A 56,706-nucleotide genomic window follows, 5' to 3' on the forward strand; every position below is an offset into this window, starting at 1 on the left:
TTTTTTTTTGAGAAAGGAAATAAATGTCTCGCCCTACGACAAAGTTGCAATTACAAGAAGCTTCACAGACAAATTTTGAAAAGCTCTTTGCAATTATTGAATCTATCCCGCTTGATGCCCAAAATACTCATTTTGCCTACAATGAACGCGACGAGACACTTAAAGATGTGCTTATCCATTTATATGAATGGCAGAATTTACTACTTACTTTTGTGCGGACAAATCTCAATAAAACTAGTGATTTTATCCCTTTTTTGCCGCCACCCTACAACTTCAAAACTTATCCAAAAATGAATTGGGCAATTAAAGAAAAACACCACGCCACTTCACTAGAACACGCAAAAAGTTTGCTTTATCAAAGCCATACAGAAGTAATGGAGCTTATCGCCACTTTACCGCTTAAAACACTTTTTGTGAAAAAGCATTATAAGTGGTGTGGCAACACAAGTCTTGGTAGCTATTGTGTGAGCAGCACTTCAAGTCATTATGACTGGGCAATAAAGTGTATTAAAAAGTATGTTAGGGCTTTAAAGTAGATTCTATAATTCTGTAAGATGTGCTATGAATTTGTGGAATAAAGGTGTGTTAAACACTCCAGCTCTTCAGCAGAAAAGCCCGCTTGTAGCCTTGCTTTGTGATTGAGTATCTTTGGCACGGAGTGGAATTGCTTAAAATTTTGAAGTATTGCTAGAAAGTCCTCCGGGCTTGTTTTGGTATTGGCATATCTCCACCAAAAATCCCCTTTTCTTACGTGTTCTATCTCATCGTGCAGGATAATCTCAAGCGTTTGTAGAATCTGCGGAATACTCTCGTGTTCAAAACGCTCAATCTTAGCTACCACAAAAGGATTTGCATCAAGTCCATTTGCTTCTAAGCCACGATGAAGCAATGCCATTCTATCTCTAAAATCCTGTGTAGCACTCTGTGCGTCAAAAAGCTGGGAATGCACAGAAAAATCTCCATATTCATAGCCTAAACTATGAAGTGAATCTAGCAAAAGTCTAAAGTGATTTGCCTCTTGCAATGCCACAATAAGCCAATCGCGATAATATTGCAGGGGCAAATGTCTAAAGCGATACATCGCATCAAGGGCTAAATCAATCGCACTATATTCAATATGCACGATAGAATGCAATACTTTAGCAAGGGATTGCACGCTTTTGATATGCTTTGGGCGGCGGATTTTTGTAGGGTGGGTGATAGTGCAAAATCGCTGATATGATGGGTTTTGAAGTGGGCGAATAGGGGAGTGAAAGTCGGTAAAAAAATGCTGTATCTCCTGCGTTTGGAAGCTAGATTCTAAATAATAAGAATCTAGTGTGTTTGAAGGCAGATTCTCACTTTCTAATAGCTCTTGTGCCATTTGCTCTATATTGGCAATAAGCTTTAGCTTTGCTTCTGGGCTTTGAGCAATCATTGCTTCAAAAATCAGTGTAAAATCCATTAGGCTTCCTTTTTGATATGAGTCATATGATGATAAAACACAAATGATGTAAGGTTAAGAGTGATTGCAAGTGAGATGATAAGCATTTGCCAACCAAACAGCTCAAAAACAAAAGATGAGAGATAAGAGCCTAGCGTCCCGCCTGTGTAATAAAAGCTGAGATAAAGCCCACTTGAAGCGGCTTTATACTTTGGATTGAGTGAGTTGTTGAGAGCATTTAGCACGGAGTGTGCGATAAATGAGCCAAAGCACATAACAAACATTCCCACATATATCCACATAAGCGAATGCAAAAGAAAGACGCACAGCCCTAGGGCAAAAAGATTTAGGCTTAAAAAAATGGTTTTTTCTCTGCCACCACAAAGCTTGATGATAGGATTAGCAAGAAGTGAAACGACAATCCCTATGCTATAGCCCAAATACAACCTACCAAGCTCATTTTGACTGATATGCGGAAACATCTCTTTTGCATAAAAAGGCAGAGTGTTAAGCACAGCCTGAAAACTAAAAAACATCACAAACACGCTACTTAGCACCACTAGCGAAGTTTTATTGCCAAGTAGTGGGAGAATCTGTGAGAATGTAAATTGAGTAAGCTTGGAGGCTTGATTTGCAATCCAAGATAGGCTAAAGATTCCACCTAGTGTTAAGCTCACCCCCAAAAGGATAAAGCATATTTGCCACGAAAAAAGCTCTGTGAGATATGCTCCACCCATTCTGCCAATAAGCCCACCTGCAATGGTGGAGGCGATATAAAGACTGACATTAAACTGCAAAGAGCCACTTTGTGAGCGTGTGAGAATGGTAAGTAGTGTGGTAAGAATAGCTGGAAAAAATAGGGATTGAATAAAACGCAAGAGTAAAAAAGTCTCCAAGCTTTCGCACCACGCAAGGAGAATCTGAAAGATTCCTGCAACAAATAGCGAAAGGCTTAAAATCAATTTTGGTTGATGATTTTCTAAAAAATAGCCATAAAAAAGCGGTGCAAATGCCATAGGTAAAAGTGTAATGGAAGTAATGGCAGATGTGTTTTGTGCAGTAGTACCAAACTCTAGGGCTAGAAGCGGTAAAATCGGCTGAGGGATATAGATACTAGAAAGCGTTATGATTGCTATGTAAATAACGCTAACTTTTGTCTTTATATCCATTGTTATGCCATTTTATTTACTTTCGCTCTAGCACCTTAAATGCAGGGAGAATCTTACCCTCAAGCAGCTCTAGGCTTGCCCCGCCACCTGTGGAGATAAAGCTCATATTATCTCTTTCCCCTGCCCTATCAATCGCATCAGCCGTATCGCCCCCACCAATCAGGCTAAAAGCATAGGTATCACTCACAGCGTGAGCGAGATTAAATGTCCCACGAGAGAAGGCTTGAATCTCATAGATTCCCAAAGGTCCATTCCAAATAATCGTTTGAGAATCTCTCACCACCTCGCTAAAAAGCTTACTTGTCGCAGGTCCCATATCCACCGCCATAAAGCCTTCTGGCACATCTTGTGCGGGTGTGATTTTAATCTGCGTATGCGATTTCACATCATCAGTGCTTACCACATCAACAGGCAGGTAAATTTTTACCTTTTTTTCCCTAGCGTGTTCTAGAATCTTTTTAGCCTCTGCCACAAGATATTCTTCTACAAGGGATTTTTGCATATCATATCCACAAGCTTTTAAGAATGTATTGCTCATCGCCCCACCGATGATAATCTTATCCACAACATCAAGGATATTATATAAAAGTGCGAGTTTTGAACTCACCTTGCTACCACCAACGATAAGCAATACAGGCTTTAGCGGATTTGCCATAGCTTTGGCAAAAGAATCTATCTCTTTTTTAAGAAGTAGCCCCGCCACACGCTCTTTAGCAAACTCCGCAATCCCACAAGTGCTAGAGTGCGCTCTGTGGCTTGTCCCAAAGGCATCATTGACATAAATATCACAAAGTCCGGCAAGCTTTTGCGACAAACCTTTATCATTTTTTTCTTCCCCAACGCAAAATCTAATATTTTCTAATAAAATCACACTGCCACTTGGGCTTTGCTCCTGTAATAGCACTGCTTCCTCAATGCTTTCTGCAAAGCCCACATCTCGCCCCAAAAGTCGCTCCACACGCTTAATAACATGTTTGAGTGAAAATTCCGCACTTCTGCCCTTTGGGCGTCCAAGGTGGCTTACTAGCACAATATTTTTAGCGTGATTATCAATGCAGTAATTAATGGTAGGCAGTGCCTCGCGGATTCTCGTATCATCACAAATGTCAAAATCCTCATCCATCGGCACATTGAAATCCACTCGTATAAGCACCCTTTTACTATTCACATCAATATCTCTTACACTTTTTGTATTTTTCATAAGTTCAATTCCAGCTTCTCTCATCACCATACTCCTTTAAAAATAGTGTGGTATTTTAGCATAGAATCAGTTTATATTGAAAGGTTAAACTCCATCGTAATCAATTCTGCTATTTCATAAATATTATCAATCTTTCCGCCCATAATGGTGCAAAAGCCCTTCAGTCCATAGTCTTTAGCAAAGATAATTGGTCTGCCATCATCAATTTCATTTTGAATCTGCAAAGTTTTAATCTCATAGAGTGAATCTAGGTATTCTAAAGATTCTAAAATTGGCATATAGCGTCTTGCATCAGCTTTCATTAATGGAAAATTGCTCGTTGCATTTTGCATAAAGGCTTGAAGTATCGTATAAGGGCTTGTGGTTTGTGTGGGTGGGTTATTAGAATCTTGTAGATTATAAGCTTTAAGCTTAGATTCTAAGGAAAAATCCCGCCAAGCAAAATGCGGCGTGTATCGCACGTGGCTTAGCGTATAGCAGTCTTTTGAAGGATATGGCATAAGGGAGAAAAATGCCCCGTCCATTATCGTTACTGATATGTTTTGTAAGCTTTTAGGGACATTTACAAGTGCCATTTCTGTCATTTCAAATTTAAGTGGGAGTGGGGGCAAGTGTGAATTTTGCAATAAATGATTTATACCAGCATAGGTGCAGTTGAGAATCAATGGGGCATGTAGTTTTTGTGTTTCCCGCATTGTCTCTTTTTGTAATTCAGCTTGTGGCGAAAAATCACTGCGGTCAATATTTCTTAAAATTTTATTTTCTTTTTCTTTAAGGGGGAGGGGTTTAAATTTGCAAGTATGGGTTTGTAGCTTCGCTACTGCACGCGAAGTCGCTCCCTCCCCCTTAAAAATCCCCCACCCCGACAACGCTTTCAAGGTAGGCGTTTCACTTTGTGAATCGCCACCATTGATTTTTATTGTGGCAAAGTTGTGCTTTGCCACTTTAGCGATTGCAGAATCCGCCGAAATAGCATTACAAGCTGAATGCCCTATCTTTTGAATCTCAACGCATAACCCAACCTTATCCTCTTTAACACAAACCGCTTGTGTATTTGTGGCTATTTCTATCTTTTTAGATTCTAGCCTTTCTTTTAGAATCTCCCTTAAAATCGCCGCGTCAAAGGCGTATTCTCGTGTCAAAAACACATCACTTACAAGCTTTTTATTAAACATCGCTTTAATGTGATTTGGCACAGATTCTATAAAAATATCAAATTGCTTAAAAAGTCTGTAAAACTGCGTGTTAGAAGTCTTTGAGCCGATATTTGCAATCGCATAATATTTAGCAAAATCATTTTTTATAGCGGATTTAAACTCATTGCAAAAGGTTTTAAAATGCCTTGAGCTACTCACAGCCGTGCTTAGGCTACGCGGATAGTGGTAGCCATTATGCACACGGGCTTGATTATTTAAACTTGCGTGAAGCAACAAATCACTTTCTTGCTCTAGCACCAAAATAGAGTTATATTTCTCCTTAAGCTGCAAAGCGATATACGCCCCAAAGAATCCACCACCGATAATAATGCAGTCGTATTTATCTAACTTTGGCATTTTTAAGGCTTTGGAGTAGAATCTTGGGCGAGATTATGGGCTTGTGAGAGAAGGGCTAGGGTAGTGTGAGAAAATCTTAAATGTAGATTCTGCGTTGTCTCTTGGGTGCTTTTAAGTGATTCTGCGCTTAAGGCTCGGTCATTTGCCTTTGAGCCACTCCCTTTACCTTTGCTTTGAAAAGCTCTGCTTTCTTTAGTAAAACACTTAAAATCACTCCAAGATACTTCCGCAGAGGCGTTAGTGCAAGATTCTAAGCTTGTAGAATCTTGCTTCACTCTCGCACACATATTTTTAAAACTCTCCACAGCAAAGCTAAGATTATTTTTCTCATCAAAAATGGGTAAAGATTCACTAGAATCTATTGTGCTAAGCGGTGTGGGGGATAGCATATCAACGCTGATTATAGAATCTGTTGTGCTGATACGCAACAATCGCTTTTTATCATTTGAAAGTAAGCTGCAATGAAGTAATAAAACAATCTCTTTTTTACTCCCTTTCTCTTGCAAGGCACTAAATTCCAAAGTCGCACTTTGTTTTTTGGAATCTAAAAATTTGCACGACTTCACACAAAGATTATCTAAAAGTCCAAGCTCCTGCATAAAGGCAAATACGCTTATATAATGCACTCCTATGACTTCTAGCACACTTTCATTTTCATAAAAATTGCCATATTGTGTGATTTCTGCCTGTATAGATTCTATATGTTTTTCTTGCAATATTTGCAGGGCATAGAGAATAGATTGCGAAAATGTGTAAATATAATCTGTGAATAGAATCTTATTGTTTTTTCTAGCTAGATTTAGCAGTGTTTCAAACTCCTCTTTTGTGGCGGTGCTAGGCTTTTCTACAAAGACATTGCAGTTGTGTTCAAGGGCGAGTTTTGCAAGCTTAAAATGTGAAGAAAGCGGTGTAGCGATAAAGGCTGAATCTGCTTTATCTAAAGCTTCAATTAAGACTTCATCTTCGACATCACGCCCAAAGATATGAGAAATTTTATAATGTTTTTGAATGTAGTGTTGCAAAATCTTGCCCCAATAGCCCCTGCCAATAAGAATTGCCTTTTGCATATTAATCCTTTTTATTATTTTTTCAGGCGTAAAAGCTTAAAAAGTCGCCAAATTTCACTTAAATAAATGCGTGAGAGTGAAAAGATTCTCACTTTAGAATCTGTGCTTTCATCTTCCCACTTTACAGCGATTTCTTTTATAGGAATGTTGTGATATTGTGCTATAACTAGCATTTGTGTGCAGTAAAACCAGCTTTTATCATCATTGCAGAGATTTTTTAGATTTAAAGCCACTTGCGATTGATAGAATTTAAATCCACACATCGCATCGCTAAACTTTGCTTTGAGTGCGATTTTAAGGATAAGATTTAAGGTGCGAGAGAGAATCTCCCGCTTCAAACTTCGCCCAATCACCACAGAATCTTTTAAAAGCCTAGAGCCTACAATAATCTCTACGCCATTTTTTAGATTCTCATACACTTCTTGTAAGTGCCCTATATCCGTGGATAAGTCTATATCCATATAGCCGATAAAGCCACAAGGCTCACTTCTTTTAGTATTATGTGCTATCGCTTCCCTTAATGCCAAGCCAACACCCCTTTCTTCCAATCGCAAATACTCTACTTGTGAAATAAACTCTAATGTGTTGGCGTTCAGCTCTTCACATAAACTTTTGGCAATCTCTTGTGTAGAATCGCTTGAGCCATTATCTACAATGCTTATAATGTGTGGAATCTTTGCTTCCCTTAGAAACGCCATTGCCCCTCTTATGCCATTTTCAAGCCGTTTTTCTTCATTTAGCACAGGGATTATGATGTTTAAAATTTTATTAGATTCCATACTAATGCCTTTGTATATTTTTGTTTTCAAAATTAAGATTGACTGAACTTGTCTCATTGACAATTTCATAGGGCGTAGCACCTTTTAGCTTGATGAGAGCAATTCGCACATATTCGCCAATGATTGAAAGCATTAAAAACAGCCCGATATTCATAGCTACCATATACAGCGAAGTGGAAGTCCAGCCACTTGCGATATGGGGCAGTAAAAAATAAGTGCTAAGGATATAGAGTGCATAAAATGCGTTCCCACAAGCAAGTAACAAGCACATACAAGTGCCAAGCCTAAGCAGCTTGTAAGATTCCCCAAAAATCACATCAAGCCCTAGAAAGAGAGAATCTAAAAACTTTCTTTTTGGATAAGACTTTGGCGTGTAGGGATATTCACAAATGTTTAGCGTTGTGTCAAAATGCAGTAGTCTTAAAAGCTTAATATCGTGTTTATGCGATAAAAGTGTGTGGATAACCTTGCGTGAAATCACGCAAAATTCACTATAATCTTCCCTTGCTTTATTAGCAAAAAGAGCAAGTGTTTTGTAGAAAAGCTTTGAGCCTAGCTTTTGCAAGATATTTTGCTTTTTATTCTTCCTTGTGCCAATCACCATATCATATTGCTGTGCAAGTGAAAGCATAGATAAGCAATCAGCAATAGAATCTGTTTTCAAATCCATAAAAAGCAGATAATCGCCAATGCAGTTTTGCAAAAAAATCTCATATTTTAATGAGCCTAGATTTTCATAACTACAAAGCGGGGAGCTTATCTCTAAAATCCGCACATTAGGAATAGAAGCAAGATTTTGCGTCGTCTTTTTGGTGCTTTTAGCGGATTCTGCACTCAAGGCTCGGTCATTACCCTTTAGGTAACTCCCTTCGCCTTTCGCTTGAAAACCACTAAAATCACTCAAAAATACTTCCGCAGTGGCGTTTGTGTGTTTGTTAGAATCTGCTTTTTGTTTTTCACAAACCAAGTGGAATGGATTGCTAGAATCTTTGGTGCTAGATTCTGTTTGTGTGGAATGTGGATTTATATCGTGGGGGGGGGGGGTAATATGTGTATTTTGCTGTTTTATTGTGTCTTTGTGATTTTTATCAAACATATCAAATAAGGGATTAAGGATTAGAATCTCAAAGTAGGCAAAAGATTCTTGTAAATGCTTACTTAATTCACGCAATAAATCCATATTGATATGATTATCTAAAAGGGCTATGGATATAACGCGGTGTTTATCTTGTAGTGGTTTTTGCGAAGTGGAACTATGTGAATCTACGCTATTTTGCATACAAGCCTCTCTCATAAAATTTCCCAAATAATGTTGCCTTTAAAATTTGTGCCATATTCTAACACAGAATTATTAAATTAATTTGGGTTTGAATGCTATACTTTGCCTATGAAAAATGCCGATAAACTTCCCAAACCAAATACACACATAGACGCAAAAACCGCCTATGCCATAGAGCTTTTTGGCATAATACAAGGCGTGGGATTCCGTCCGTTTGTGTATCAGGTAGCCACGAGCTTAAATCTCAAAGGCTATGTGCAAAATCGCTATAATTCCCTTTATATCTATCTTGAATCTACTTTAATCCAAAGTGAGCAATTCCTGCAAGAGATTTTGCAAAATCCCCCGCCAAATGCCGTTATACACGCTCACACAATGCACCAAGTTCCTTTTGTAACACCCCCTTATAGCGATTTTAGAATCCTTGCTTCAAGCACAGAAAAGCAAGATGACAAGCTCTTTTTGCCACAAGATGTAGCGATATGTCAGGCGTGCTTACAGGATATGGGCTGTAATACAGGGCAAGATATAAAACAAGATACAAAACAAAACTCAAGGCAGAATCCACGCTTTCAGGACTATGCTTTTACCACCTGCTCTTATTGTGGGGCTAGGCATTCTATTATCCACGCTCTGCCTTATGATAGGACTAATACTTCAATGCGGGAATTTAAAAAATGCAAAGATTGTGAGCGTGAGTATCACACTCCCACAAACCGCCGATTCCACGCCCAGCCCATATCCTGCAATCAATGTGCCATTAGAATGCGTCTTATTATCCCTAGCCTTAAACAATCTTACATATTTGCCTACCCCAAAGCCACAAGTGATATTTTGCTCCTAGCCCTTGTGGCTCAAAAAATAATGGAAGGTAAGATTATTGCTATTAAGGGCATAGGCGGGTTTAATCTCATCGCAAGTGCGACTAACATTCAAGCCATTATGTCGTTAAAAAAACGCAAAAATCGCTCAAAAAAGCCCTTTGCCATTATGTTTAAAAATCTGCAAGATATTGCTTCTGTGGCGGAGATAAATGAGAGTGAGAGACAAGCTCTATTATCCCCACAAGCCCCCATTGTGCTACTTAATAAACACTTTCATAATCGCCAACACAATCGCTCCCATAATAAGCGTGAAAATGCGATTCTAAGCTCGCAAGCCCTAGAGCTTATCGCACCGCAAGTATCAAGCATTGGGGCGATTTTGCCCTATAATGGCATAATGCACCTGCTGTTTAGATTCCTAAATACTCCGCTTATTTTCACAAGTGCGAATGTCAGTGGAACGCCTATTATCACAAAGCTTGATGAGCTTATGGAAAAGCTTAGTGGCGTGTTTGATATGGTGCTTGATTATGATAGGGAGATTACCCACGCCCTTGATGATAGTATTATGCGTTTTATGGCAGGGGAATTACGCCCCTTGCGTTTATCGCGCGGCTTTACACCGCTATTTTTACCCTTTGGAAGCAAAAAATTGTGCTTAAGCCTAGGAGCGCAGCAGAAATCAAGCCTAAGCATAGTCTATAAAAATACGCTTATTAGCCCATATTTTGGGGATTTACACAATGTGGATTCTATATGTCGTTATGAAAAAGAGCTGCAATTTTTTCTTAGTCTTTATGTGAATAAGCCTAAGGTGATAGTGAGTGATTTACATCCGCAGTATGCTTCAACGCATTTAGCTAAGAATCTTACAAATAACACAGCCTTGCTAGATTCTGCTACGGATTCTGCGACAAGTTTAGATTCACCGCAATTTTTACAGATTAGCCATCATAAAGCCCATTTTTATGCGATTTTGGCTGAATCTAATGCTTTAAACAATGATGGTTTTGGCATTATATGGGACGGCACGGGGCTAGGCGAAGATGGGGGCATTTGGGGCGGGGAGGGCTTTATATATGATTCTAAGCATAAAAGTATGAGCAGAATCTTTTCTCTTAAGCCCTTTGCATTGCTAGGCGGGGAGGGGAGTATCAAAGAGATAGGCAGACTTGCATTAGGCTTGTTATGGAGCTATGGCATACAGACGCAGAATCTAGCAACAAAGAATATAGAAAAGAGAGAGAATATAAGCCTTTTGCAAAATGCGTTTGAAAGCAAAGTGTTTTTGCAAACAAGTTCTATGGGGAGGCTTATTGATTGTGTGGCGTGTTTGCTTGGGATTTTAGAAGTTCAAAGCTATGAGGGGCAAAGTGGGGCATTGCTAGAATCTTATGCTTTGCGTGAAAGGGCGGAAGTCTCTCCTTATCCATTTAAGATTGATAATGGTGAGATTGACTGCAAAGCGATGATAGAAGAGATTCTAAAAACGCAAGATAAGGCAAAGGGGGCAAAGCGGTTTTTAGAGACTTTGGCATATATGGCTTTAGAGATGAGTGAAAAGGTGCTAAAAACAAAAAGGGTGCGTGTGTATTTTAGTGGCGGGGTGTTTCAAAATAAGTTTTTGTGTGATAGAATCCACACTTTGTTTAAAGAACATAATATACCTTTTTATATGCATAAGATTTTACCTTGTAATGATTTTAGTATCAGCTTTGGACAGGCGGTTTGTGGTAGTATGGAACAAAATAAAGGAGATGTAAAATGAGTGAAAAACTTGAAGGGCTTCATCATAATGAGTTTAACCGCAATGAGCGACTAAAAAATAACGCAAATTTGAATAAAAAATCCGTTGAAATTGTCCGCAAGATTCTCTCAAAAAATGATGTCAAAGCAAATGAGCTAAGGGAGCGGTATAAGGATTTAGGCGTATATGTAGTGAATCTTATGAGTTCGCCCGGTAGTGGGAAAACGACATTGCTTGAATCTTTAAGCGAGTTTGAGGGGTTACGATTTTGCGTCTTAGAGGGGGATTTACAGACAAATCGCGATGCGGCTAGGCTAAAGGCAAAGGGGGTAAGTGCCTATCAAATCAGCACTGGGGAAGCGTGTCATTTGGAAGCATTGATGATAGAATCAGCTCTCAATGAGCTAGAAAAGCAATGTGATTTTAAGACAATGGAGTATTTGTTTATAGAAAATGTGGGGAATCTCGTGTGTCCGGCAAGCTATGACTTGGGGGCGAGTTTGAATCTTGTGCTACTCTCAACGCCAGAGGGTGATGATAAGGTGCTAAAATACCCTACAATGTTTATGTGTGCGGACGCGGTGATTGTGAGTAAGGCAGATTTAATGGAGCATTTTAATTTTGATATAAATCGCGTGAAAAATGACTTAGCACAGCTTAAGGCAGATGTGCCACTTCTACTAACAAGCTCTAAGGATAGGGCGAGTATTGAAAATGTGAAAGATTTTATAAGCCAGAGAAAAGCACAAAATTACCATTCAAATCATCAGTTTTAAGGAGTGAAAATGTGTCTAGCTATACCCTCTAAAGTTGTGGAGCTAAAGGAAAATAATGTAGCCGTGGTGGATACGCTAGGTGTAAGGCGTGAGGCGAGTTTGGACTTGCTAGATGAATCTGTGAGTGTGGGGGAATGGGTGCTTTTACATATAGGCTTTGTGATGAGTAAGATTGATGAACTAAGTGCGATGGAAAGCTTAAGGCTTTATGATGAGATTTTAAAAGCAATGCAAGAAGAGGATGAGGCGTTGCTTAATGCTAATGGTGGGGTTAGAGAATGAAACTTTTTATCATCAATCTCCCACAAGCCACAGAACGCAAAGCCTTAATGAGTAAGCAATTTGAGAATCTAGATTCAAAATTAAAAGAAAAATATGAGATTATATTTTTTAATGCTATTAACGCACAAGCAAAAGAGCATTTAAACTTCAAACAATACTCTAAAATAAAAAGTATTCTTTTTCGTGGAAAGGAATTAAGCGATGGGGAAAGAGCTTGTTTTGCAAGTCATTATACACTTTGGCAAAAATGTGTAGAATCTAATGAACCCATAATCGTGCTAGAAGATGATGTTGAGATTCTCCCACACTTTTGGCAAGAGCTAGAGCGGATAGAACAAAGTGCGTTTGCGTATGTGAGACTTATGTATCTTATCACGAAGGCAAAGTTTTATGATTTGCAAAAAGGCTTTCACTTTACTTTTAATAATGTCGCTGGCACACAAGGCTACTATCTCACACCCACAGCCGCAAAGGCATTTATAGAATCTGCCAAATCGTGGTATCGCCCTGTTGATGATTATATGGATATGTTTTATATCCATAAGATTCCCATTGTGTGTGTGAAGCCTGTGATACAAGAAGTGAGGGCAAATACCACGATTAGTGGGCGATGGCAAAAGCCATCATTGCTGCTTAAAATCGTGCGAGAATGTGTAAGATTGCTTTTTCAAACAAGGCGATTTGTTTTTCTATTCTTTTTTAAAAACACTCTTCTTTTGCCAAAAGAATCTTTACAAAAAATACACTTAGGACGAGAAAATAGTGAGATTCTAAGAAGCAAAGATATATTTAATTTATAATATTTTGGAGCGTGATATGCCAAATTTAGATTTGATAAGCTTAGATTTAATTGAAAATTTTCGCGATAAAGATGTGATCGCAGGCTTTGCTAAAAAGATTGCGATTCTAGCTCAAAGTTTAAAAGAAAAGCTCGTGATTATGGAAGTGTGTGGCGGACATACGCATACGATTATGCGATATGGGCTAACTCAGCTTATGCCAGAAAATATTGAGTTTATCCACGGACCGGGCTGTCCAGTGTGCGTAATGCCTAAAAATCGCATTAATCAAGCCTATGAAATAGCGATGCAAAAAGACACGATATTATTAAGCCTTGGTGATATGATTAAGATTCCCGGAAGCTATGGGAGCTTGGCAGATGCAAGGGCTAGGGGGGCTAGTGTGCAGTTTTTGTATTCCCCACTTCAGGCTTTAGAGATAGCTAAAAATAATCCGCAAAAAAAGGTTGTGTTTTTTGCCATAGGCTTTGAGACGACAACGCCAATGACTGCTGCCCTTGTGGAAAAAGCCCTGCAAGAAAATATTACAAATCTCTTTTTTCACATTAATCATGTGCTTGTTCCCCCGCCATTATGTGCGATTTTAGATTCTAAAAATTCACGCATTAATGCTTTGATTGCCCCTTCACATGTGAGTGTGATAAGTGGAGCTAAGATTTATAAAGATATTGTGGAGAAGTATAGTATTCCTGCGGTGGTGAGTGGTTTTGAGCCGGTGGATATGATGGAGAGTGTGTATAGGCTTGTGAAGCAAAAGGTGGAGGGCGGAAGTGAGCTTGAGATTCAGTATAAACGCGTAGTCAGTATGAGTGGGAATCTTAAAGCCCAAGCCTTGGTGGAAAAATACTTTACCAAACGCAAAAGCTTTGAATGGCGTGGGCTTGGCAACATCGCAGATTCAGCTTTAAAACTCAAAGAGCAATACGCATACATAGATGGTGAAGTGGTGTTCGATGAGATTTTGAGTAAAGATTCTGTGGCTGATAATAGGGCGTGTCGCTGTGGGGATATACTGCGTGGTGTGGCAAAGCCCTTTGACTGCAAAGTCTTTGCCAAAGCTTGCACACCAAGCAATCCTTTAGGGAGCTGTATGGTGAGCAGTGAAGGGGCTTGTGCGGCATATTATAAATACGGCACATTATAGGGGCGTAATGGCGTGTTACAAAATGGTGGCAGTATGAGTGAGATAAAAAAGCGGCTATGCGATGGGGCAAAGCAGTATTATGAGTATCTTTCATCGCATAATCTGGGTTTGAGTGAAATCCCCATTAGTGTGCCGACATTGCAAGATGATACGCTTATTCTTTCACTTAGAGGCAATGTGGCGGATATGGATTTGAAGCTTAGTAGTGCTTTGATTTTGGATATAGATTCTATGCATTATATGGTGGGCGATGAAGAGAATATTGAGCTGCAATATTATGATGAGCGTCAAAAGGTTGTGTATCTCACGCTAGATTCTACACTCAAAGAGAGCGTGAAAAAAAATCTAAAAAAGCTTAGACTTTTTAGCGATTTGAAGTTTTTGGTTAAAAATGTGGAAGAGTTTTTTGAAAATTTTGGCGATAGGCTAAAGCTACCTACATATATAGAATCTAGCGTTATTCCCCTTATCCCCACTTTGAGTGATGAGCAAAATCAAGCCTTAAAAGTCGTGCTAAGTGAGCCTTTAAGCTATGTATGGGGACCACCGGGAACGGGTAAAACGCAAAAGGTGCTGTTTGAAGCGATTTTGCATTATATGAGGCAGGGTAAAAGAGTGGCGGTTGTAACAACGACAAATAATGCTTTGGAGCAGGTGCTTATTACGCTGATTAAGCAATTTGATACGCTAGGGCTAGATAGAAGCAGTATTTTGCGGCTTGGCACACCAACTATGGGCTATATGAATGCGTATTGGCAGACTTGCGATCCTAGCCTGTTGCAACAAAAGGGAGCAACGAATCTTTTTAATTTTCAAGATACGCTTAAAACTCGCTTGAAAACCACTTGTGTGGTGGGCGTAACCCTTGATGGCTTTATCAAGCGATATGAGAGTTTGGAGCTAAGTTTTAGCCATATTTTTTTAGATGAATGTGCGTATGCACCGCTGACTAAAACCTGTGCGTTGTGTGTGGAAGGCACACCACTCGCATTTTTTGGCGATCATAAGCAGCTGTTTCCCGTATGCGAAATGCCTAAAACCGCCCTTATGCAACAAGAGAATGAAAATGCGTTTGTGTGGAATCTCTCTGCTTTGTTTTTGGAATCTTTTTTTAATGGCGAAAAGCCTAAAAATCTCGCACAAGCGTATGAGCAAAGTGGAGAAATCCCACAATATAGGCAAATGCTATGTGTAAATCTAAGTCGCACACATCGCTATGGGGATAATCTCGCACAGATTTTGGATAGATATGTATATCGTATCGGGTTAAGGGGCAAAGATCAGCCTATGGAGATTTTTGCCATTGATAGTGGAGCAAAGCAAGAGATAGAGACACAAATCAGTCAAAGTGAAGTGAGGGTGTGTGAGATTCTAAGCACAAAGCTAAAAACGAGTGAATATGCTATCATCACGCCCTTTGTGAAGCAAAGACAAAAACTTGGGCTTAAAATCCCACGCGATAGGATTTTTACCATTCATGGCTCACAAGGACAGGAGTTTGATAATGTCATCTTTTCACCGGTGAGTTTGCACTATCATTTGACAAATTCATATCAAACCCACGCCCTTTATGCCCTAAATGTAGCTATATCGCGTGTGAAAAAGCGACTTTTTGTCGTGTGCGATTATGCCTTTTGGAGTAGGCAAAAAGGACAGCTTTTATCAGCGATCTTGCAACAAGCTCAACTTATCACTTTAGAGGACTTATTATGAAACAAACACAAATTACACTCTCTCAAGGCAGTGGGGGATTAGAATCTAACTTGCTTTTAGAAGAGATTATATATGAGATTTTGGGTGAAGTGCTTGTGTATAGTGGCGAAGATGCGGGGGTGTTTGACAGCAAAAAGCCCTTAGCCATAAGCACGGATAGCTATGTGATTAGCCCGATTTTTTTTCCCGGTGGCGATATTGGCAAATTAAGTGTGTGTGGCTCAAGCAATGATGTGGCTATGCGTGGGGCAAAGCCTATGTATCTCACACTTGGCTTAATCCTTGAAGAAGGCTTTGAGATAGAATCTTTAGAAAAGATTCTAGTTTCTATCAAGCAAGAAGCCCTTACGGGTGGGCTAAAGATTCTATCTGGGGATACAAAGGTTACTCCAAAGGGCAGTGTGGATAGAATCTTTATTAACACCACGGCGGTGGGGGAGATTCAGGGTGCGGAATATAGCGTGAAAAATTTAGCTCTAGGTGATGAGATTATTGTAAGTGGGGCGATTGGCACACACGGGGCGGTAATTTTCTGCCAAAGAAATGAGATAAATTTACAAAGTGATTTACAAAGCGATTGTGCGCAGCTTTATCCTATGCTTGAAGGGCTACAAGAATGCAAGATTCATAGTATGCGTGATGCGACAAGGGGGGGCTTAGCAGCGGTGCTGAATGAGTGGGCTAGGGCTATGTGCGTGGAGATAGAAATTGATGAGGGTGGCATTCCCATTTTGCCGCAAGTCAAAGGGATGTGTGAGATTCTAGGGCTTGAGCCATTGAGCCTAGCAAATGAAGGTGTATGTGTGATGGCTGTGCCACAGGGGGAAAGTCAAAAGGTGCTAGAAATTTTACATTCCCATAGCCTTGGCAAAAATGCTTCTGTGATAGGGCGGATTAGCAAAAAGGCGGAGAGTGTCAAAAATGCACGGGTAATTATCTCTAATGCGTGGGGTGCTAGAAGATATGTGGAGTATCCGCAAGGGGAGCTACTCCCTAGAATCTGCTAATCCGCAGCGTCTCTTGGGTGCTTTTAAGCGATTCTGCGCTCAAGGCTTGGTCATTTTGCAAGTGTAGGTTTGCTTCATTGCACACAAAGTCGACTCACTCGCTCCCCCTTAAAATCCCCCATTAGATGACGCTTTCAAAGTAGGTATTTCACATAAAAAAATGAGCGTAGTTGTAAAAGTCTTGTGATGGTATAAAACGAGTGCAGAAAAGTTTTGATAGTCAATGATAAATAGCAGAATCCCTAAAAACCACTCTTTAAAAAACGGATTTTAGAATCTGCTAAGACTTGTTTATTGATCTAAGATGTGGCATTGCTTTTTTTTGTTTTATTACTCGCGGGGTCGTGCTTCATTCACTCGCAAATTGCGTCCGCGAAAATCCTTTTCATTGAGTGCTTCAATAGCCTTTAACGCGGCATTATCTTCCATTTCAACAAATCCAAAACCTTTTGGTCTGCCACTTTCCCTGTCATTAATAAGTTTTACAGAAAAAACCTCGCCAAATTGAGAAAATAGCTCTCTTAACTCATCTTGCGTAACCGCATAGACCAAATTTCCTACATAAAGTGTTTTCAAAGGAACTCCTAAATAAAGTAATATCCGCATTTATCGGGCGTTTGGTATGCTAAGATTTATTTACTTACAAGTCTCTTAAAAAAGGAGTTTTATACTACTCGTTGCGTAAAACTTGCAAGGTATCTACCATTGCTGCTTTTTTTGCAGGATAATACGATGACAGACAAACAATAAGCACCGCTCCAAGAATGGTGAGTGAAAAATCTAGTAGCGATAAATCAAGCGGAAGTTTTGAGCTGCCATACACATCAGCGGGTAAGGAAATAATAGGAAAAGTATCTAGCACATACAATGCTACGCCCGTTAGCACAATGCCTAGCACAATCCCACTTAAGCCAATAGTATTGCCAACCCAGAAAAACACCCCTTTAATCTCCTGCCTACTTGCACCAAGTGAGAGAAGCAGGGCAATCTCTTTTCTACGATTCATCACAACCATAAGCAAAGAGCTAATAATATTCAAACTAGCCATTACGATAATAAGCATAAGCACAATAAAAAGTGCACGTTTTTCAAGCTCCATAGCAGAAAAAAAATTGCCATTTTGCTGCCACCAGCCCTCAATCCCAGCCCTTTGTGGAAACTCTATCTCTAAAAAGTTGCGGATAGGCGTAATATCCTCCATAGGTTTTGGCGTGTGGATATGGATACCATCATAAATGCCCGGGGGCAGTCGGCGGATTTTCTGCAAAGCACTTAGATTTGTATAAGTATAGGCTTCATCATACGCCCTAAGTCCAGATTCAAAAAATCCAGCAATGTTAAACCGCTTTGTAATAGGCGTGTAGCCAAAGCCAGAAGGCTCAAGCTGTGTGAAAAATAAATCAAGCTTATCATTAACTTCTAAGCCAAAATTTTCTTCAAAGCCCTTGCCAATAAGGATTGAAAACTCTTTTTGACTAAAAGCAAGGACATTTTGCTCCCTTATATGTTGCGGTGTGTTTTTAAGCGTTTGGCTAGAATCTTGCGTGTTATTTGTTTTTTGAGAAACATTGAAGCTTTGAGATTCTGCAGAATCTTGCAAAATCTCTTGTGATTCTAGAGCCTTTCTTACCACTTCATTGATTTGAGATTCTGCATTCATATCTACGCCAAAGACCATTGCCGCATTCATTGTGTTGCCCACCTTGCCAACAGCTTGATAACGCAAATATGGGCTAAAGAGAAATTGCGGAAACTGCTTCTTTAAAGCTTGCAAAATCTCATCATCAACACCCGCATAAGTCGTAGAATACACGCTCAAAGGGTAGTTCATCACAAAAAGTTTGCGTTCAAATTCCTTTGTCATACCATTCATTATAGCCATCGCCACGCACAGCACCATTACACCAATGCCAACGCCAAAAAACGCTAAAAGTGCCGTGATAGAGATAAAAGGCTGTGTCTTATCAAAGCGTAAATATCGTGGCAGTAAATAGAGAATCAAAGCTTTCATTAAGCAAGTAACCCTTTTTTTGGTCCGCTCTTGCCGTGGCAGAGTTTGTATTTTTTGCCACTACCACAAGGGCAAGGGTCGTTACGAGAGATTTTTGCTTTTTGGGGCTTTGAACTTGAATCTTGTGCTTCAAAAGTTTGTAAATCTTCATTGAGTTCTTCTTGCATATCTTGGAGCATTTTATCAGCCACCTCCTCTTCTTGCTCTCGTAGCTGAATAATATGGAGCATTCTCGTGGTTTCAGTTTTGAGATTTTCTATAAATTCCAAAAAGAGATTGTAGCTTTCCTTTTTGTATTCCACGAGCGGATCTTTTTGATTATAGCCTCTTAAACCGATACCGGTTTTGAGATTATCCATTGTGTAGAGATGCTCTCGCCACGAGCTATCAAGCACTTGTAAGTAGATGATGCGTTCAATTTGGGAGCGTTGGGAAGATTCTAGTTTTGACATTTTTTCTTCATAGCTTTGGCTCATTTGGGTGATAAGCTTTTCTAAAAGCTCATCATAGCTAAGATTTTCACAAGATTCTAGTTTGAATCCTAGCTCTTCACTAAGTTGAGCTTGAAGGGAAGATAAGTCAAAATTAGAGGCATCATCACCGGGCAATATCTGTGCTTTATACAGCAAGGATTGTGCGGTGATTTCGCGGTTTGTTTTGATACGCTCTTCAAGGGAAAAATCTTCACTTAGTAGCTCATTTCTTAGCTTATACACCGCCTTTCTTTGCTCATTTGCCACATCATCATATTCAAGCAAATGCTTTCTAGATTCAAAATGGAGATTTTCCACCTTTTTTTGCGCACTCTCCACCGAGCGTGTAACAAGTCCAGATTCTATATGTTCGCCTTCTTTCAAGCCTAGCCGCTCCATAATGCCTTTAATCTTATCGCTCCCAAAGATTCTAAGCAGTGAATCTTCTAGGCTTAAATAAAATTGGCTCACTCCCGGATCGCCCTGTCTTCCAGCCCTACCGCGTAGCTGATTGTCAATGCGGCGGCTCTCGTGTCTTTCCGTGCCGATGATATATAGTCCTCCAAGCTCTCTAATTTCATCGGTGATTTTTATATCAACCCCGCGTCCTGCCATATTTGTAGCAATGGTTACGGCTCCTTTAACACCCGCATCTTTAATGATTTCGGCTTCCTTGCTGTGTTGTTTAGCATTAAGGATTGTGTGTGGGATTCTGCATTTTTTAAGTAGCTCGTGGAGAATTTCACTCTTTTCAATACTTGCTGTCCCTACAAGCACGGGCTGCCCTTTCTTATGTAGCTCTGTAATCTTGTTGATGACAGCATTAAATTTCTCCCTTTCACTTTTATAAATTAAGTCATTTAAATCCTTGCGTTGCACAGGGACATTTGTAGGGATACTCACCACTTCAAGATTATAGATTTGTAAAAATTCAGTGGCTTCGGTTTGTGCTGTCCCTGTCATACCCGAGAGTCTTTCATACAAGCGGAAGTAGTTTTGGAATGTAATATCAGCCAAAGTTTGGCTTTCTTCTTTAATATCCACTTTTTCCTTTGCTTCAATGGCTTGGTGTAGCCCTTCACTAAAGCGTCTGCCCTCACTTAGCCTACCGGTAAATTCATCAACAATCACCACTTCATTATCCTGTACTACATAGTCTTTGTCTTTAATAAAAAGATAGTTTGCTTTCAAAGCTTGGTCTAGGTGGTGAGATAAAGTAGCGTTTTCTATGCTGTAAAGATTATCTACCTTAAACAAAGATTCAGCATTTTTAATCCCCTCTTCTGTGAGTAAAATTACGCGATTTTTCTCATCTATGGTAAAGTCTATTTCATTTTTAAGCTTTTGGGCTACGCTATTAGCGATTTGATAATGCTCTAGTGTGCGATTAACCGGACCGGATATGATGAGAGGCGTTCTAGCTTCATCAATAAGGATAGAATCTACTTCATCAATAATGGCAAAATAATGCTCCCTTTGGACTTTTTGGCTTAAATCGTATTTCATATTATCCCGCAAATAATCAAAGCCAAATTCATTATTTGTGCCATAGACAATATCCGCCCTGTAAGCTTCAAGCCGTGCATTATCATCACGCAAATCATTAGTGATAATCCCCACACTAAAGCCTAAGAAGTTATACAATGGCTCTAGCTCCTTTGCATCGCGGTTAGCAAGATAGTCATTCACAGTTACTATGTGAACGCCTCGCCCACAAAGTGCGTTTAAACACACCGCAAGTGTAGCTACAAGCGTTTTACCTTCTCCTGTTTTCATTTCCGCTATGCGTCCATCATTGAGCGTCATACCGCCTATAAGCTGCACATCAAAATGTCGCATACCAAGTGTGCGTTTGCTTGCTTCACGCGTGATGGCAAAGCTTTTGTGCAACACATCTTGCAGTGAAGCTTCGCCATTTTGCACAAGTATCTTTAGCTCATTAAAAGCATTTTGCAACTCCGTATCACTAAGTGAGGCATAGCTAGATTCTAAGGCATTTATTTTTTGCACTTCTTTGGTGTAGAGCTTGATGAGTTTATTATTGCGTGAGCCAAGTATTTTTGAAACAAGAGATTTTAGCATTGAAAAGCCTTTGATATAAAATGATGTGAAAAAGTGAAAATTTAGCAAACCATTTGAGCAAACTTGAAAATTAGGCGGTATTCTAGCACATTTTTAACGCAATTTGTAACATACTTTGGGTAAAATCCCGGCTTTAAAACAAAAGATTACAAGGCAAATAAGATAAAAGGAGCAAAAATGAAAATTTTTAGAATCTGTGTGTTGGTGTTGCTAAGTTTGAACCTTAGCTTTGCGTTGGGGGAAAATCTCCAAAGCATTGAGGCGGATTTTGAGCAGTTTATTGTCAGTGAAGAAGGGATTCCAGCCCATTATGAGGGTAAAATCTATGGAAAAGCCCCAAACAAAGTGAAATGGGACTATACAAATCCTTTAAAAAAAGAAATTTATATGAAAGACAATGCTGTGCTTATCTATGAGCCAAGCCTTGAGCAGGTCAGTCGCTCACATTTGAAAGAAAAAACGGATTTTATCTCTATTATCAAATCTGCTAAAAAACAGCCTGATGGCACATATCACACAAAGATTGAAGGCACACAATATGTGCTTTTTGTGGATAAAAATGACACACCAGAGCAGATTGAGTTTGTGGATTCTATGGGATCAAAGACGATATTAAAGCTCACAAAGGTTAGGCTCAACCCAAAGATTCAAGATAAGATTTTTGAGTTTAGCATTCCCAATGGCGTTGAGGTTGTGGATATAAAAACGCGATAGCAAAGGGGTTTAAGAATGTTTGATTTTCGCACACAAAATAAGCCACAAATCGCACATAAAGAAGTGCTATGTGATAGCTTGAGTCCTTTATCTGTGCTTTTTGCACTCAAAGCAAAGGTGCTTTTAGAATCTGCATATAATGAAACGGGCAAGGATAGATACTCGCTTGTGATTTTAAATGAAGCTTTTAGGGTGTATAAGGAAGAGGGCATACATTATCTTGTAGTAAAAGGTGTAAAAACGCCCTTACATCAGGCATTACAAGGCTATCTCACAAGCGAGAATATCAAAAAATCTTTAGGGATAAGGGCGGATTTTGTGGGTTTGACAGAATCTAGAGAATCTAAAGGAGCAGATTCTAAGCAGGACTTTTTAGAGAATTTAGCCATTGTGAGAAGTCTTGCTCCAAAGCCGGAGCAAAGCCCACATTTACCCTTAGATTTGCCCCTGCCTCTTGGTGGGGCGGGATATATCGGCTATGAGTTTTTTGCCGAGATTGAAAATGTGAAGTTTAGTAATCCACCGCTGTATAATGCACCGGAATGTGGCTTTATCTTTGGAAGGGATTTTCTTATTTTTGATCATTTGTTTGATAGACTGCATATTGTGAGTGTAAGCTATGCGTATGAAAAAGAAGCCATTGATGTGGCAGGGCAGGTGGCTAGTATTGCTAAAAAGCTAGAATCTTTAAATGTAACTTCATCATCTCTAGAATCTACGCAAGATTCACAGGCTCAATGCTATAAGATACAAAACGCCACTTCCCAAAAAGAATATGAAACAATGGTAGAAAAGATTAAAGATTCAATCTATAAAGGCGACTTGCTGCAATGTGTGCCAAGCCAATCTATGCAGGTAAAATCCCCTATCCCGCCACTTCAAGCGTATAGAAATCTGCGTCATCAAAATCCTAGCCCCTATATGTTTTATTATGATTTTGATGATTTTGTAATTTTGGGGGCAAGTCCGGAGATTATGATTCGTCTAAAAACAAGTGATGAGATAAGCCATTTTATCCTGCGACCCATTGCTGGGACACGCCCAAGGGGCAAAAGTGTAGCGCAAGATTTGGAGCTTGAAAAAGAGCTTTTAAATGATGAAAAAGAAAATGCCGAGCATTTAATGCTCTTAGATTTAGCAAGAAATGACGCGGGAAAAGTGAGTGTGGGCGGAGGCGTGAGTGTGATAGCAAGGAATAAGATTGAGCGGTATTCTCGCGTTATGCATATTGTCTCATCAGTCCAAGGGGAGCTAGATTCTAAGCGTTTTGCAAAAAGAGATGCACTCAAGGCAGCATTTCCCGCTGGGACGCTAAGCGGTGCGCCAAAGATTGCTGCCATAGAAATGATAGAATCCTTAGAATCTACGCGTAGGGGCGTGTATGGCGGAGCGATAGGCTATTTTACGCAAAATGAAGATATGGACTTTGCTATTGCTATTCGCAGTGCTGTGTATCAAAACGGCGTATATTATATGCGTTCTGGTGCTGGTGTGGTGCAAGATTCACATTCTAGGGCGGAATACCTTGAGACGCAAAATAAGATTCAATCCTTGTTAGATATGCTAAGGGGACAGAATGAAGTGGAGCAGAGTAAAGTCAAGCAAAATAATGGGGGGCGGAATAAAAAAGGATTAAAGGAGGAGGCAGAATGATTTTATTGATTGATAATTACGATTCTTTTACCTTTAATATTTATCAGGCTTTTTACCGCTTTGGCTTTCCTATTCAAGTCGCAAGAAGCGATAAGATAAGCATTCAAGAGATAAAAGATATAAATCCGCAATATATCATCATCGGTCCGGGTCCCAAAAGCCCAAAGGAAGCGGGAATATCCATTGAGATTGTTAAAGAGTTTCAAGGCATTATCCCCATTCTTGGAATCTGTCTAGGACATCAGGCGATTATGGCGGCTTTTGGTATGGAGATAGTAAATGCTAAACATATCATTCACGGCAAAGTTGAGCCAATAAAACATAATCAAAAAGGGCTTTTTCGCAATATCTCGCCAAATACGCCTATTGTGCGGTATCACTCGCTTGTGGGCAGAGTGCAGGATTTGCCCACAAGCTTGGAAGTGAGTGCGTGGAGTGAAGATGGCGAGATTATGGCGATTGCTCATAAGTCGTATCATCTTGTGGGTGTGCAGTTTCACCCAGAATCTATTGGCACAATTGATGGTGAAAAAATGCTGCTTAATTTCCTGCATTATAGAAATGAGATTATCCCCATAAAAGATTATCTAAAAAGCACATTGCAAGGGCAGAATCTTAGCTTTAAACAAGCCTATGATGTGATGGACGAGATTACAGAAGGGAATGTGAGTGATGCGCAAATAGGCAGTATTCTTACAAGCCTTGAGATAAAGGGGGTGAATGAAGAGGAGCTAGCGGGATTTGCTTCTGTGCTAAAGAAAAAGGCAATTTCCTTTGCTTTGCCTAAGAGTGATGAGGTGCGGCTTGATATGGTAGGCACGGGCGGCAGTCCCAATAAGACTTTTAATGTCTCTACAACAAGTGCCTTGCTCCTTGCTGCTGGTGAAGTAAAGATTATTAAACACGGCAATAAGGCTGTAACCTCGCAATCTGGCTCGGCTGATTTGCTTCAAGCCCTAGGGATTAATGTCAATATGGAGATTCACACCGCTCAAAATATCTATAACCAGCTAGGCATTACATTTTTATTCGCTCAAAAGTTTCACGCTGCTATGCGGTTTGCCGCTCCAGCAAGGGCAAGTCTAGGTTTTAAGACAGCTTTTAATCTTATCGGTCCCCTAGCAAATCCTGCGAGTGTTACCCATCAATGTATTGGCGTATTTGATAAGTCTTATACGGAGATTATGGCTAGGGCTTTGGCGATTTTAGGCATAAAAAGAGCCATTGTGGTGAGTGGCTTTGATAACTATGATGAGATTTCACTCTCCGCCCCTACACAAATTACAGAGCTAGATAATGGCAAGATTCACAGCTATGTGTTTAACCCCTCTGTTGTGGGGCTAGACTTTGTCCCTTATAGTGCGTTAAAAGGTGGGAGTTGTGAAGAAAACAAACAAATAACGCTTGATATTTTTAATGCTACGCTACCTGTGAAGTCTTCCCCAAAAGCCCAGCTTGTCGCACTCAATACCGCAGTGGGATTGTATCTAGCAGGGAAGGCAGAGAGCATAAAAGAGGGCTATTTCCTAGCAGAAAAGATTATAGAAACTAAGCGTGTGCTTGAAGTGCTAGATGCGTTTGCAAAGCTATCAAAAGAGTAGTGTCAAATCAGTAGTGGCGTCAAAGAAACTTATATGGAGAGCCTTTGTAATAACGCGGGATAGAATCTCGCTTGTTTCCGCAAGGCTTTGCGATGAGCCTTGGCATTTGGGCAAAATCTCTCTACAAGATTCCAAAAACTTTGTGAGTGATTTTTATGCACGATATGGCTTAACTCGTGGATTATTACATAATCAATGAGTTTTTTATCCGCAAAAATGAGCATAAATGAGAATCGTAAGCGATTGTCAAAAGTGCAGCTCCCAAAGCGACTTAGGGCATTTGTGATTTTTATATCCTTATACACAAGCCCCATATTTGAAGCATAAAAGGCACATTGTTGCGTGATGTGGTCTAAAAGTAAAGTGCGTAAAATGGCTTTAAGGCGGTGGGGTTGTGGGGAGTTAGGCGTAGATTCTGTGGTAGATTCTGTCAAAATCTTTTCATACTCTAGCCACTCTCCAAAGACAAGTATTTCTCCTGTGTGAGATTGTAAAAAATTGTGAGAATCTTGCTTTTGTGTTTGGAGCTTGGCAAGGGTAGTGTGAATCCAGCTTTGATGAGTGTGAATAAAATCTAGAATCTGCTTTTGGCTAAAGGCTTTAGGCACACGGACATACAAAGACAAATCCGCCTTAATCACAATGCGTGGATACATAATCGCCTTAGATTCAATGTAAATGGACTTGGCGTTGGGATAGGAATTTTGCAGAGCTTTTAACATAATATTGCCACTTTTAGCTATAATCTTGCCTTTTATTATAACGCAATGGAGAAAATATGAAAGTTTTACTTTTAGAGAATGTGCAGGGGCTTGGCAAAAAGGGCGAGATTGTAGAAGTTAAAGATGGCTATGGGCAAAACTTCCTTATCGCTAAGGGCAAGGCAAAACACGCCACAAATGAAGTGATTAATAAATATAAGGCAGAGCAGAGAAAATTAGCCGAGCTTGAAGCCCTTAAAATTGCCGAACTCAAGCAATTAAAACAAACTTTAGAATCTTTACATCTTGTTTTAGAGAAAAAAGTTGGGGCAAATGACACGCTTTTTGGCTCTATTACAAAAGATGAGATAGCCCAAGCCTTACTCGCACATAAAATTGAAATTGATAAAAAGCATATTGAGATTGATAAGGCAATCAAGCATATTGGCGATTTTTCTGCTCTTGTAAAACTTGGACACAGCATAAATGCTACGCTTAAGCTCACTATCAAAGCACAAAAGGATTAATAATGTTTGAAGCGACAACCATACTTGGCTATAAGGGCGAATTTGAAGGGAAGAAATGTGCTATTATCGGTGGCGATGGGCAGGTAACCTTTGGGAATTGTGTATTGAAAAATAATGCCACAAAAATCCGCACACTTTATAATGGGCAGATTCTAAGTGGCTTTGCGGGAAGCACGGCTGATGCGTTTTCTTTATTTGATATGTTTGAGCGGATTTTGGAAGGACGCAAGGGCGATTTGGTGCGAAGTGTATTAGAGTTTAGCAAGGAATGGCGTAAGGATAAGTATTTGCGGAAGCTTGAAGCGATGATGATTGTTCTCAATACCGAGCATATTTATATTTTAAGTGGGACAGGCGATGTGGTAGAGCCAGAAGATGGCAGAATTGCTGCGATTGGCAGTGGGGGGAACTATGCTCTAAGTGCGGCTAGGGCGTTAGATAGATACGCACAGATTCCGCCAAAGGAGCTTGTGGAGAAGTCTTTGCATATCGCAGGGGAGCTATGTGTCTACACAAATACAAATATTAGAATCTTAGAACTTTAATGGAGCAAAAATGAAAGAAAATATGACACCAAAGCAGATTGTAGAATATCTTGATGGCTATATTATAGGGCAGAGTGAAGCCAAAAAGGCTGTGGCGATTGCGTTAAGAAACCGCTATCGTAGAATGAAGCTTGATAAGGAAGTGCAAGATGAGATAACGCCTAAAAATATTTTGATGATTGGCTCAACAGGTGTGGGAAAAACGGAAATTGCACGGAGAATGGCAAAAATGATGGGATTACCCTTTGTCAAAGTAGAAGCGAGTAAATACACGGAAGTGGGCTTTGTAGGGCGAGATGTGGAATCTATGGTGCGAGATTTAGTCTTAGCGAGTGTGAATCTTGTAGAAAATGAGCATAGACAAAAAGCACAAGCGGAGATTAATGACTACATTATTGAAAAAATTACCAAAAAGCTTTTGCCACCATTGCCGCAAGGGGCGAGTGAATCTAAGCAAAATGAATATGACATAAGCTTTGCTAAAATGAAGCAAAAAGTGCTTAAAGGCGAAGTGGATGAGCTAAAAATTGAAATAGAGATAAGCAAAAAGGCACAAGTGGGCGATGATAATCTGCCACCAGATATGATAAAAGTCCAAGAGTCCATTTTTAAGGTGCTAAATGTTACAAATGATAAGGTTAAAAAGGAAGTGAGTGTCAAAGAGGCAAAAGAAGCTTTGATGTATGAAGCCACAGAATCTGTGTTAGATTCAGAAGCTATACGAGCAGAGGGGCTAAAAAGGGCAGAATCTAATGGTGTAATTTTTATTGATGAGATTGATAAGGTCGCCGTGGGGAGCAAAGATAGCTCAAGGCAGGATCCTAGTAAAGAGGGCGTGCAAAGGGATTTGTTGCCTATTGTTGAAGGTAGTGTGGTCAATACAAAATATGGGCAGATAAAGACAGATTATATTTTGTTTATCGCCGCAGGGGCGTTTCACTTTAGCAAACCAAGTGATTTGATACCAGAATTGCAGGGGCGATTTCCCTTGCGTGTGGAGCTAGATTCACTCAACGAAGAGAGTTTGTATAAGATTCTAACCCAAACAAAAAGCTCACTTTTGCGGCAGTATCAGCTCTTACTTGATACAGAAAATATTAGGCTTGAATTTAGCGATGAGGCTATACGCGAGATAGCAAAGCTCTCTCATAGTGCCAATGAACGCACAGAAGATATTGGTGCAAGGCGGTTGCATACGACTATTGAACGAGTGCTAGAAGAGATTAGCTTTAATATTGATACCTATCAGGGCAAGGAAGTTACCATTACCGCGGAGATGGTGAAAGAGCGATTAGGAGATGTGGTAGAAAATGTGGATTTGGCACGATATATTCTCTAGGCGTTTCTATGGCTCTAAGCAGGGATTAACAAGGGGATTATATGTCTAAATCTTGTTTAGAATCTTATGAAAATATAGAATCTCAAGTGAGTTTAGAATCTAGTGTGAATCTGCCTACCCGCTCTGGGTTTGTGGCTACACTTGGCAGACCAAATGCTGGGAAATCAACGCTTTTAAATCATCTTCTAGGGGAAAATCTAGCCCTTGTTTCACATAAAGCAAACGCCACGCGTAAGCAACTCCAAATCATTGTGCCTTATGCCCCGCTTAACACACAAATAGTGTTTGTAGATACACCCGGGATTCATCATCAAGAAAAACTGCTTAATCAATATATGCTTTCACAGGCTTTGAAGGCTATGGGCGATTGTGATTTGGCACTCTATCTTGCACCGATTACCGATGATGTGAAGCATTATCAGCTTTTTTTAGAACTCTATCAGGGCAAACATATTTTACTTTTAAGTAAAAGTGATACTTGCAGCAATGAAGCGATACTCGCAAAAATGGCAGAATATCAAAAATTTGATAAGCATTTTTTAGCCCTTTTGCCTTTTAGTGTAAAAAAGGGTTTTGATAGGGATTTGCTTTTAAAGAGCATTGCGAGTTTTCTGCCACAATCGCCCTTTTATTATGATAATGAGTTGCTAACACCATCTTCAATTAAAGAAATTTATAAAGAAATGATACGGGAAAGTTTATTTGAGAATCTCAGTGATGAGATTCCTTATGAAGCAGATGTGATGTTAAAGCGATTTGAGGAGGGGGAAAAGCTAGATAGAATTTTTGCGGAAATTATTGTGGAGAAGCAAAGTCAAAAGGGCGTTGTGATAGGCAAGGGTGGTTCTAGTATTAAACGCATTAGCAAATGTGCGAGAGAAAAAATTTTAGCTTTAAGCCCAAAGTCTGTGTATCTCAAGCTTGATGTGAGCGTGTATAAAGGCTGGAGTAAGCAAAAAGACCTATTGAAAAAAATAGGGTATGATTTTACTTTATAAATAAAGGAGTGAAAAGTATGGGATTTGTGAAAAAAGTGCTTATATGTATGGCGATGTGTGTGGGGTGTGTATATGCCCTAGATCCACAGCTTGTAGCATTAGTCAATGAATATAAAAAAAATGGCATAGGCAGTATAGAATCTAAGCTTGAAGGGTATTTGACAAGCAAAGAATATTGGGCAGAGTATCTTAAAGGAAACGCGACAGAATATGGGTATTTTGAGGATTTGAAATTTTTATTTGTATCAAACAAATCTGCTCCATCACTGCATTTGTATCAATTTAAAGATTCTGTATTGCACGAGCTTGGCAGCTCTTCAGCTCTTGTGGCAAAAGGTAAGGGCAATAAGAAAAAAGAGGGTGATTTGACAACGCCCATTGGTTCGTATGATTTAAATGCACGATTAACCGGGCTTGATCAATACTATGGACCTTTGGCATTTTCTACAAGCTACCCAAATGTGTATGATCAATCACTCAAAAAAACAGGCGGCGGAATCTGGATTCACGGATTACCTTTAAATGGCAATAGGGAAGAGCTGAATACGCGGGGCTGTATTGCCATTGACAATGAGTTGTTGAAAAAGTATGATAGGCTCATTGATTGGAAAAAAACAATGCTTATCACTTATGAGGGGGAGTTAAAACCTGCTGATGTTGATGAACTCGCCCTTGTGCTTTCAAGCTTGTATCAGTGGAAAAATGCGTGGCAAAAAAGTGATTTGACAAGCTATCTTGCCTTTTATGATGAAAAGGACTTCTATCGCCCCGATGGTATGAGTTTTAAATCTTTTAGGGAGCATAAGAAAAATATTTTTGCTAAAAATGAAGATAAGGTGATTAGAATCTCACTTGTAAATGTCTCAATCTATCCAAATGAAGCCCATAGAAATATGTATCGCATTAGCTTTATGCAGGATTACAAAGCCACACTTAAAGGTAAGCCAAGCTTTAGCTCTGTGGGCAAGAAAGATATGTATGTTGTGGTGGAGAATGGTAAAATGAAGATTCTAAGTGAAAGGTAGAATCTGCCTATCCTGCGTTGTTTTTTGTTTAATTCAGGTAGAGTCTAACTGCAACGAAACTATATCATATTAAGGAGCGAAGGGTTATGAATAAACTATGGAAAATTGCTGGATTTACACCATTTGTTTTAGTGGCTTTCATTAATGCTTTTGTGGATTTGGGGCATAAAATCACTATCCAAAATACGCTGTATAAAGTCTATGATGGCAGTGAATTGACATTGCTTACAAGTATTATTAACGCCCTTATTTTACTGCCTTTTATTCTGCTTTTTACGCCTTCTGGATTCTTGGCTGATAAATTTCCTAAAAATATCGTTATGCGTGTGAGTGCGTGGTTTTCTGTGGGGATTGTGAGCTTTATTACGCTGTGTTATTTTATGGGCTGGTTTTGGCTTGCATTTATTGCTACATTGCTTATGGCGGTGCAATCAGCGATTTACTCTCCTGCGAAGTATGGTTTTATTAAAGATTTGGCAGGCAAAGATATGCTTGCTTGGGGAAATGGAGCTATGCAGGCAACGGCTATCGTGGCGATTTTGGCAGGTATGAGTGTGTTTTCACTCTTTTTTGAGACAATGTATAGTGCAAGTGGCTTGGGATTTTTAGCGACAAAAGGTGAGATTTTACAAAGCATTGCTCCACTTGGTTTTGTTCTTATGGCGTGTGCTGTGGCGGAGCTATATTTATGCTATCGTTTGCCTACAATGACACAAGGCAGCAGTGAAAGCTTTGATAAAGAAGCATATTTAAGCGGTAAATCGCTGAAGAGGAATCTTGCCCTTTTACAATCTCATCGCAATATTTGGCTTTCTGTCGTTGGCATAGCCGTATTTTGGTCAATCTCACAGCTTTTACTCGCCTCATTTCCAACCTATGTGAAAGCCGAGTTTAATGAACTCAATACTTTCAAGGTGCAAATGATTATAGGTTTTTCTGGGCTTGGGATTATTGTTGGCTCAATTATTGCGGGGCGATTCTCTAAGCAATATATTGAAACGGGTCTTATCCCCTTAGGAGCTTTGCTTGTGTGTCTAATGACACTTTTGCTTTTAAGTTTTTCTTCACTCACACCTTATGCGATTGTGTTTTTTCTTTTTGGTATGGGTGGGGCGTTGTTTGTGATACCGCTTAATGCACTCATTCAGTTTCACGCAAAAGAGGGGGAGCTAGGCAAGGTTTTAGCTGGGAATAACTTTATCCAAAATATTGGAATGCTAGGATTCTTAGTCATTGGCACAATCGCGTCATTAGCACAAATTGAAGTGAGCTATTTATTTTATCTTTGTATGGTTGTAGCCATTGGCGGAATGATTTATGTTGTGAGACTTCTGCCTTTTTCTTTGGTTAGAATGCTTGTTACTCTCGCTTTTTTTCAACGCTATCGCTTGAATGTTGAAGGCTTTGAGAATATACCCGAACAGGGCGGTGTGTTTTTGCTAGGCAATCATATTTCTTTTGTGGATTGGGCGATGGTGCAACTTGCCCTGCCTAGAAAAGTGTATTTTGTAATGGAGCGAAGCTATTATGATAGATGGTATATACGCATTTTCCTTGATCTTTTTGGGGTGATTCCTGTCTCAAATGCGGGGAGTAAAAGGGCATTAGAATCTATCGCACAAAAACTGCAAGAGGGGCATATGGTCTGCCTTTTCCCTGAAGGGTCAATTTCTCGGCACGGACATTTGAATGAGTTTAAAAGTGGCTTTGAGTTAGCAGCCAAACACCTAGAATCTCATCAAGCAGTGATTTTGCCCTTTTATATCCGCGGTTTGTGGGGGAGTGCGTTTTCGCGTAGCCACACAGGATTCCAAGAGAGACGCAAAAGCTTTGCTAAACGCAATATTACCATTGCCTTTGGAGAATCTTTGGATATTCACTCAAACGCCCAGCAGGTTAAGGCTAAGGTTTTTGAACTTTCTTTTAGTGCGTGGAAGTCTCAATGTGAAGCCCTGCCAACGCTTAGCAGGGCGTGGATAGATTCTGCAAAAAAATGGGGGAGTGAAGTGGCGATTGTAGATAGTATGAGTGGCTCTATGAGCTATACAAGAATGCTTGCCATTACGCTTATTCTCTCCAAGCTTTTTGCCAATCAAACTAAAGAACAGCAGAATGTAGGGATTATACTCCCTGCCTCACTTGCTAGCTCGTTATGTAATCTTTCACTCCTTATGGCGTCAAAAACTATTGTGAATCTTAACTTCACCGCGGGGCAAAAAGCTATTGATGCTGCTATTGCTTCAGCACAAATTAAGACTATTTATACTTCGCAAAAGTTTATGGATAAGCTTGAGGGTAAGGGGGTGGCTTTGAGCTTTCCACAAAATGTGAAAGTGCTGTATATGGAAGATTTAATCGGTATTGTTAAATCAAACAAGATTGATTTTGTTTGTAAGATGATTCAGGCAATTTTGCTTCCATCTTTTATATTGAAGTGGCTGTATGTAAAGGGTGTGAAAAATACCGATGTAGCGGCGATTTTATTTAGCAGTGGGAGTGAGGGGAAGCCAAAGGGTGTTATGCTTTCTCATCTTAATATCATGAGTAATATTTTGCAAATTTCTGATGTGATTCACGCAAGGAGTGAAGATTCTATGCTTTCATCTCTGCCACCTTTTCACGCCTTTGGGCTAACTGTTACAATGCTTATGCCTTTGCTTGAGGGAATGCTTTCAGTTACCCACGCAGACCCAACGGACGCGGTGGGTATTGCCAAAGCGGTAGCAAAGAACAAGGTAAGCGTAATGTGTGGGACATCTACATTTTTAGGGATTTATGCGAGAAATAGCAAGGTTGATAAGATGATGTTTGATTCCTTGCGACTTGTTGTGGCTGGGGCAGAGAAGCTTAAAAAAGATGTCAAAGAAGCCTTTGTGATGAAGTTTAATAAAGAGATTTATGAGGGCTATGGGGCGACAGAGACTACGCCCGTGGCGAGTGTGAATCTGCCTAGTGAGTTTGATGCGGATAATTGGGAGCTACATAAGGCAAGTAAAGATGGAAGTGTGGGTATGCCATTGCCCGGAAGTGCGATAAGAATTGTTGATCCAAATACTATGGAAGAGCTTCCTGTGGGGGAAGATGGTTTGATTCTCATCGGCGGACATCAAGTAATGGTGGGCTATCTCAATGATGAAGAGAAAACGCGTGAAGTGATTGTAGAGCTTGATGGGATTCGGTGGTATAAGAGCGGAGATAAGGGGCATTTGGATAGTAATGGCTTTATTCATATTGTGGATAGGTATTCGCGTTTTGCTAAGATTGGCGGGGAAATGGTGAGCCTTGGGGGGATTGAAGAGGAGATTGCTAAGATTATAAAGAAAGAAGAGATTGATGAGAGTGTGAAATATGTCGCTGTGGCACTTGAAGATAGCAAAAAGGGTGAGAGTGTAGTGCTGCTTGTGAGTGGGGAGCAAGAGCAATGTCAAAAATTAGAATCTGCGTTAAAAGATTCTGCCCTGCCTACACTCTTTAAGCCCTCAAAGATTTTGTATGTAGAGACAATTCCCGTGCTGGGCTCGGGTAAGGTCGATTTAAAGGGTGCTAAAGATTTGGCAGAAAAGCTTTTGGGGTGATTGTGGATAAATGGAATCTAAAATTTGTGGGATTTGAAGGTTGGCTTTGTGAAAAACTAAGCTTGAATGTGTGCTTTAGATTCTAAAAATTATCCTTATAAAAAGGAAAATAAAAAATTGAAAAATGTCTAAAAATAGGCGAAGGGCTTGACTTTTTTTTTCAAAATTGATTATAATCACGAGCCAAAAACATCAAATTATTTGGTGAGTTCTTTAGATAAGGAAAGAATATGGAAAGAATACGACTTAGGCTCAAAGCTTATGATCATAGGGTTCTTGATAGATCGGTTGCATCTATCATAGAAGCAGTTAAGAGGACAGGTTCAGAGATAAGGGGTCCAGTGCCACTTCCTACCAAAAAGAAGCGATACACCGTTCTTCGTTCGCCACATATCAACAAAGATTCTCGTGAGCAGTTTGAAATTAGAGTGCATCATCGTATTATTGACATTATGTCGGCTACTCCTGATACCGTGGATAGTCTTATGAAGCTTGATTTGGCACCTGAAGTAGATGTTGAAGTTATGTCTATGAGTAAATAATACTAAGCATAAGGATTTTAAGAATGGAATTTATAGTTGAAAAAATCGGTATGAGCCGCACAATAGGCACAAAGAGCGAAGCGGTAACATTGCTTCGTGTGCTTGGTGCAAAGGTGTGTGAGGTATATGAAAATGGCAAGGGGCTTGTGGCATATTCACAAGGAAGGGCTATAAATAAGGCTGTTGCAGGGCAACAGAAGAAATATAGCCTAAGCAAAGAGTTCAATCGCTTTGCTACCTTGAAACTGGGCAATAAGGAAGTAGGTGAGCTTGACACAGGTGTCTTGGGTGAAGCAAAATGCGTTCAAGTGAGATTCAAAACAAAAGGGCGTGGATTCAGCGGTGCGATGAAAAGATGGAATTTTCAAGGTGGTCCAGCCGCACACGGAAGCAGATTCCATAGACGCTTAGGCTCTATTGGTAATCGTGAGTGGCCCGGACGCGTTCAGCCGGGTAAAAAGATGGCTGGACATTATGGAAATGAGCTAGTGAGTGGAAAAAATGATGTAATGTCATTTGATAAAGAAAGTGCTATTTTGGTGCTAAAGGGTTCAGTGGCTGGATTCAATGGTGCATTTGGCAGAATACAAATTATAAAGTAAGGTAAGGCAGAATGAGTAAAGCAATTTTGTTAGACAACAAGCTTCAACGAAGCAGTGAGCTTGCATTGCCCGAGAGATACACGCAGATTAAAGAGCATAATCTTTATTTGTATGTGAAATCTTATCTTGCTTCGCTTAGGGCAAATAATGCTCGTGCGAAAAAACGCGGCGAAGTAAGTGGTGGTGGTAAAAAGCCTTGGAATCAAAAAGGCGGTGGTCGTGCTCGTGCGGGGAGTATCACTTCTCCAGTATTTGTTGGCGGTGGTGTATCTCACGGACCAAGCAATGATAGAAGTTATAATCTTAAGATTAATAAAAAGCAAAAGCGACTTGCCCTTGAGTGTGCGTTACACCAAAAAGCACAGGAAGGCAAACTTTTTGTGATAGATTCAGTAGCTATGCCAAGTGGAAAGACAAAAGATGCGTATGCAATGTTTAAGGCATTAAAGCAAAGAAGCACCTTGTTTGTAGCACAGATGAGCGATGAGCCAACTTTCTTAGCTTTTAGGAATTTGCAACAATGCTATTTGGCAGATGCAAATGAGCTGAATGCGTATTTGGTAGCGGCGTTCCGCTCGGTTGTGATTGAAAAAGCAGTGTTTGATGAAATCATTACGGATAACAAGGGGGAATAAATGGCAGACATTACAGATATTAAGTCAATCCTCTATACAGAAAAATCTCTTTCTCTTCAAGAAAGCGGTGTATTGGTGGTGCAAACAGCTGTCAATGTGAGTAAAAATCAGCTCAAAGAGATTTTTAAAGAATATTTTGGGATTACACCTGTAAGGATTAACTCTTTGCGACAGGAAGGTAAAGTCAAAAGATTCAGAGGCAAAATTGGTCAGCGTGCATCTTATAAGAAATTTTATGTAAAAGTTCCAGAGGGCGCAAAACTTGATGCGCTATCAGTGTAAGGAGTAGGATATGGCAGTAAAAACATATAAGCCCTATACCCCAAGCCGAAGGTTTATGAGCAATCTTAGCTCAAAGGATATTACCGGCAAGGCGAGTGTAAGAGGGTTGCTTATCAAGTTGCCTGTGAGTGCGGGAAGAAATAATAATGGTCGTATCACAAGTCGCCATAAAGAAGGTGGGGCAAAGAAGCTGTATAGAATCATTGATTTTAAACGTAACAAGTTTAATATTGAAGGTAGGGTCGCTGCGATTGAGTATGATCCATATAGAAATTGCCGTATTGCACTTATCCATTATGTTGATGGTGAGAAGCGATATATTATCCAACCAAGTGGTTTGAAAGTCGGCGATGTGGTGTTTGCAGCAGAATCTGGACTTGATATTAAAACAGGCTTTGCAATGAAGCTTAAAAGCATACCCATTGGGACAATCGTGCATAATATAGAAATGCACCCGGGTGCTGGTGGGCAGCTTGCAAGAAGTGCTGGAGCGAGTGCGCAGATTATGGGGCGTGAGGGAAAATACATTATCCTTAGAATGCCAAGTGGCGAGATGAGATATATCTTAGAAGAATGTATGGCGACTATCGGTGTTGTTGGCAATGAAGATTTTGCCAATATCTCTATTGGTAAGGCTGGACGCAATCGCCATCGTGGTATCCGCCCACAAACTCGCGGTAGTGCGATGAACCCTGTTGATCACCCACACGGCGGTGGTGAGGGCAAAACCGGCTCAAGCGGACATCCTGTTTCTCCTTGGGGAACTCCGGCTAAAGGCTTTAAAACTCGTAAGAAAAAAGCGAGTGATAGATTGATTATTTCAAGAAAGAAAAAATAAGGTAGGGAAGTATGGCAAGATCAATTAAGAAAGGTCCTTTTGTTGATGATTATCTCATCAAAAAAGTTGAGAAAGCAAAAGAGGGCAAGGATAATAAACCCATCAAGACTTGGTCAAGAAGAAGCACGATTTTACCTGATATGATAGGGCTAACTTTCAATGTCCATAATGGCAGAGCGTTTGTGCCTGTGTATATCACTGAAAACCACGTGGGCTATAAACTTGGCGAGTTTGCACCTACGCGGACTTTTAAAGGACACAAAGGCAGTGTCCAAAAGAAAATTGGCAAATAAGGGGAGAGAATGAGTAGAGCATTGTTAAGATATATTCGGTTGTCTCCAACAAAAGCGCGTCTTATCGCAAGAGAAGTGCAGGGTATGAATGCTGAACTTGCGATTGCAAGTTTGGAATTTACTCCAAATAAGGCTGCTAAGCTTATTTCAAAAGTGATTGCTTCAGCGGTGGCAAATGGCGGCTATGATGCGCAAGATGTGATTGTAACTTCTTGCCGTGTTGATGCTGGTCCTGTGCTAAGGAGATTTATGCCACGCGCTAAAGGTAGGGCTACACCTATTAGGAAGCCAACAGCACATATTTTGGTCGAGGTAGGCACACAAAAGTCTCAAGCTAAGCAAGTAGAATCTAAGTCTAAAGATTCAAAACCCGAAGATTCTAAAAAGATAGAAACTAAAGAAGCTAGTGCCGCTAAGAAACCAGCTACAAAAGCAAAAGTAGTAGAGAAAGCCCCAAAAGCTGACAAGGTAGAAAGCAAAGAGGTTAAGCCAAAATCAACTCCAAAGGCTCCTATTACGAAAAAGACAACAGCGAAGAAAAAAACTGAAGGTGAGGAACAATAACAATGGGTCAAAAAGTTAATCCAATAGGTTTAAGATTAGGTATCAATCGCAACTGGTCTTCTCGATGGTTTTCTGTGTCCCAAGCGACACCTTCAAATATCTTAGAGGATCACAAGATTCGTAAGTTTTTAAAGCGTGAGATGTATTATGCGGGTGTGAGTGAGATTATCATTGAGCGTGCAGCAAATAAGATTCGCGTAACAGTGGTGGCTTCTCGTCCGGGCTTAATCATCGGTAAAAAAGGTGTAGATATTGATAAGCATAAAGAAGCTTTGAAAAAGATTCTTAATAAAGAAGTGTTTATTAATATCAAAGAAGCTAAACGCCCTCAAGCAAATGCGCAACTTGCAGCTGAAAATATCGCAACACAACTTGAAAAACGCGTAGCATTTAGACGCGCTATGAAAAAGGTAATGCAAGCAGCGATGAAAGCTGGTGCAAAGGGTATCAAGGTGAAAGTTTCTGGTCGTTTGGCTGGGGCTGAAATGGCAAGAACAGAGTGGTATATGGAAGGGCGTGTGCCTTTGCATACATTGCGTGCAAAAATTGATTATGGCTTTGCAGAAGCGATGACGACTTATGGAATCATTGGTGTTAAAGTATGGATTTTCAAGGGCGAAGTATTGCATAAGGGTATTATGCCTGAGAAAAGGGAAGAAAGTAAGGGCGGGGATAAAGAGCGTCCTAAATCAAGAAGAGGGAGGCAGTAATTATGTTAATGCCAAAACGGACTAAATATAGAAAACAGATGAAAGGTCGCAATCGCGGAAAATCTTTCCGTGGAGCGTCTTTGGCATTTGGCGATATTGGGATTAAGGCAGTGGAACACGGACGCATAGATTCGAGACAAATAGAATCTGCGCGTATCGCGATGACGCGTCATATCAAAAGGGCGGGAAAAGTGTGGATACGCGTTTTCCCTGATAAACCTTTAACAGCAAAACCATTGGAAACAAGAATGGGTAAAGGTAAAGGTGGTGTAGAAAAATGGGTTATGAATATTAAACCCGGTCGTATGATTTATGAGATGGCTGGGATTGATGAAGCTTTAGCGAGAGAGGCTTTGGCTTTAGCTCAAAGTAAGCTTCCTTTTAAAACCAAAATCATAACGAGCGAGAGTGAAAATGAAATTTACTGAGTTACAAGATAAGGATATTGCGGAATTGCAAAAAATGTTGAAAGAGAAAAAGTCGTTGCTTTTTGAAAAAAGATTGCAACTCAAAACTATGCAACTGACCAATCCAAGCGAGATTAAGACAATTCGCAAGGATATTGCTAGAATTAACACAGCCTTGAGTGCCAAAAAAAATTAATGGAAAGATTAAGGATTGACTATGAGTGAAAAGCAAGCACATAAGAGAGTGATTCAGGGTAGGGTTGTCAGCAAGGCTGGTAACAAAAGCGTGGTGATTTTGGTGGAACGCAAGGTTGTTCACGCGAAGTATCGTAAGATCGTTAAGCGTTTCAAAAAATACACCATTCACGATGAAAATCACGAAACAAAGATTGGTGATGTGGTGAGTGCAATTGAATGTAAGCCTATTTCAAAAACGAAAGCGTTTAGATTCAAAGAAATTATTACCGCAGGAGTAGAGCTATGATACAAAGTTTTACAAGATTAAGTGTCGCTGATAATAGCGGTGCAAAGGAAATTATGTGTATTAAGATTCTAGGCGGAAGTCATAGGCGGTATGCACGAGTGGGCGATGTAATCGTTGCTTCTGTGAAAAAGGCTATTCCAAATGGAAAAGTAAAAAAGGGACAGGTTGTTAAAGCGGTTGTTGTAAGAACAAAAAAAGAGATTCATCGTGAGAACGGATCTTTAGTGCGTTTTGATGATAATGCGGCGGTGATCCTTGATGCCAAGCGTGAGCCTATTGGCACGAGAATCTTTGGACCAGTAAGTAGAGAAGTGCGATACGCAAACTTTATGAAAATAGTATCGTTAGCTCCGGAGGTGTTGTAGTGGCAAAGTTTAAGATTAAAAAAGGCGATATGGTGCAAATTATCGCAGGAGATGATAAGGGCAAGAAAGCAAAGGTTTTGCAAGTTTTACCCAAGAGTGCGGAAGTCATCGTGGAAGGCTGCAAACTTGCAAAAAAATCAATTAAGGCAAGTGAAAAGAATCCAAAAGGTGGTTTTGTGTCTAAGGAAATGCCAATGAGTATTTCAAATGTAAAAAAAGCGGAAGGAGATAATTAATGTTTGCTTTAAGAGATAAGTATAAAAATGAGATTATCCCCCAGCTTAAAAGTGAGCTTAATATAAGCAATCCTATGTTGCTTCCAAAGCTTGAAAAAATTGTTATTAGTGTGGGAGCAGGTGATCACGCAAAAGATTCTAAGATTATGCAAAATATCGCTGATACGATTTCACTCATAGCGGGGCAAAAGGCAGTTATTACCTTAGCTAAAAAGTCTGTTGCAGGATTCAAAATGCGTGAAGGTATGCCTATGGGTGTGAAAGTAACCTTGCGTGGTAAGATGATGTATAACTTCCTTGAAAAGCTCATTGTCATTGCATTGCCTCGTGTGAAAGACTTTAGAGGTGTAAAACGCAATGGCTTTGATGGGCGTGGAAATTATAGCTTTGGCTTGAATGAGCAGCTTATGTTCCCTGAAGTCGTATATGATGACATTATGGTAACACACGGAATGAATATCACACTTGTAACTTCTACTCAAAGCGATAAAGAGGCGTTTAAGTTGCTTGAGCTACTTGGCATACCTTTTGCGAAAGGACGATAAAATGGCGAAAAAATCAATAATTGCAAAGGCAAAAAGGAAAGCAAAATTTAGTGCAAGGGCATATACAAGATGTCAAGTGTGCGGAAGACCTCATTCTGTATATAGAGATTTTGGACTATGTAGAGTGTGTTTGCGGAAAATGGGTAATGAGGGTTTGATACCCGGATTGCGTAAAGCAAGTTGGTAAGGAGTAGAGTATGGTAAATGATATTATTGCAGATTCTTTAACGAGAATTCGTAACGCTTCTATGAGACGATTGGAAGTGACGACTTTGTATTACGCAAAAATTGTTGTTTCAATCTTAGAAGTATTTAAGGCTAAGGGCTTTATTAAAGATTACAAGGTGAATGATAAAGATGGAAAACAATCTATTATGGTTCAGCTTGCTTATGATGAGCGAGGTAAAAGCGTTATTAATGAGATTAAGCGTATTAGTAAGCCCGGACGCCGTGTATATAAGGCAAGAAGTGAGCTGAAGCGTTTTAAAAATGGCTATGGCACAATCGTAGTTAGCACAAGCAAAGGTGTAATTGGCAATGACGAAGCATATAAAGCAAATGTCGGTGGCGAAGCACTTTGCAGTATATGGTAGGAGAGAGAGATGTCAAGAGTTGGAAAAAAACCTATTAGTATCCCAAAAGGTGTTGAGGTGTCTTTGCAAGGGAGCAAGATTCTATTCAAGGGTGCGAAAGGGCAAAAAGAGCTTGAAACTTATGGACGCGTTAAAATTGACTTGCAAGGCGATGCTTTGAGTTTTGCTTGTGTGGATTCTCAAGCACAATCTCGTGCGTATTGGGGAACATATCGTGCGTTGGCAAATAATATTGTTGTGGGTTTGAGTCAAGGATTTAGCAAAGTGCTTGAAATTAATGGTGTTGGTTACAAGGCAAGTATTAATGGCAAGAATCTAGAGATGGCATTAGGCTTCTCTCACCCAGTTGTGTATCCTATCCCTGCGGGAATTGAGATGAGTGTAGATAAAAATACAATTACCATTAAGGGTACTGATAAACAGCAAGTGGGGCAGATTGCTGCCGAGATCCGCGAGTTTAGACCACCAGAGCCATACAAGGGCAAAGGGATTAAATATAGTGATGAGACAATTGTCCGCAAAGCGGGTAAAACTTCTAAAAAATAGTATAGGGGCGTGATATGACAGAAAAGGTGTTGAAACGAAAGCAACTTCTCAAGGTAAAGAGAAAGCTCCGCACAAGGGGTAGGATTTTTGGTGTAGCAGACAAACCGCGAATAAGTGTGTTTAAGTCTAACAGGTATCTTTATGCACAAGCCATTAATGATGAAGCAGGTGTAACATTGGCAAGTATAGATGGCAAAAAGCTTGGCTTAGGCAATAATAGGGAAAATGCAAAGCAGATTGCCATTGAATTTGCAGGATTATTAAAAAAAGCCAAGATTACAGAGGCGGTATTTGATAGAAATGGATACCTTTATCACGGCGTTGTAGCAGCATTTGCTGATACTTTGCGTGAAAATGGCATAAAGTTATAAAAGGAAGCTTATGGAAATCAATAGAGAAGAATTTAGCGAAGTTGTTGTGAATATCGGTAGGGTTACTAAGGTTGTAAAAGGTGGGCGTAGGTTCCGCTTTAATGCACTTGTTGTTGTAGGGAATAAAAATGGGCTTGTTGGCTTTGGGCTTGGTAAGGCAAAGGAAGTTCCCGATGCGATAAAAAAAGCTATTGATGATGCGTTTAAAAATATCATCAAAGTGAATATTAAAGGCACAACGATTGCTCACGATATTGAGCATAAATATAATGCAAGTAAGATTCTATTAAAACCAGCAAGTGAGGGAACAGGTGTTATCGCTGGTGGCTCTACGCGTCCGGTAATAGAACTTGCAGGTATTAAGGATATTTTGACAAAATCACTTGGATCAAATAATCCTTACAATGTGGTGCGTGCGACTATTGATGCACTTGCACGAATTAAAGCTTAAGGAGTAACTTATGCTAGAAAAAATTAAACCCGCACAAGGTAGCACAAAAGACATTAAGCGTGTAGGTAGAGGGCAAGGCAGTGGTATGGGAAAAACCTCCACTCGTGGTGGCAAAGGACAAACTGCTAGAAGCGGTTACAAGGCAAAAAGAGGATTTGAAGGTGGGCAACAGCCATTGCAAAGGCGTTTGCCTAAAGTGGGCTTTACTTCGCGTGTGCAAAAGCCTATTGTCATCAATGTAGATAAATCACAAATCTTTGATTCAATGGCACAAATTGATATGGAGACTTTACGCAAACATTTTAGTATTCCTAAAAATGCGGTAAATATTAAACTTATTGGCTCAAAAGCTAAGGGTTTGGTGTCTAAAATCAAAGATGAGTGTATTAAAACAAGTGGAAGTAAATAATGACAAAAGGCATTGTAAATAGGATTCTTATCACACTTGCTTTTTTATTTGCGTATAGAATCTTGGCGTATGTGCCAGTTCCGGGTGTTGATGTATCCATCATTAAGTCATTTATTGATGATAATGCAAATAATGCCCTAGGCTTGTTTAATATGTTTAGCGGTAATGCGGTGGAGCGTTTTAGTATTATCTCCTTGGGTATTATGCCCTACATCACAGCTTCTATCATTATGGAGCTTCTCGCAGCGACTTTTCCTAATCTTGGCAAAATGAAAAAAGAACGCGATGGTATGCAAAAATATATGCAAATCGTGCGTTATGCAACTATTGGAATTACGATTATTCAAGCAGTGAGTGTAAGTATTGGACTAAATAGTATGAGCAATGGGGCTATTAAGATTGATTTGAATCTATTCATCGTTGTGGCTGTGTTTTCTATGCTTACGGGGACAATGTTGCTTATGTGGATTGGTGAGCAGATTACGCAACGCGGTGTGGGTAATGGGATAAGCCTTATTATCTTTGCTGGGATTGTTTCAGCAATTCCTTCAGATATTGGTAAGACTTTTAATCTTGTAAATACCGGACAACTCAATGTCTTTGTGCTTCTTATTCTTCTTGTGGTGATTTTGGCTACTGTTGGGGTGATTATTTTCATTGAGTTGGCTGAAAGACGCATACCTGTTTCATACGCACGCAAGGTTGTTATGCAAAATCAAAACAAACGCATTATGAATTACATTCCTGTGAAAATGAATCTAAGTGGCGTTATCCCCCCTATTTTTGCTTCCGCGTTGCTTGTGTTTCCTTCCACGATTTTACAAGCTTCTTCAAATAGCGTGATTCAAGCTGTGGCAGATATTTTGCGACCTGATGGGTATGTATATAATCTTTTAATGTTTATTTTTGTAATTTTCTTTGCATATTTTTATGCTTCTATTGTGTTTAATGCAAAGGACATTGCGGATAATCTTAAAAGACAGGGTGGTTTTATACCCGGTTTGCGTCCCGGTGAAGGAACAACGAATTTCCTTAATAATGTTGCAAGTAACCTTACATTTTGGGGTGCGTTGTATCTAGCTCTTGTTTCCACACTTCCTTGGGTGCTTGTTAAATTTACGGGTGTGCCTTTCTATTTTGGTGGGACGGCAGTGCTTATTGTCGTGCAGGTTGCTATTGATACGATGAGACGCATTGAAGCTCAAATCTATATGAGTAAATATCAAACGCTAAGTGCCGTAGGGCTCTAGAGTATGGCGATTAGTATCAAGAGTAAAAAAGATATAGAATCTTTGCGGATACCAAATAGGATTGTCGCTCAAACTTTGCAGCTTTTAGCGTCTCAAGCAAAAGAGGGGGTTTCTCTCCTTGAGCTTGATAGTATGGCAAAAGATTTTATCGCTTCACAAGGTGGGAGAGCTGCTTTTTATAAACTTTATGGATTCCCACAATCTATCTGCACATCACTCAACCAAGTTATTATTCACGGCATACCTAATGAGTATCGTTTGCAAAATGGCGATATTTTAGGGATTGATATTGGTGTGGAATATGGCGGCTGGTATGGCGATGCAGCAATTAGTGTGGGGATTGGTGAGATAAGCACGGAGAATGAGAATCTTATTGCGTGTGCAAAAGATGTGCTGTATGAGGCTATTTCACATATCAAGGTGGGTATGCGATTTAAAGAGCTTAGCTTTTTTTTACAAGATTCTATTATAAAGCGTGGTTTTGTGCCATTGCGTGGCTTTTGCGGACACGGAATAGGCAGGGCTCCACACGAAGAGCCAGAGATTCCAAACTATATAGAATCTCCTAATGTTAAGCAGGGTCCAAAGATTAAAGAGGGTATGGTGTTTTGTATAGAACCAATGATTGCTCAAAAAGATGGTGAGCCTGTGATTTTGGGCGATAAGTGGTCTGTTGTGTCCAAAGATGGATTAAATGGAAGTCATTATGAACATACCATTGTTATTGTAGGTGGCAAGGCAGAGATTTTAACGGAGGTATAAAATGGCAAAAGATGATGTGATTGAAGTTGATGGAAAAGTGATTGAGGCATTGCCAAATGCTACTTTTCGCGTTCAGCTTGAAAATGGGCATATAGTGTTGTGTCATATTGCTGGAAAAATGCGTATGCACTACATTAAGATTTTACCCGGTGATGCGGTCAAAATTGAGCTTACACCTTATAGTTTGGATAAGGGTAGAATTACTTATAGATATAAATGATTCGTGTAAGTAGTTTTTAAATATTTTTTCTGTAGAATCCGCGGTTTTAACTCAAAAAAGTTAAAAAATCATAAGGAGTAGGTATGAAAGTTAGACCTTCAGTCAAAAAGATGTGCGACAAATGCAAGGTTATTAAGCGTAAGGGCGTGGTTAGAGTGATTTGCTCAACCCCAAAACATAAACAAAGACAAGGATAAACAATGGCTAGAATTGCTGGTGTAGATTTGCCAAAAAAGAAAAGAGTAGAATATGCTCTCACTTATATTTACGGCATTGGGCTTAAAAGTTCAAGAGATATTCTCAAGGCTGTAAATATTTCTTTTGATAAGCGAGTTTTTGATCTCAGCGAAGATGAAGTTTCATCAATTGCAAAAAAGATTCAAGAGAGTTATATGGTGGAGGGAGATCTCCGTAAAAAGGTAACAATGGATATCAAAGCCTTAATGGATTTGGGAAGCTATCGTGGTTTAAGACATAGAAAAGGCTTGCCTGTTCGCGGACAGACAACTAAAAATAACGCCCGCACACGCAAAGGCAAGAAAAAAACAGTTGGTAGCAAGTAAGGAGTAGTCAAATGGCAAAAAAAAGTATAACAAAGAAAAAAGGTGCTAAGAAGAATATTACACGAGGTGTTGTGTGTATTTCTGCGTCATTTAACAATACAAATGTAACTGTTACTGATGAAATGGGTAATGTGTTGTGCTGGGCTACCGCTGGTGGTTTGGGATTCAAAGGGAGTAAAAAATCCACTCCTTATGCAGCACAACAAGCAGTAGAATCTGCGATGGAAAAAGCAAAGGAATGCGGTATTAAAGAAGTTGGTATTAAAGTGCAAGGACCGGGAAGCGGACGCGAGACTGCGGTAAAAAGTGTTGGTGCGATTGAGGGCATTAAGGTATTGTGGCTTAAAGATGTTACGCCACTGCCACATAATGGATGCAGACCACCAAAAAGAAGAAGAGTGTAAGGGGTAGAGATGGCACGATATAGAGGACCAGTTGAAAAACTAGAAAGACGATTTGGCGTTTCTTTAGCGTTAAAAGGTGAGAGAAGATTGGCGGGAAAAAGTGCGCTTGATAAGCGTCCTTATGGACCCGGACAGCACGGACAAAAGCGAGGTAAAATTTCTGAATACGGCTTACAGCTTCGTGAGAAGCAAAAAGCTAAAATTATGTATGGTGTGAGTGAAAAGCAATTCCGTGCGTTGTTTAGAGAGGCTAACAGACAGGAAGGCAATACGGGTGAAAATCTTGTGCGTATCATAGAGCAACGGCTTGATAATGTTGTGTATCGTATGGGTTTTGCTACAACTCGCCGTTTTGCGCGTCAGCTCGTTACACACGGGCATATTCTTGTAAATGGTAAGCACGTGGATATTCCATCATATATGGTTAAGCCCGGGCAAAAAATTGAAGTAAAAGAAAAGAGCAAGAATAATCCACAGGTTGTTCGAGCGATTGATTTGACAGCTCAAACAGGTATAGTGCCTTGGGTAGATGTGGATAAGGAAAAGAAGTTTGGTATTTTTACGCGTTTTCCACAGAGAGAAGAGGTAGTGATACCTATTGAAGAAAGATTGATTGTTGAGCTTTACTCTAAATAATAAATAATATTAAGGACGCAGAATGAATATGATTAAAATTGAGCCTTATATCCCTACGGATATAAGCATTGAAGAGGTTTCAAGCAATAGAATTAAAATCAGTGCTTATCCTTTTGAATCTGGCTATGCTATTACCTTAGCACATCCATTGCGTCGCTTGTTGCTTTTAAGTTCTGTGGGGTATGCTCCTACTGCACTTAAGATTCAGGGTGTTACGCACGAGTTTGATTCTATTCGTGGGATTGTTGAAGATGTCTCTCATTTTATTAGCAATCTTAAAAACATTCGCTTTCTTATCAAAGATGAGACACTTGATAGTGTGCAGGTGCATTATGAGTTTAAGGGACCTATGGTGCTAAGTGCCAATGAGCTTGCCAATGAAAGTGTAGATGTGGTGAATCCTGAGGCGTATTTGGCTACAATTAATGAGAATGCTTCAATTAGTTTTTCACTCATCGTGCAAAAGGGTATAGGCTATGTGCCAAGCGAGAGTATCCGTGGCAAGATAGCAGAGGATTATATTCCTCTTGACGCGTATTTCACACCTGTGAAAAAGGCTATTTATGAGATTGAAAATGTGCTTGTTGAGGATAATCCAAACTATGAAAAGATTATTTTTGACATAGAGACAGATGGGCAGATTGAGCCACTTACTGCATTTAAAGAGGCTATATCGGTTATGCATAAGCAAATGAGTATCTTTGGTGTTGATTTAAGTGCTACGCCAAATGGCAGTAAGAGTATTGCTGAAGATTCTGGGGAGTTGAAGACATTGATGATTAAGATTGATACACTGAATCTTAGTGCAAGATGCTTTAACTGCCTTGATAGATCAGGCTTGAAGTATGTGGGAGAGCTTGTTATTATGAGTGAAAATGAGCTTAAAAACATTAAGAATATGGGTAAGAAATCCTACGATGAGATAACTGAAAAGTTAGAGGAGCTTGGATACCCTGTTGGTGGGGAAATTGCTGAAGACATTTTGCAGCTTCTTAATCGTAAATTAGCAAAAATTAGAAATAGTTAGGGAGTAGGGATATGAGACACGGACACGGATACAGAAAGCTAGGGCGAACTTCATCACATCGTAAGGCATTGTTGAAGAATCTTGCGGTTGCCCTTATCACACACGGCAAAATAGAAACGGGCGTATTTAAGGCAAAAGAATTGCAAAGCTATATTGAAAAGCTTATCACAGCTGGGAAGGCTAATGACTTAAACGCACATCGTTATGTGTTTGCGTATTTGCAAGATAAGGTAGCGACAAAAAAGCTTGTAACGGAGCTTTCGCCAAAATACACAGATAGAAATGGTGGCTATACGAGAATCCAACGCACGAGATTGCGAAAGGGTGATGCTTCGCAAATGGCTATCATTGAGTTTGTGTAATATGAGTAAAAAGCTAGAATTTCTAGCTTTTTACTTTACTTTCTAAATTTCTTCTTTTATTATTTTTTCAACACTTTTAATCCACTTTCAATCTTTTTTTTGAGACTTGTGTTTATCTGCTCAATTACTTTGCTTAATGATGAGTGTTATATTGCTGTGGCTTTTATATTTTAAGCTATACTTTTCCTTTTATTTGACTTAGGCAAAAGGACATAAATGAAAGCGATATGTGGGGATTATAGTTATACACATTGTGTGCGGAAAATCTATGCTTTTAACATAAATGGCTTACTCCAAGCCTTACAGATTCTAGATAACTTCCTACATTCAAAGCAAAAAGGCTACTTTATAGGTTATATGACTTATGAGGCTGGAATCTTACTCCAAACCCATTATGCGAACTTGCCTATAATGACATATAAACACAAAAAGCAGCCCCTATTATATTTTGCCCTTTATTATAAGCGAAAAAAAATAAAGCCACTCAAGCCCAAAGGTAAATTTTCCCTAAATATCGCTAAAAATTTAGATGACAAAGCCTACAAACAGCATTTTCTCACAATCAAAGAAAATATTAAGCAAGGACATACCTATCAGCTGAACTACACCCAAGAGATTTTGCTCCACTCTTCCCTGCCTTCAAAACAGCTTTTTCAACATCTCTCCATTAGGCAAAACACTCCATACAAGGCTTATTTAAGCAATGCTTTTCTTAAAATCCTATGCTTTTCGCCAGAATTATTTTTCAAAATAAAAAACAACACCATCACAACCCAGCCTATGAAAGGCACGATAAAAAGGGCATTGCACGATGAGAATCTCAATATAAAAAAACAAAAAGCAAAAGATAAAGCCTTGAAACTTGCCTTACAAAAAGACAGCAAAAATCGCAGTGAAAATTTAATGATTGTTGATTTACTCCGCAATGATTTAAGTAAGGTGATTGCACCAAACTCGCTGAAGGTTAAAGAGCTGTGTGCTATTCATTCTTACCCTTCTGTTCATCAAATGATTTCCACAATTAAAGGGCGTTTGAAAAATGACTTTTTACTCTCGCAGATTTTTCAAGCACTCTTTCCCTGTGGTTCTATCACAGGTGCGCCAAAGCTTAAGACTATGGATCTTATCTCGCAGCTAGAATCTCGCCCAAGAGGCGTGTATTGCGGGGCTTTGGGTGTTGTTTCATATAAGGAAACTTGCTTTTGTGTGCCTATCCGCACTTTGAGTAAGATTCGCAATGAAAAGGTTTATCGCTATGGTGTGGGAAGTGGGGTAGTGTGGGATTCTGTATGTGAAGATGAGTTTGCTGAATTAAAACTAAAAAGTAAGTTTTTAAACGCTCAAAATCAGCAGTATGACTTATTTGAAACAATGCTTTATAGGAATGGGCGTATTTTTCTGCTTGATAGGCATTTGAAGCGATTGCAAAGCAGTGCCTTAGCCTTGGGGTTTAATACAGAGCAGCTCTCACGCCTTGTCTCATCGCAACGCACAAATCAGTTAAACATCACTACTTTTGATGCATTTTATATGCAATGCGGAGATTTGTCTTGTATTGATAACACGATGTGGCAGGATTCAACGCAGTTTTGTGAGAATCTTGGTGCAAATAAGCTTAAAAATGTAAATGGCTTGAGTGATGAGTGTATTTTGCGACTAGTCTTGTCTCATAATGGCAATTTGCGTTTAGAATCCTTGCCCTTACTGCCACTTTCTACCAATAAAGTGATAATTTCTCCTAAGACGCTAGATTCTATTCATTTGCTTGTTTCGCATAAAACAACCCACCGCCCACATTTTGCCACAGCACAAAAGATGATAGGGCAGGGAAAAATTTTTGATATGATTTTTTATAATCAAAAAGGCGAGATTACAGAAGGCAGTAGAAGTAATATTGTGTGTGAGATGAAGGGGAGATTTTGCACCCCGCATTCACAAAGTGGGCTACTGCAAGGCACATTGCGGGGTATGCTTTTAGATTCTGGGCTTATTTTTGAAAAAAGGCTCACACTTAAGCATTTGCATAAGGCAGATAGAATCTTTTGCCTTAACTCCGTGCGGGGCGTGGTGCAAGTGGAGTTGCAAGTATAGAATCTTAAGAATTTAAAGGCGATAAGCGATGAAATACAATAAAAGTAATTTTTCACACAAGCAAGTATTGATTATTGATAATTATGATTCTTTTACTTACAATGTGGTGTATTTGCTTTCAGCCCTTGGTGTTAAACCACAAATTGTGCCAAATGACACGCCCCTATCTCGTATAAAAAAGCTTGATTTCTCTCATCTTATCATCTCGCCCGGTCCCAGTCACCCGCTAGATTCAGGCGTGTGTTTGGAAGCGATTGTAACCTTTGCTCCAACGCATAAGATTCTAGGAATCTGTCTAGGACATCAATGTATCGCTCAAGCTTTTGGTGGGGAAGTCATCTCTTTGCCAAATCCCACTCACGCAAAGAGTGTGAGATTATATTTTACGCCAAATGCTTTGTTTGAAGGTATCCCACAAGGCATACAAATAGCCCTTTATCATTCGCTCTATGTCAGTAAGCTTGGGGAGTGTGAGGCGTTGGGATATAGTGAAAATAATGTGCTTATGGTGCTTAAGGCTAAGGATTATGATTGTTATGGTGTGCAGTTTCACCCTGAATCTATTTTGCAACAAAAAGGCAAAAGGATTATGAAAAATTTTCTAACCCTGATTTGACATAAGCAGACAAAGTGTGTGATGTGAGAAGCAAAATATATAACGCTTTATTATTTTTTTAAGCGACTGTTACAAAAAAGGATATGTTAAAAAATATACAAAGCTATAATGAGTAAATGGGTAAAATAATACTTTCATTTTTGCAAAGATAGTGTATCATTTCGCCTTAGAAAACAGCAAACAAACAACTTACAACAAATAAGCTCAGGATAAGGATAATGACACAACACACAGAAATGGCTTTGAACGCACAAGAAGTGGAGATTCTGCACGAGTGCGATGAGCTGACCCTTGATTTTACTTCGCTTAATAAAGATTCTATAAGTGTGATACCACCGCAATGCGTGGTTATAGGCTATGGGGATTTATGTGATGCGTTTTTGTCTCTTTGTGTGGAAAAAGAGCATTCCTATGTTTTGGAAGTCTCACAGCTTCTGCCACAGGACTTTGTAAGTTTAAAGGGGCATTTGGGAGCATTTAATCTGCGATTTAAAAATGCTCTTGGCGAGATAGAGAGTCTTCAAACCGCACAGGTTGTGTGCTTTGCCCCACTTGATTTGCCTGAATGTAAGGGTGTGCATAGGCCGAATATGTATGAGAGTGCTAATCAAATGCTTCAAGCCCTTTTGGGATTCTGTGGGGAGCAGAGCTATGAGAGAAATATTATTTTTGATCCCACGCATTGTCAATTTCAGCTAAGACGCCCTTTAGCAAATGGGGAAAGTGTGTGTCATAGCTGTGTGGATATATGCCCAACTATTGGTATTACAAGCGATAAAAATGCTAGAGTCTTGGAGCTTTCTGCGATTGATTGTATTGCGTGTGGGCGATGTGTGAGTGTCTGCCCCACAGGGAGTGTGCAGCGGCAGGGCGATGGATTAGAGGCTTTTACTTACAAGGTGAGATTGTATAAACACTATATTCCGCTTGTGGTGGGAAGAGAAGTCTTTGAAGACAGTGAGTTTATAGAGAATCTTAAGATTCTAAAAGAGCAAAATCCCCTTATCCTGCCTTTTGTATTGAGTGTGCCAGATATGCTAAATAGTGTGTATTTTTTGACATTGTTGCAAGAGAGTGGCTCTCCTATCATTCTATACACTCCACTTGGCAAACACACAAATGCCGATAAAGATTCTATAAATGAAATATATCAAAGAATTTTTTCTTCAATAGCCATTATGGAGCTTAGCGAGATAGATGATATATCTATATTAAAGCCCCTGCCACAAAGCCATTATGTCTATACCCCAAGGGAAAATGAGAGTAGCAAAGACATATTTGCAGAGAGAATGCGATTTTGGATAAAGCAAGAGAGCTATGGCAAGGTTAAGATTCAGGGCTTTGGGATTTTAGGTATTAATGCGGAGCAATGCACCTTGTGCCTTAGCTGTGTGGAGGCGTGTAATACAAAGGCATTAGTCAATAATCAAAGTCGTTTTGAGCTTTTGTATAAACCTGCCCTTTGCACGGATTGTGGATATTGTGTAGCAAGCTGTGCGGAGCAGGTGCTAAGTTTAGAATCTTCTAGTCTAGTATTAGAGGAGAAAAGTTTTGCTTACACACCTATTGCAAGTGATGAGCCTTTTAGATGTGTGGAGTGTGATAAGGTATTTGCCACACAAAAAAGTATCAATAAGATTAAGCAGATTCTACTGCCAAGCTTTGGCAGTGATAGCTTAAAGCTTAGGATTTTAGGATGCTGTGCTGATTGCAAAGTGAAAGTGATGTTTGAAGGATAGATATGCCACAGAATAATGTAGAATCTTTAGCAAAAGCAAGAGCTTTATATTATGACTTTTTTGCTGGGTTGTTTTTGTATGAGTTATTAAGTGAGCGTGGCAGTGTGCTTTTAGAACAGATTAGAATCTTAAGGGAAAATAGCTTAAGTGAAAGCGATAAAGTGCATTTTGAGCTTTTGGAAAGTGAGATTATGCATAAAGGCATAAAAGGAATACTTGATGAATATACACGAACTTTTATTTTGCCTTTTGATACTCCTTTGCCTAATACGCCAATGCCTCAAAGAAAAAGGCGAGATTCTAATGAAATGGAATCTAATATACACTCCCAGAGTGTGGGGCATATAATGCTCTATCTCTCACATTATACTGAGGGCTGTTTAAATGGTAAATCCCTGCTAAAGGCACGAGGACTAACTAAGCAAAGCACCTTTAGACTTAATAGCAAAGAGTGTAAAGAGAGCGAGGAGCATTTGGGATTTTTACTCTTGCTTATGCGACATCTCTTGCTTTCAAATGATGAGAATGACAAAAGCTTAAGCATAGAGGTGGCAAATGAGCTTGTTTTACCTTTGGGCGAGTATGTAAGCAAAGCATTACAACAAAGGGAGGATTTAAGCTATTATGCGAGTATAGGAGAGTTGCTCAAAAGCTTTTTACAGGTGGAATCTGCTTTGCTGTAGGGGTAATGCTGTAAGAGTAATGGCGGTAGGCTGATTTGAGCTTTTAGTCTTAAAAGTTCAAATGGGTTTATCCCAAAAGTCAAAAAGCAAAGGAGGCTCTATGAGTAAAACGCAAGAAGACAATCAATCAAGGCGTAAGTTTTTGAAAACTGCTGGGATTGGTGGGGTTGTGGTTGCGATAGGCTCCCTTAGTTTGAATGGGTGTTCTGGAGAACACAAACAAAAAGAAGTCATCAAGGGTAAAAGCAAAAAGCAAGAGATTTTGTATCGTAGCGATACGCAGTATTGGCAGACATATTTTTCTGTTGCCAAATGACATATAAGGAGTGAAAATGAGCGAAGTGAATGAAAGACGCAATGCGAGACGCTCATTCCTTAAGCTTTCCGCATTGGCTTCTGTGGCTGGTGTGAGTAGTGCTTTTGGGAATGAGGGTGAGCGTGTCATTAGAAAGGCAAGTGAGGCGGAGCTAAAGGAGCGTTATCCTAACGCAAAGCGTGTGAAAACGATATGTACACACTGCTCTGTGGGCTGTGGGATTATCGCTGAAGTGCAAGATGGCGTGTGGGTGCGTCAAGAAGTCGCCCAAGATCACCCCATTTCACTTGGCGGACATTGCTGTAAGGGTGCGGATTTGATTGATAGGGCAAGAAGTGAGACGCGTTTGCGTTATCCACTTGAAAAAGTCAATGGTAAATGGGAACGCACAAATTGGGATAGTGCGATGGATAAAATCGCTTCAAAACTAAGCAAGATTCGTGAAGAAAGCGGACCTGATGCGGTAATGTGGATAGGAAGTGCAAAGCTCTCAAATGAACAAGCTTATTATTTGCGTAAGTTTTCTGCATTTTTTGGGACAAATAATCTAGATCACTGCAATCGCGTTTGACACTCCCCAACAGTCGCCGGTGTGGCGAATACATTTGGATTTGGTGGAATGTCAAACCATATTGCCGATATGATGTTTTCAAAATATATTTTCATCATCGGTGCAAATCCTGCGGTGAATCACCCTGTATCTATGGTGCATATTTTACGCGCTAAAGAGGCTGGAGCGAAAATTGTCGTTGTAGATCCGCATTTTAGTAAGACTGCGGCAAAGGCTGATGAATATCATAGAATCCGCAGTGGGACTGATATTGCCCTTGTGTATGGTATGCTTCATCATATTATTAAAAATGACTTGCACGATAAGAAATTCTTGCAAGAGCGGATTTATGGCTATGAGGAAATCATCAAGGAAGCGATGAAAATGACGCCTGAAGAGGCAAGTAATATTACTGGGATTCCCGCTGATACAATCCGTCATATTGCTGAAGATATGGCAAAGGCAAAGCCTGCAAGTCTCATTTGGAATCAAGGGCTAACACAGCACACAGTTGGCACAAGCAACACGCGGATTATGCCGATTTTACAAATGTTCTTGGGTAATATGGGTAAAAATGGTGGCGGTGTCAATATCTTACGCGGACACGATAATGTGCAGGGAAGTTCAGATATGGCAGCAAACCCTGATATCTTGCCCGGATATTATGCGTTAAATGAAGCGTCTTGGCGACATTTTGCAAAGCATTGGTATGTTGAATATGAATGGCTACTCTCACGCTTTAAAGATAAAAAGATGATGGAATCTAGCGGTTATGCACATTCTACTTGGAAGTTTGGTGTGCTAGAACCTGAAAATGCGGCAAACAATGGCGATACGATGTTGCGTGCGTTAGTGGTTATTGGCACAGGTATGACTTCTGTATCTTTGCTTGACTTGCAAAAAAAAGCAATGGATAAGCTAGAGCTTGTGGTGTTTATTGACCCCTATGTCAATGACTTGGCTATTTATAGCGATAGGGATAATGACTTATTCTTACTTCCAGCAGCTAGTCAAATGGAAAGCTCTGGTTCAGTAGCAGCGACAAATAGAAGCTATCAATGGCGTTCTAAGGTTATGGAGCCACTCTTTGAATGCAAGGAAGATCAAGAGATTCTCTTTGAGTTTGCTAAGCGATTTGGATTCTTAGAAGAGTATCAACGAAGTCTTTATGAGATTGCTAAAAAAGATGGGCGAAGTGAATTCATATGGCCAGAAGATGCGACAACAGAGCTAACGCAAAGTATCCGCAGTATCGGCTTACAAGGTATGAGTCCTAAAAGGCTAAAAGCACATCAAGAAAATTGGCATATGTTTGATAAGGTAACGCTGGAGGGTAAAGGTCCATTTAAGGGCGAATATTATGGATTGCCTTGGCCTTGCTGGAGTGATAAACACCCCGGAACACCGGTATTTTACAATGATAGTATTCCTGTTATGCGTGGTGGTATGGGCTTTAGGGTGAATTGGGGCGATACTTCTCCAGATGGGAAAAGTATGTTTTCAGCGCGTTCATTGCCCAGCTCTAAAATCGCCGGACATCCGCCTGTGAGCGCAGCAAATGCTGAATCTTTAGGCTTAAAATTAAGTGCCGAAGAGAAAAAGGCGGTTGAAGGTAGCACTTATGCTCTTGGCTTTGGTAATAATATTTTAGCTGAAAAAGCACTTGAAGCAGGACTTTGTCCTTATGGTAATGGAAGAGCTAGGGCGGTTGTGTGGAATTGGTATGATAAGATTCCATTGCATCGTGAGCCTATCCACTCTGTGCGTGGGGATTTGGTGGATAAATATCCTAACTTCCCAGATAAGCCAAATCATTTTAGGGCAAATATCAAATACCGCTCACGACAGATTGAAAAAGATTGGGTAAAAGAATTCCCTATCAATATGCTAAGTGGGCGTTTGGTCTCACATATGGGGACAGGGACGGAAACACGAAGCGCGAAGTATTTAGCTGAAGTGCATAGCGAAATGTTTGTTGAGATTCACCCTGATAAAGCCTTTGAACTAGATATCAAAGATGGCGATATGGTGTGGGTGTATGGCACAATGGATACTCGTGCGTTGATTAAGGCTAAACTCTCGTATCGCGTTGATGTCAATAGCGTGTGGATACCTCAAAATTTCTCTGGGCTTGATCAAGGTAAGAATCTGCTTGATAAGTATCCTGAAGGCACGGCTGCTTATGCTATTGGTGAATCTGCAAATATGATTTCAAGCTATGGATTTGACTATAACACAGCTTGTCCGGAGACAAAATGCGGATTATGCCGCATTGAGAAAGCGTAGGGAGGTAGGCGATGAGTGATACTTTATTAAAAATGGGCTTAAATGATCCCGGACACGCAAGAATCAAGTTTTATTGCGATGATAATCGCTGTATTGACTGCCACGGCTGTGATGTAGCGTGTAAGGAAGCTCACCACTTGCCTGTGGGGATTAATAGAAGACGCGTTGTAACGCTCAATGATGGGATTCAAGGTGCGGAAAAATCTATATCTATTGCTTGTATGCATTGTGCTGATGCACCTTGTGCAAAAGTCTGCCCGGTGGATTGCTTTTATATCCGTGCAGATGGAATTGTCTTGCACAATAAGAAAACCTGCATT

63 protein-coding genes and 1 pseudogene (1 of these 64 only partly in view) are annotated in these 56,706 nt (G+C 39.8%); 53 read left to right on the plus strand and 11 right to left on the minus strand.

Going from position 1 to position 56,706, the window contains the following annotated elements:
- Positions 1–23: 23 nt before the first annotated feature.
- Positions 24–536: a ClbS/DfsB family four-helix bundle protein gene (locus HCCG_RS04310; RefSeq protein ID WP_002956215.1), complete on the plus strand. Its 513-nt coding sequence runs from the start codon at positions 24–26 to the stop codon at positions 534–536.
- Positions 537–559: 23 nt separating this feature from the next.
- On the opposite strand, the gene HCCG_RS04315 is transcribed toward HCCG_RS04310, so the two are convergent.
- Genes HCCG_RS04315 through HCCG_RS12515 form a run of 7 tightly spaced genes read right to left on the minus strand, consistent with a single transcriptional unit; the run spans position 560 to position 8,486 of the window.
- Positions 560–1,444: a ferritin-like domain-containing protein gene (locus tag HCCG_RS04315; RefSeq protein ID WP_015453313.1), complete on the minus strand. Its 885-nt coding sequence runs from the start codon at positions 1,442–1,444 to the stop codon at positions 560–562.
- On the minus strand, positions 1,444–2,592 hold the full coding sequence (locus tag HCCG_RS04320; protein WP_002956217.1) for an MFS transporter: 1,149 nt from the start codon (positions 2,590–2,592) through the stop codon (positions 1,444–1,446). The genes HCCG_RS04315 and HCCG_RS04320 overlap by 1 nt, the downstream gene beginning before the upstream one ends.
- Before the next feature lie 16 nt (positions 2,593–2,608).
- On the minus strand, positions 2,609–3,817 hold the full coding sequence (locus HCCG_RS04325; protein WP_002956218.1) for a phosphoglycerate kinase: 1,209 nt from the start codon (positions 3,815–3,817) through the stop codon (positions 2,609–2,611).
- Between the two features lie 47 nt (positions 3,818–3,864).
- The gene (locus HCCG_RS04330) at positions 3,865–5,346 is read right to left on the minus strand and encodes an FAD-dependent oxidoreductase (RefSeq protein WP_002956219.1); all 1,482 of its coding nucleotides are present in this window, start codon (positions 5,344–5,346) and stop codon (positions 3,865–3,867) included.
- 2 nt (positions 5,347–5,348) lie between these two features.
- Positions 5,349–6,413 (minus strand): Gfo/Idh/MocA family protein, encoded by a 1,065-nt coding sequence (locus HCCG_RS04335; RefSeq protein WP_002956220.1) that lies wholly within the window; start codon positions 6,411–6,413, stop codon positions 5,349–5,351.
- 14 nt (positions 6,414–6,427) lie between these two features.
- Complete coding sequence (locus HCCG_RS04340) at positions 6,428–7,192, minus strand: glycosyltransferase (RefSeq protein ID WP_014666474.1); 765 nt, start codon at positions 7,190–7,192, stop codon at positions 6,428–6,430.
- Position 7,193: 1 nt separating this feature from the next.
- Positions 7,194–8,486 carry a hypothetical protein gene (locus HCCG_RS12515; protein ID WP_230197901.1) on the minus strand — a complete coding sequence of 431 codons (1,293 nt, stop codon included), beginning with the start codon at positions 8,484–8,486 and terminating at the stop codon, positions 7,194–7,196.
- Positions 8,487–8,579: 93 nt separating this feature from the next.
- On the opposite strand from HCCG_RS12515, the gene hypF reads away from it, so the two are divergent.
- The 7 genes from hypF to hypE are packed head-to-tail and all read left to right on the plus strand — an operon-like array spanning position 8,580 to position 16,764.
- Positions 8,580–11,063, plus strand: a complete 2,484-nt coding sequence (gene hypF / locus HCCG_RS04355; protein WP_002956223.1) for a carbamoyltransferase HypF — start codon at positions 8,580–8,582, stop codon at positions 11,061–11,063.
- Positions 11,060–11,818 (plus strand): hydrogenase nickel incorporation protein HypB, encoded by a 759-nt coding sequence (gene hypB / locus HCCG_RS04360; RefSeq protein WP_002956224.1) that lies wholly within the window; start codon positions 11,060–11,062, stop codon positions 11,816–11,818. The genes hypF and hypB overlap by 4 nt, the downstream gene beginning before the upstream one ends.
- Positions 11,819–11,827: 9 nt before the next feature.
- Entirely contained in the window at positions 11,828–12,100 is a 273-nt protein-coding gene (locus HCCG_RS04365) for a HypC/HybG/HupF family hydrogenase formation chaperone (RefSeq protein WP_002956225.1), read from the plus strand.
- Positions 12,097–12,900: a glycosyltransferase family 25 protein gene (locus HCCG_RS04370; protein ID WP_014667525.1), complete on the plus strand. Its 804-nt coding sequence runs from the start codon at positions 12,097–12,099 to the stop codon at positions 12,898–12,900. The genes HCCG_RS04365 and HCCG_RS04370 overlap by 4 nt, the downstream gene beginning before the upstream one ends.
- Before the next feature lie 16 nt (positions 12,901–12,916).
- Complete coding sequence (gene hypD / locus HCCG_RS04375) at positions 12,917–14,044, plus strand: hydrogenase formation protein HypD (RefSeq protein WP_002956227.1); 1,128 nt, start codon at positions 12,917–12,919, stop codon at positions 14,042–14,044.
- A gap of 12 nt (positions 14,045–14,056) precedes the next feature.
- Positions 14,057–15,757, plus strand: coding sequence for an AAA domain-containing protein (locus HCCG_RS04380; RefSeq protein WP_015453317.1), 1,701 nt, complete (start codon positions 14,057–14,059; stop codon positions 15,755–15,757).
- Entirely contained in the window at positions 15,754–16,764 is a 1,011-nt protein-coding gene (hypE, locus tag HCCG_RS04385) for a hydrogenase expression/formation protein HypE (RefSeq protein ID WP_002956229.1), read from the plus strand. The genes HCCG_RS04380 and hypE overlap by 4 nt, the downstream gene beginning before the upstream one ends.
- Before the next feature lie 330 nt (positions 16,765–17,094).
- On the opposite strand, the gene HCCG_RS04390 is transcribed toward hypE, so the two are convergent.
- The 3 genes from HCCG_RS04390 to secA all read right to left on the minus strand — a co-directional run bounded on the left by HCCG_RS04390 (position 17,095) and on the right by secA (position 21,330).
- On the minus strand, positions 17,095–17,340 hold the full coding sequence (locus HCCG_RS04390) for an RNA recognition motif domain-containing protein (RefSeq protein ID WP_014666481.1): 246 nt from the start codon (positions 17,338–17,340) through the stop codon (positions 17,095–17,097).
- A 94-nt stretch (positions 17,341–17,434) separates the two neighbouring features.
- Positions 17,435–18,775, minus strand: a complete 1,341-nt coding sequence (locus tag HCCG_RS13040) for an ABC transporter permease (protein WP_015453318.1) — start codon at positions 18,773–18,775, stop codon at positions 17,435–17,437.
- Positions 18,775–21,330, minus strand: a complete 2,556-nt coding sequence (secA, locus tag HCCG_RS04400) for a preprotein translocase subunit SecA (RefSeq protein ID WP_002956232.1) — start codon at positions 21,328–21,330, stop codon at positions 18,775–18,777. Before secA ends, HCCG_RS13040 begins: the two co-directional genes overlap by 1 nt.
- Positions 21,331–21,507: 177 nt before the next feature.
- On the opposite strand from secA, the gene lolA reads away from it, so the two are divergent.
- Genes lolA through HCCG_RS04415 form a run of 3 tightly spaced genes read left to right on the plus strand, consistent with a single transcriptional unit; the run spans position 21,508 to position 25,298 of the window.
- The gene (lolA, locus tag HCCG_RS04405; protein WP_002956233.1) at positions 21,508–22,044 is read left to right on the plus strand and encodes a LolA-like outer membrane lipoprotein chaperone; all 537 of its coding nucleotides are present in this window, start codon (positions 21,508–21,510) and stop codon (positions 22,042–22,044) included.
- 15 nt (positions 22,045–22,059) lie between these two features.
- Positions 22,060–23,697 (plus strand): anthranilate synthase component I family protein, encoded by a 1,638-nt coding sequence (locus HCCG_RS04410; RefSeq protein ID WP_002956234.1) that lies wholly within the window; start codon positions 22,060–22,062, stop codon positions 23,695–23,697.
- Positions 23,694–25,298 carry a bifunctional anthranilate synthase component II/anthranilate phosphoribosyltransferase gene (locus tag HCCG_RS04415; protein ID WP_002956235.1) on the plus strand — a complete coding sequence of 535 codons (1,605 nt, stop codon included), beginning with the start codon at positions 23,694–23,696 and terminating at the stop codon, positions 25,296–25,298. The genes HCCG_RS04410 and HCCG_RS04415 overlap by 4 nt, the downstream gene beginning before the upstream one ends.
- 29 nt (positions 25,299–25,327) lie before the next feature.
- On the opposite strand, the gene HCCG_RS04420 is transcribed toward HCCG_RS04415, so the two are convergent.
- Positions 25,328–26,020 (minus strand): M48 family metallopeptidase, encoded by a 693-nt coding sequence (locus tag HCCG_RS04420; protein WP_002956236.1) that lies wholly within the window; start codon positions 26,018–26,020, stop codon positions 25,328–25,330.
- 56 nt (positions 26,021–26,076) lie between these two features.
- Here HCCG_RS04420 and rplI point away from each other — a divergent pair, with 56 nt between their 5' ends.
- The 42 genes and pseudogenes from rplI to fdh3B all read left to right on the plus strand — a co-directional run.
- Entirely contained in the window at positions 26,077–26,526 is a 450-nt protein-coding gene (gene rplI, locus HCCG_RS04425; protein WP_002956237.1) for a 50S ribosomal protein L9, read from the plus strand.
- Between the two features lie 2 nt (positions 26,527–26,528).
- Positions 26,529–27,071, plus strand: coding sequence for an ATP-dependent protease subunit HslV (hslV, locus tag HCCG_RS04430; RefSeq protein ID WP_002956238.1), 543 nt, complete (start codon positions 26,529–26,531; stop codon positions 27,069–27,071).
- 10 nt (positions 27,072–27,081) lie between these two features.
- Complete coding sequence (hslU, locus tag HCCG_RS04435) at positions 27,082–28,410, plus strand: HslU--HslV peptidase ATPase subunit (protein ID WP_002956239.1); 1,329 nt, start codon at positions 27,082–27,084, stop codon at positions 28,408–28,410.
- Positions 28,411–28,451: 41 nt separating this feature from the next.
- Entirely contained in the window at positions 28,452–29,408 is a 957-nt protein-coding gene (gene era / locus HCCG_RS04440) for a GTPase Era (RefSeq protein ID WP_230197902.1), read from the plus strand.
- A gap of 17 nt (positions 29,409–29,425) precedes the next feature.
- Positions 29,426–30,433, plus strand: coding sequence for a L,D-transpeptidase Cds6 family protein (locus HCCG_RS04445; protein ID WP_014666488.1), 1,008 nt, complete (start codon positions 29,426–29,428; stop codon positions 30,431–30,433).
- A gap of 86 nt (positions 30,434–30,519) precedes the next feature.
- Entirely contained in the window at positions 30,520–34,008 is a 3,489-nt protein-coding gene (locus HCCG_RS04450) for an acyl-[ACP]--phospholipid O-acyltransferase (protein ID WP_002956242.1), read from the plus strand.
- A 230-nt stretch (positions 34,009–34,238) separates the two neighbouring features.
- Entirely contained in the window at positions 34,239–34,550 is a 312-nt protein-coding gene (gene rpsJ, locus HCCG_RS04455; RefSeq protein ID WP_002956243.1) for a 30S ribosomal protein S10, read from the plus strand.
- 23 nt (positions 34,551–34,573) lie between these two features.
- Positions 34,574–35,152: a 50S ribosomal protein L3 gene (gene rplC, locus HCCG_RS04460; RefSeq protein WP_002956244.1), complete on the plus strand. Its 579-nt coding sequence runs from the start codon at positions 34,574–34,576 to the stop codon at positions 35,150–35,152.
- Between the two features lie 11 nt (positions 35,153–35,163).
- Positions 35,164–35,787: a 50S ribosomal protein L4 gene (gene rplD / locus HCCG_RS04465; protein ID WP_002956245.1), complete on the plus strand. Its 624-nt coding sequence runs from the start codon at positions 35,164–35,166 to the stop codon at positions 35,785–35,787.
- Positions 35,788–36,069 carry a 50S ribosomal protein L23 gene (locus HCCG_RS04470; protein ID WP_002956246.1) on the plus strand — a complete coding sequence of 94 codons (282 nt, stop codon included), beginning with the start codon at positions 35,788–35,790 and terminating at the stop codon, positions 36,067–36,069. It abuts the gene before it with no gap.
- Positions 36,070–36,079: 10 nt separating this feature from the next.
- Positions 36,080–36,907, plus strand: a complete 828-nt coding sequence (rplB, locus tag HCCG_RS04475; protein WP_002956247.1) for a 50S ribosomal protein L2 — start codon at positions 36,080–36,082, stop codon at positions 36,905–36,907.
- Between the two features lie 11 nt (positions 36,908–36,918).
- Positions 36,919–37,200 (plus strand): 30S ribosomal protein S19, encoded by a 282-nt coding sequence (rpsS, locus tag HCCG_RS04480; protein ID WP_002956248.1) that lies wholly within the window; start codon positions 36,919–36,921, stop codon positions 37,198–37,200.
- Between the two features lie 9 nt (positions 37,201–37,209).
- Positions 37,210–37,650, plus strand: a pseudogene (rplV, locus tag HCCG_RS04485) (50S ribosomal protein L22); the annotation flags it as partial.
- Positions 37,651–37,766: 116 nt separating this feature from the next.
- On the plus strand, positions 37,767–38,474 hold the full coding sequence (gene rpsC / locus HCCG_RS04490) for a 30S ribosomal protein S3 (protein WP_002956250.1): 708 nt from the start codon (positions 37,767–37,769) through the stop codon (positions 38,472–38,474).
- A 2-nt stretch (positions 38,475–38,476) separates the two neighbouring features.
- Positions 38,477–38,902: a 50S ribosomal protein L16 gene (gene rplP / locus HCCG_RS04495; protein ID WP_002956251.1), complete on the plus strand. Its 426-nt coding sequence runs from the start codon at positions 38,477–38,479 to the stop codon at positions 38,900–38,902.
- On the plus strand, positions 38,889–39,077 hold the full coding sequence (rpmC, locus tag HCCG_RS04500; RefSeq protein WP_002956252.1) for a 50S ribosomal protein L29: 189 nt from the start codon (positions 38,889–38,891) through the stop codon (positions 39,075–39,077). Before rplP ends, rpmC begins: the two co-directional genes overlap by 14 nt.
- Positions 39,078–39,098: 21 nt before the next feature.
- The gene (rpsQ, locus tag HCCG_RS04505; protein WP_002956253.1) at positions 39,099–39,365 is read left to right on the plus strand and encodes a 30S ribosomal protein S17; all 267 of its coding nucleotides are present in this window, start codon (positions 39,099–39,101) and stop codon (positions 39,363–39,365) included.
- Entirely contained in the window at positions 39,362–39,730 is a 369-nt protein-coding gene (gene rplN, locus HCCG_RS04510) for a 50S ribosomal protein L14 (protein ID WP_002956254.1), read from the plus strand. Before rpsQ ends, rplN begins: the two co-directional genes overlap by 4 nt.
- Positions 39,730–39,966: a 50S ribosomal protein L24 gene (gene rplX / locus HCCG_RS04515; RefSeq protein ID WP_002956255.1), complete on the plus strand. Its 237-nt coding sequence runs from the start codon at positions 39,730–39,732 to the stop codon at positions 39,964–39,966. The genes rplN and rplX overlap by 1 nt, the downstream gene beginning before the upstream one ends.
- Positions 39,966–40,511 (plus strand): 50S ribosomal protein L5, encoded by a 546-nt coding sequence (rplE, locus tag HCCG_RS04520; RefSeq protein WP_002956256.1) that lies wholly within the window; start codon positions 39,966–39,968, stop codon positions 40,509–40,511. Before rplX ends, rplE begins: the two co-directional genes overlap by 1 nt.
- Position 40,512: 1 nt before the next feature.
- Complete coding sequence (locus HCCG_RS04525) at positions 40,513–40,698, plus strand: type Z 30S ribosomal protein S14 (protein WP_002956257.1); 186 nt, start codon at positions 40,513–40,515, stop codon at positions 40,696–40,698.
- A gap of 10 nt (positions 40,699–40,708) precedes the next feature.
- Positions 40,709–41,104, plus strand: a complete 396-nt coding sequence (gene rpsH / locus HCCG_RS04530; RefSeq protein ID WP_002956258.1) for a 30S ribosomal protein S8 — start codon at positions 40,709–40,711, stop codon at positions 41,102–41,104.
- Positions 41,105–41,113: 9 nt separating this feature from the next.
- Positions 41,114–41,650 (plus strand): 50S ribosomal protein L6, encoded by a 537-nt coding sequence (rplF, locus tag HCCG_RS04535; protein ID WP_002956259.1) that lies wholly within the window; start codon positions 41,114–41,116, stop codon positions 41,648–41,650.
- A 14-nt stretch (positions 41,651–41,664) separates the two neighbouring features.
- On the plus strand, positions 41,665–42,021 hold the full coding sequence (gene rplR / locus HCCG_RS04540; protein ID WP_002956260.1) for a 50S ribosomal protein L18: 357 nt from the start codon (positions 41,665–41,667) through the stop codon (positions 42,019–42,021).
- Between the two features lie 10 nt (positions 42,022–42,031).
- On the plus strand, positions 42,032–42,472 hold the full coding sequence (gene rpsE / locus HCCG_RS04545; protein ID WP_002956261.1) for a 30S ribosomal protein S5: 441 nt from the start codon (positions 42,032–42,034) through the stop codon (positions 42,470–42,472).
- Positions 42,473–42,482: 10 nt separating this feature from the next.
- On the plus strand, positions 42,483–42,881 hold the full coding sequence (gene rplO, locus HCCG_RS04550; RefSeq protein ID WP_002956262.1) for a 50S ribosomal protein L15: 399 nt from the start codon (positions 42,483–42,485) through the stop codon (positions 42,879–42,881).
- A complete protein-coding gene (gene secY, locus HCCG_RS04555; protein ID WP_002956263.1) occupies positions 42,881–44,131 on the plus strand; it encodes a preprotein translocase subunit SecY in 1,251 nt (416 codons plus the stop codon). Before rplO ends, secY begins: the two co-directional genes overlap by 1 nt.
- A gap of 3 nt (positions 44,132–44,134) precedes the next feature.
- On the plus strand, positions 44,135–44,893 hold the full coding sequence (map, locus tag HCCG_RS04560) for a type I methionyl aminopeptidase (RefSeq protein WP_002956264.1): 759 nt from the start codon (positions 44,135–44,137) through the stop codon (positions 44,891–44,893).
- Position 44,894: 1 nt separating this feature from the next.
- Positions 44,895–45,113: a translation initiation factor IF-1 gene (gene infA / locus HCCG_RS04565; RefSeq protein ID WP_002956265.1), complete on the plus strand. Its 219-nt coding sequence runs from the start codon at positions 44,895–44,897 to the stop codon at positions 45,111–45,113.
- Between the two features lie 83 nt (positions 45,114–45,196).
- Positions 45,197–45,310 (plus strand): 50S ribosomal protein L36, encoded by a 114-nt coding sequence (gene rpmJ, locus HCCG_RS04570; RefSeq protein ID WP_002956266.1) that lies wholly within the window; start codon positions 45,197–45,199, stop codon positions 45,308–45,310.
- A 3-nt stretch (positions 45,311–45,313) separates the two neighbouring features.
- Entirely contained in the window at positions 45,314–45,676 is a 363-nt protein-coding gene (gene rpsM / locus HCCG_RS04575) for a 30S ribosomal protein S13 (RefSeq protein ID WP_002956267.1), read from the plus strand.
- Between the two features lie 11 nt (positions 45,677–45,687).
- Positions 45,688–46,080 (plus strand): 30S ribosomal protein S11, encoded by a 393-nt coding sequence (rpsK, locus tag HCCG_RS04580; RefSeq protein WP_002956268.1) that lies wholly within the window; start codon positions 45,688–45,690, stop codon positions 46,078–46,080.
- Between the two features lie 9 nt (positions 46,081–46,089).
- Complete coding sequence (gene rpsD / locus HCCG_RS04585; protein ID WP_002956269.1) at positions 46,090–46,716, plus strand: 30S ribosomal protein S4; 627 nt, start codon at positions 46,090–46,092, stop codon at positions 46,714–46,716.
- Positions 46,717–46,738: 22 nt separating this feature from the next.
- A complete protein-coding gene (locus HCCG_RS04590; RefSeq protein ID WP_002956270.1) occupies positions 46,739–47,743 on the plus strand; it encodes a DNA-directed RNA polymerase subunit alpha in 1,005 nt (334 codons plus the stop codon).
- Positions 47,744–47,754: 11 nt separating this feature from the next.
- A complete protein-coding gene (rplQ, locus tag HCCG_RS04595) occupies positions 47,755–48,105 on the plus strand; it encodes a 50S ribosomal protein L17 (RefSeq protein WP_002956271.1) in 351 nt (116 codons plus the stop codon).
- 216 nt (positions 48,106–48,321) lie between these two features.
- Positions 48,322–50,196, plus strand: coding sequence for a chorismate-binding protein (locus HCCG_RS04600; RefSeq protein WP_002956272.1), 1,875 nt, complete (start codon positions 48,322–48,324; stop codon positions 50,194–50,196).
- 28 nt (positions 50,197–50,224) lie between these two features.
- Positions 50,225–50,812: an anthranilate synthase component II gene (locus HCCG_RS04605; RefSeq protein WP_002956273.1), complete on the plus strand. Its 588-nt coding sequence runs from the start codon at positions 50,225–50,227 to the stop codon at positions 50,810–50,812.
- 218 nt (positions 50,813–51,030) lie between these two features.
- Positions 51,031–52,551 (plus strand): 4Fe-4S dicluster domain-containing protein, encoded by a 1,521-nt coding sequence (locus HCCG_RS04610; protein WP_002956274.1) that lies wholly within the window; start codon positions 51,031–51,033, stop codon positions 52,549–52,551.
- Positions 52,552–52,553: 2 nt separating this feature from the next.
- A complete protein-coding gene (locus HCCG_RS04615; protein WP_002956275.1) occupies positions 52,554–53,234 on the plus strand; it encodes a molecular chaperone TorD family protein in 681 nt (226 codons plus the stop codon).
- A 100-nt stretch (positions 53,235–53,334) separates the two neighbouring features.
- Entirely contained in the window at positions 53,335–53,550 is a 216-nt protein-coding gene (locus HCCG_RS04620; RefSeq protein WP_002956276.1) for a twin-arginine translocation signal domain-containing protein, read from the plus strand.
- A gap of 16 nt (positions 53,551–53,566) precedes the next feature.
- Positions 53,567–56,386 (plus strand): molybdopterin-dependent oxidoreductase, encoded by a 2,820-nt coding sequence (locus HCCG_RS04630; RefSeq protein ID WP_104717342.1) that lies wholly within the window; start codon positions 53,567–53,569, stop codon positions 56,384–56,386.
- An 11-nt stretch (positions 56,387–56,397) separates the two neighbouring features.
- Positions 56,398–56,706 carry the start of a formate dehydrogenase FDH3 subunit beta gene (fdh3B, locus tag HCCG_RS04635; protein WP_014666500.1) on the plus strand. 327 nt of this gene lie beyond the right edge of the window, so only the first 309 of its 636 coding nucleotides appear in the window; its start codon is at positions 56,398–56,400; its stop codon lies beyond the right edge, outside the window.

It is taken from the genome of Helicobacter cinaedi CCUG 18818 = ATCC BAA-847 (assembly GCF_000155475.1).
GTDB classification, from domain to species: Bacteria; Campylobacterota; Campylobacteria; order Campylobacterales; family Helicobacteraceae; genus Helicobacter_C; species Helicobacter_C cinaedi.

Bases quoted from the DNA above. Each gene is read 5' to 3' on its own strand.
- HCCG_RS04310 (WP_002956215.1), top strand. From the start codon at position 24: ATGTCTCGCCCTACGACAAAGTTGCAATTACAAGAAGCTTCACAGACA.
- HCCG_RS04315 (WP_015453313.1), bottom strand. From the start codon at position 1,444: ATGGATTTTACACTGATTTTTGAAGCAATGATTGCTCAAAGCCCAGAA.
- HCCG_RS04320 (WP_002956217.1), bottom strand. From the start codon at position 2,592: ATGGATATAAAGACAAAAGTTAGCGTTATTTACATAGCAATCATAACG.
- HCCG_RS04325 (WP_002956218.1), bottom strand. From the start codon at position 3,817: ATGAGAGAAGCTGGAATTGAACTTATGAAAAATACAAAAAGTGTAAGA.
- HCCG_RS04330 (WP_002956219.1), bottom strand. From the start codon at position 5,346: ATGCCAAAGTTAGATAAATACGACTGCATTATTATCGGTGGTGGATTC.
- HCCG_RS04335 (WP_002956220.1), bottom strand. From the start codon at position 6,413: ATGCAAAAGGCAATTCTTATTGGCAGGGGCTATTGGGGCAAGATTTTG.
- HCCG_RS04340 (WP_014666474.1), bottom strand. From the start codon at position 7,192: ATGGAATCTAATAAAATTTTAAACATCATAATCCCTGTGCTAAATGAA.
- HCCG_RS12515 (WP_230197901.1), bottom strand. From the start codon at position 8,486: ATGAGAGAGGCTTGTATGCAAAATAGCGTAGATTCACATAGTTCCACT.
- hypF (WP_002956223.1), top strand. From the start codon at position 8,580: ATGAAAAATGCCGATAAACTTCCCAAACCAAATACACACATAGACGCA.
- hypB (WP_002956224.1), top strand. From the start codon at position 11,060: ATGAGTGAAAAACTTGAAGGGCTTCATCATAATGAGTTTAACCGCAAT.
- HCCG_RS04365 (WP_002956225.1), top strand. From the start codon at position 11,828: ATGTGTCTAGCTATACCCTCTAAAGTTGTGGAGCTAAAGGAAAATAAT.
- HCCG_RS04370 (WP_014667525.1), top strand. From the start codon at position 12,097: ATGAAACTTTTTATCATCAATCTCCCACAAGCCACAGAACGCAAAGCC.
- hypD (WP_002956227.1), top strand. From the start codon at position 12,917: ATGCCAAATTTAGATTTGATAAGCTTAGATTTAATTGAAAATTTTCGC.
- hypE (WP_002956229.1), top strand. From the start codon at position 15,754: ATGAAACAAACACAAATTACACTCTCTCAAGGCAGTGGGGGATTAGAA.
- HCCG_RS13040 (WP_015453318.1), bottom strand. From the start codon at position 18,775: ATGAAAGCTTTGATTCTCTATTTACTGCCACGATATTTACGCTTTGAT.
- secA (WP_002956232.1), bottom strand. From the start codon at position 21,330: ATGCTAAAATCTCTTGTTTCAAAAATACTTGGCTCACGCAATAATAAA.
- lolA (WP_002956233.1), top strand. From the start codon at position 21,508: ATGAAAATTTTTAGAATCTGTGTGTTGGTGTTGCTAAGTTTGAACCTT.
- HCCG_RS04410 (WP_002956234.1), top strand. From the start codon at position 22,060: ATGTTTGATTTTCGCACACAAAATAAGCCACAAATCGCACATAAAGAA.
- HCCG_RS04415 (WP_002956235.1), top strand. From the start codon at position 23,694: ATGATTTTATTGATTGATAATTACGATTCTTTTACCTTTAATATTTAT.
- HCCG_RS04420 (WP_002956236.1), bottom strand. From the start codon at position 26,020: ATGTTAAAAGCTCTGCAAAATTCCTATCCCAACGCCAAGTCCATTTAC.
- rplI (WP_002956237.1), top strand. From the start codon at position 26,077: ATGAAAGTTTTACTTTTAGAGAATGTGCAGGGGCTTGGCAAAAAGGGC.
- hslV (WP_002956238.1), top strand. From the start codon at position 26,529: ATGTTTGAAGCGACAACCATACTTGGCTATAAGGGCGAATTTGAAGGG.
- hslU (WP_002956239.1), top strand. From the start codon at position 27,082: ATGAAAGAAAATATGACACCAAAGCAGATTGTAGAATATCTTGATGGC.
- era (WP_230197902.1), top strand. From the start codon at position 28,452: ATGTCTAAATCTTGTTTAGAATCTTATGAAAATATAGAATCTCAAGTG.
- HCCG_RS04445 (WP_014666488.1), top strand. From the start codon at position 29,426: ATGGGATTTGTGAAAAAAGTGCTTATATGTATGGCGATGTGTGTGGGG.
- HCCG_RS04450 (WP_002956242.1), top strand. From the start codon at position 30,520: ATGAATAAACTATGGAAAATTGCTGGATTTACACCATTTGTTTTAGTG.
- rpsJ (WP_002956243.1), top strand. From the start codon at position 34,239: ATGGAAAGAATACGACTTAGGCTCAAAGCTTATGATCATAGGGTTCTT.
- rplC (WP_002956244.1), top strand. From the start codon at position 34,574: ATGGAATTTATAGTTGAAAAAATCGGTATGAGCCGCACAATAGGCACA.
- rplD (WP_002956245.1), top strand. From the start codon at position 35,164: ATGAGTAAAGCAATTTTGTTAGACAACAAGCTTCAACGAAGCAGTGAG.
- HCCG_RS04470 (WP_002956246.1), top strand. From the start codon at position 35,788: ATGGCAGACATTACAGATATTAAGTCAATCCTCTATACAGAAAAATCT.
- rplB (WP_002956247.1), top strand. From the start codon at position 36,080: ATGGCAGTAAAAACATATAAGCCCTATACCCCAAGCCGAAGGTTTATG.
- rpsS (WP_002956248.1), top strand. From the start codon at position 36,919: ATGGCAAGATCAATTAAGAAAGGTCCTTTTGTTGATGATTATCTCATC.
- rpsC (WP_002956250.1), top strand. From the start codon at position 37,767: ATGGGTCAAAAAGTTAATCCAATAGGTTTAAGATTAGGTATCAATCGC.
- rplP (WP_002956251.1), top strand. From the start codon at position 38,477: ATGTTAATGCCAAAACGGACTAAATATAGAAAACAGATGAAAGGTCGC.
- rpmC (WP_002956252.1), top strand. From the start codon at position 38,889: ATGAAATTTACTGAGTTACAAGATAAGGATATTGCGGAATTGCAAAAA.
- rpsQ (WP_002956253.1), top strand. From the start codon at position 39,099: ATGAGTGAAAAGCAAGCACATAAGAGAGTGATTCAGGGTAGGGTTGTC.
- rplN (WP_002956254.1), top strand. From the start codon at position 39,362: ATGATACAAAGTTTTACAAGATTAAGTGTCGCTGATAATAGCGGTGCA.
- rplE (WP_002956256.1), top strand. From the start codon at position 39,966: ATGTTTGCTTTAAGAGATAAGTATAAAAATGAGATTATCCCCCAGCTT.
- HCCG_RS04525 (WP_002956257.1), top strand. From the start codon at position 40,513: ATGGCGAAAAAATCAATAATTGCAAAGGCAAAAAGGAAAGCAAAATTT.
- rpsH (WP_002956258.1), top strand. From the start codon at position 40,709: ATGGTAAATGATATTATTGCAGATTCTTTAACGAGAATTCGTAACGCT.
- rplF (WP_002956259.1), top strand. From the start codon at position 41,114: ATGTCAAGAGTTGGAAAAAAACCTATTAGTATCCCAAAAGGTGTTGAG.
- rplR (WP_002956260.1), top strand. From the start codon at position 41,665: ATGACAGAAAAGGTGTTGAAACGAAAGCAACTTCTCAAGGTAAAGAGA.
- rpsE (WP_002956261.1), top strand. From the start codon at position 42,032: ATGGAAATCAATAGAGAAGAATTTAGCGAAGTTGTTGTGAATATCGGT.
- rplO (WP_002956262.1), top strand. From the start codon at position 42,483: ATGCTAGAAAAAATTAAACCCGCACAAGGTAGCACAAAAGACATTAAG.
- secY (WP_002956263.1), top strand. From the start codon at position 42,881: ATGACAAAAGGCATTGTAAATAGGATTCTTATCACACTTGCTTTTTTA.
- map (WP_002956264.1), top strand. From the start codon at position 44,135: ATGGCGATTAGTATCAAGAGTAAAAAAGATATAGAATCTTTGCGGATA.
- infA (WP_002956265.1), top strand. From the start codon at position 44,895: ATGGCAAAAGATGATGTGATTGAAGTTGATGGAAAAGTGATTGAGGCA.
- rpmJ (WP_002956266.1), top strand. From the start codon at position 45,197: ATGAAAGTTAGACCTTCAGTCAAAAAGATGTGCGACAAATGCAAGGTT.
- rpsM (WP_002956267.1), top strand. From the start codon at position 45,314: ATGGCTAGAATTGCTGGTGTAGATTTGCCAAAAAAGAAAAGAGTAGAA.
- rpsK (WP_002956268.1), top strand. From the start codon at position 45,688: ATGGCAAAAAAAAGTATAACAAAGAAAAAAGGTGCTAAGAAGAATATT.
- rpsD (WP_002956269.1), top strand. From the start codon at position 46,090: ATGGCACGATATAGAGGACCAGTTGAAAAACTAGAAAGACGATTTGGC.
- HCCG_RS04590 (WP_002956270.1), top strand. From the start codon at position 46,739: ATGAATATGATTAAAATTGAGCCTTATATCCCTACGGATATAAGCATT.
- rplQ (WP_002956271.1), top strand. From the start codon at position 47,755: ATGAGACACGGACACGGATACAGAAAGCTAGGGCGAACTTCATCACAT.
- HCCG_RS04600 (WP_002956272.1), top strand. From the start codon at position 48,322: ATGAAAGCGATATGTGGGGATTATAGTTATACACATTGTGTGCGGAAA.
- HCCG_RS04605 (WP_002956273.1), top strand. From the start codon at position 50,225: ATGAAATACAATAAAAGTAATTTTTCACACAAGCAAGTATTGATTATT.
- HCCG_RS04610 (WP_002956274.1), top strand. From the start codon at position 51,031: ATGACACAACACACAGAAATGGCTTTGAACGCACAAGAAGTGGAGATT.
- HCCG_RS04615 (WP_002956275.1), top strand. From the start codon at position 52,554: ATGCCACAGAATAATGTAGAATCTTTAGCAAAAGCAAGAGCTTTATAT.
- HCCG_RS04620 (WP_002956276.1), top strand. From the start codon at position 53,335: ATGAGTAAAACGCAAGAAGACAATCAATCAAGGCGTAAGTTTTTGAAA.